We start from the raw sequence: 57,671 nt of genomic DNA on the forward strand, positions 1-57,671 counted from the left end.
GGGGGCAGAGCATAATCGCCTCTGGTCGCTGCTGGAGGAAACTCCGGCCAGCTTCGACGCTGCCGTTGATATGGTGGCCGATACGGTGAATGGCGGAAGGCAGTAGGAGTCGAACTTACAGGGGAGCGTCTGACGCCCCCCACCGGGTTTGAAGCCCGGCCCCATCACCGGATGAGTATGCCTTCCCTGGTACTACTCGCCACTGTACGACCAGGCCGCGTTGGGTCGTATCAAGTGGATGTTGCCCACGCGCCGAGTATAGCCGACGCGATCGAAGAACTCCAATATCTGTATGGCTCGCTTGCGACCCAGCCCGGTCGCGTCGCGAAACGCCGACGCCTGCACCTCCGGCAGCGACGCCACCAGTGCCGCCAGTTCGGCCAGCCGCTTTGGATGATAGAACAGATCCGGCACCAGTTGGCTGATCTCTCCCGTCTTGGAGAGCTTGAGCAGCAAGCGCCGCACCTCCGCTTCCTGCACGCCGTGGTCGCGCGACAGGTCGCGCACCCAGGGCGGATCGTATGCGCCGTCCAGCAGGGAGGCCAGCAAGGGCCTGGCCTGCGCCTGTTCCCGTTCGCTTAGTTCGACGCTGTGGCCGGGCAGGTGCAGGCTGCGGCCACGCTGCTTCAACTGGCCTGCGGCGATCAAGGTTTCGATCAACCGGCTCCACAAACGGTCCTCCATTTCCGGCGCGACGATGCGCTTGAGGTGCCACAGTTCGGGGCCGGCATCGTCCGGCGCGCGCGCGTGGAATTCGGCCAGGCCGTCCAGGATACGCGCGTCCAGCGTTTGCACTTCATCGGCGGCCAACAGCAGATGGTCGCCGCCTTGCAGCGCGACCTTGATGGTATCCGTCGGCAGGGTGATTTGATCGGCGGGCATCTGTGACAGGCGCACCAACGCTGACATGCGCAGGCCCAACGGACTTCGAGCGAGCAGCGAGGCGACGTCGCCGCTGGCGACGAAATCGGATAGCGCCTGCAACCACGCCAGCCGCGTGGCGCTGCGCCGCTTGCGCGCCGGGCCGAAGGGATCGAGCACCGTACCGCCGCCGATGGTGGCGGTGGCCTGCGCGTTGCGGATCACGAAGCGGTCGCCGGGGACTGCATGCACCGGCGCGTCCAGCACCAGTTGCACGCGGCCGGTCTGGCCCGGCGTCAGCACGTCGCTGTCCAGCATCACCACGTTCGCGGTATGGTGCGCCGCGCCCAGGTGCACGTGCAGCGGCGACCAGGGCTTCAGCGTCTGGCCGCAGTCCGGCGTAAGCGTCAGTTCTGCGTCGATGCGCTCGGAACAGCTGGCGAGCGCCGGAGCGACGACCCAGCTGCCGCGCTGTATCTCTTCCTTCGACACACCGCTTAAATTCAACGCCAGCCGCTGCCCTGCGCGGCCGCTGTCGGCGCTGCGGTTCTGCGCGTGGATGCTGCGCACGCGCGCCTGCTGTCCGCCCGGCGCCAGTTGCAGCACGTCGCCGACGCGGACGCTGCCCGCCAGCGCCGTGCCGGTGACGATGGTGCCCTGGCCGGACAAGGTGAACACGCGGTCCACACCAAGCCGGAACAGGCGCCGTTCGTCGCTGGCCGGCAGCGCCGCCGCCATCAGCGCCAGATGTCGCAGCAAAGCCTGCACGCCGGCGTCTGCGGCCGCGCTGGCATTGGTGCGGAAGATCGGCGCGTCGGCAAAGTCGGTCGCCGCCAGCAGCGTCTCGATGTCCCGCTCCACCTGCTCCACGCGCGACGCATCGACACGGTCTATCTTGGTCAGGGCCACGGCGCCGCGCCGCACGCCCAGCAGGCGCAGGATGGCGAGGTGTTCCAGCGTCTGCGGCATGATGCCGTCGTCGGCGGCGATCACCAGCAGCGCGGCGTCGATACCGGTGACGCCTGCCGCCATGGTGCGGATGAATTTTTCGTGGCCCGGCACGTCGATCACGCCGAGGATCTCTCCGTTCTCAAGCGGTGCGTAGGCGTAACCGAGTTCGATCGATATGCCGCGCGCTTTTTCTTCCTTCAACCGGTCGGTGTCGACGCCGGTGAGCGCGCGCGTCAGCGTGGTCTTGCCGTGGTCGATGTGGCCTGCCGTGCCGACGATCATACGGTCAGCAGCGCCAGTTGGTCGGTGAAGCGCTGGCGCTGGTGGTCGTCCAGGCAGCGCAGGTCCAGCCACAAGGCGTCCTGCGCAACGCGGCCGATGACCGGCAGCGGCAATGCGCGCAGGCGCTGTTCCAGCACGCCCAGCGCGTTGCTGATGCGTCCCGCTGCGGCGGCGCGTATCACCAGGCCGTGACTGGGCAGCCGGTCGACGGGCAGGGCGCCGCTGCCGATCTGGCTCATCATCGGCTCGCTGCAGACTTCATAGCCTGCGCCCAGCGCCGCCTGCAATGGCGGCAGCAGCGCCTGCGCCAGCTCGCGCATGGCGGCGGCGGGGCGGGTCAGCAGCTTGAGTGTGGTCAGGCGTTCAGGCAGCAGGTCCGGCGCTCGGTACAGCGCGAGCACCGGCTCCAGCGCCGCCAGCGTCAGTTTGCCGACGCGCAGTGCGCGCTTGAGCGGATTTTTCTTGATCTGCGCGATCAGGTCGGCGCGGCCAACGATGATGCCGCACTGCGGACCGCCCAACAGCTTGTCGCCGCTGAAGGTGACCAGGTCCGCGCCACCGGCGATGGTTTCGCGCACCGTGGTTTCGTGGGGCAGGCCGTATTGTTCCAGGTCGACCAGCGTCCCGCTGCCCAGGTCCACCGCCAGCGGGATGTTGTGCTTCTTCGCCAGCGGCGCCAGCTCCGGCAGCTCGACGCTCTTGGTGAAGCCGGTGATGGCGTAGTTACTGCAATGGACCTTCATCAGCAGCGCGGTCTGCGCTTCGGCCGCTTCGGCGTAGTCTTTCAGATGCGTGCGGTTGGTGCTGCCCACTTCGCGCAGCACGGCGCCGGCGCGGATCATGATGTCCGGGATGCGGAAGGCGCCGCCGATTTCCACCAGTTCGCCGCGCGAGACGATGACCTCCTTGCCTTGCGCGATCGTGTTCAGCATCAGCAGCACGGCGGCCGCATTGTTGTTGACGATGGTGGCCGCTTCGGCGCCGGTCAGTTCCAGCAGCAGCTCTTCGACCAGGTTGTCGCGGTCGCCGCGCTTGCCGGTGTCGATGTCCCACTCCAGGTTCATCGGCCAGCGCAGCGCTTCGGCGACGGCCTGCACCGCGCTGTCGGGCAGCAGGGCGCGGCCAAGGTTGGTGTGCAGGACGGTGCCGGTCAGATTGAAGACCGGCCGCAGCGGCGAACGGTTGGTGTCGCGCAGGCGTTCGGCCAGCATCGCCAGCAAGGCGGGGATGCCGGTGTCGCCGGCGACTGGCATGCCGTCGCGGCGGCTGGCCAGCATCATGCTGCGCAGTTCGGCCAGAAGCATGCGGGCGGCTTCCAGCGTCTGCACGCGGCCGTATTCGGCGATCAGCGGCGCACACGCGGCGTCCGACAGGATCAGGTGGACGGCGGGCAGGTGGATGGAGCCCGCTGCGGTTGCCGCGCCCATGTCTGCGGTGTCGCCGCTCATTCGGCGTTGAACCACAACAGGGGATTGCCGCTCGCGCGGGCGTAGCCGGCTTCGCCCACCAGCAGGTCCAGCGCCAGGCTGGCCAGGTCGTCGGCCAGCGGTTCGACGTTGTAGTCGTGCTCCTGGTTGAAGATCTTGCGATAGGTACGGCAGTCGTCGCAGGTTTCGGCGCGTGCCACCTTGCTTGGGTCATTGGCCTTGTTGACGATCTCCGGTGTGGCGTCGGCGGCGTCGGCCGGCTCGATGCTCTGGTAGGCGATGCGCGCCGTATGCTCGCAGCACGAGCACTTGACCCGCACCATGTGCCACTCGCTGGCGCAGCAGCTGCACTGCAGGTAGCGATAACCCTGCGATTGTCCGCCGATGCGGATCACGCTGGCCACAGGATGCGCGCCGCACACGGGGCATAGCGTATTGGTCACCAGCGGTTGCACGCGCTGCGCGTCCAGCTGGCCGGCGCGCATGCTCCACATGACCTGCAACGCCGCCGCCACGAACGGCGCGTGTAGCGGATTCACGCCGTCGGTCAGCTCCGACAGCACGGCGTCGGCGCAGCCTTCCAGCTCCGCGCTGTCGAGCGAGCGCAGTTCGGCCAGCACCGTGGCAATCTGCGGCTGGCCTTCCGCCAGCGTATCGAGTTGATCGAGCAGGGCGTCGAACACCGAGCGCCACGACGGCGGCCGCGCGCCGCTGACGGGCAGCGGCGGCATATTGTGTTCGAGCGAGACGTCGATGTCGGCGGCGTCGGGCAGGGCGAAGGCCTCTGCCGGAAGGGCGAGCGCCACGGCGGCCTGCGCGTCGACCAGCGCCGCCATCAGCAGCAGGTAGCCGCGCAGCGTTTCGCCGACGGGGATACCTTTGATTTCATTTTTGGCAAGTTGGCGCAGGCGGGCGGCGCGCGTGGAGAACAGGCTGCGCGGCTGCGGCAGCAGCAGGCGCGGTATGGCGTTGTGATCGAGCGCTTCGATCTCGCCGGGGGCAAGCAGACGTTGTACCAAGATGTCTCCCAGATTGCCGGCGGCGACGGAGCCGCCGGCCCGGAGACTATTCTAATCCTAAATTGCTGAGCTAATCACGCGATTTTCGGGCGACCTCCTCGAACCAGCGCGGGTGATGTTTGCGCGCCCACCCGTAAGTCACGGTGCCGCGCACCATGGCGCCGATCGAACCCTTCACCCACACGCCCGCGTAGATGTGGACGACGATGGAGCAGATGATCACAAACGCACAGAAGGCGTGCAGCAGCGCGGCGAAGCGCACGATCTCGATCGGGAAGTAGAACGCGAAGTAGGCCCGCCAGATCACCACGCCCGACAGCAGCAGCCCGCACATGCAGAAGATCAGCACATAGAACAGCAGCTTCTGTCCCGCGTTGTAGCGGCCCACCTTGGGCAGCTTGTCTTCGCGGTTGTTGACGACGTCGCCGATTTGATCCAGCCACTGCCTGTCGCCCGGCTCGAACTTATTGTGATGCCAGAAACGCATCACCAGCAGCGCGAACGACACGAACATCACCAGCCCGATAAACGGATGCAGGATGCGCGTCCATTGGCCGCCGCCCAGGAACACCGCCATCCACGCCGTCGCCGGATGGAACATGGCCAGCCCGGACACCGCCAGCAGGATGAAGCAGATGGCCGTTACCCAGTGGTTGCTGCGCTCATTGGGCGTATAGCGTTCGATCAGCGGATTGCCGTCCTTGTCGCGATTTGGCGTGCTCATTTTTCGCTCTCCCGGATGCGGTTGGCCTCATGCAGTGCCTCGGCTTCCTCCTCCTTGCTGACCTCATTCGGACCGACGCGCGAATAGTGGAACCAGCCTGCCAGCGCGGTGACGGCGATGCCGGCCAGCGCCAGGGGCTTGGTCAAGCCTTTCCACAGTCCGACCATCGGGCTGATGCTCGGATTCGCTTTCAGGCCGTGGTACAGGCCCGGTTGGTCCGCGTGGTGCAGCACATACATCACATGCGTGCCGCCGACGCCTGCCGGGTCGTACAAGCCCGCGTTGGCGTAGCCGCGCGACTTCAGGTCCTCGATACGCTCCTCCGCATGCTCTTTCATGTCCTCCTTGGTGCCGAAGACGATGGCGCCGGTAGGGCAGGTCTTGACGCAGGCCGGTTCCTGGCCCACCGCCACGCGGTCCGAACAGAGCGTGCACTTGTAGGCGCGGTCGTCCTTCTTGGAGATACGCGGCACGTCGAACGGACAGCCGGCCACGCAGTAGCCGCAGCCGATGCAGTTCTCCTGATGGAAGTCGACGATGCCGTTGGTGTACTGGACGATGGCGCCCGGCGCGGGACAGGCCTTCAGGCAGCCCGGGTCCTCGCAGTGCATGCAGCCGTCTTTGCGTATCAGCCATTCCAGGTTGCCGTCGTTGGTCTCGTGTTCCGAGAAGCGCATCACGGTCCATGATTGCGGCGACAGGTCGATCGGGTTGTCGTACACGCCGGTGGTCTCGCCGATGTCGTCGCGCAGGTCGTTCCATTCCATGCAGGCGGTCTGGCAGGCCTTGCAGCCTATGCACTTCGACACGTCGATCAACTTGGCGACGGTGCCGGTGACAGGCGTGCGCGCCACCGGTTCCTGCACCGTCGTCGCCGACATGCGCTTGATATCAAGGGATTGTAGTGCCATGGTCATTCTCCTCGGGCCGTCATGCTTTTTCCACTTTCACCAGGAAGGACTTGAATTCCGGTGTCTGTGAATTGCCGTCACCAACCGTCGGCGTGAGGGTGTTGATCAGGTAGCCCGGTTTGGTGACTCCCTTGAACCCGAAGTGGATCGGCAGTCCGACCTGGTGGGTCTTCTTGCCGTCGATGATGAGCGCCTTGATACGCTTGGTCACCACGGCTTTCGCCACGATGTGCCCGCGCTTGGAGCTGACCTTGACGCGGTCGCCGTGCTCCACGCCTAGTTCCTTGCCGAGCTCCTCGCCGATCTCGACGAATTGCTCCGGCTGGATAATGGCGTTCAGGCGCGCGTGCTTGGTCCAGTAGTGGAAATGCTCCGTCAGGCGGTAGCTGGTGGCCACGTGCGGGAACTCCGCCACCTTGCCCAGCTTGGCCCTGTCGTTCGGGAACATGCGGGCGGCGGGATTGCTGGTGGCGCGCGCATTGGTCGGATGCAGCGGGTTGTGGCCGATCGGCGACTCGAACGGCTCGTAGTGCTCGGGGAAGGGACCCTCGGCCATGGCGTCGCGCGAGAAGAAGCGCGCCACGCCTTCGGCCAGCATGATGAAGGGACCCATGCCGTTTTCGGGCGGCTCGTCCGCCTTGAAGTCGGGAATGTCGGCGCCGGCCCAGTTGCTGCCGTTCCAGCTCACCAGCTTACGCGTGGGATCCCACGGTTTGCCTTTCGGATCGCACGAGGCGCGGTTGTACAGGATGCGGCGGTTGGCCGGCCAGGCCCAGGCCCAGTTCAGCGTCTGGCCGATGCCGCTCGGGTCGGAGTTGTCGCGCCGTCCCATCTGGTTGCCGGCGGCGGTCCAGCAGCCGGCGAAGATCCAGCAGCCGCAAGCCGTGCTGCCGTCGTCGCGCAATTGCGCGAAGCCTGCCACCTGCTCGTTCTTCTTCAGGATGACTTTCGTCGGGTCCTTCGGATCGGTGAGTTCCTTCAACGCCTTGCCGTTGTACTCCATCGCCAGTTCTTCCGGCGTTGGGCTGTACGGCTTGGCGTAGGGCCAGGTCAGGTTGACGATCGGGTCGGGGAATTTGCCGCCGTCGGCCTGGTACGCCTTTTTGATGCGCAGGAAGATGCCGGACATGATCTCCAGGTCGCTCCTGGTCTGTCCCGGGCCGTCGGCCCCTTGCCAGTGCCATTGCAGCACGCGCGAGGAGCTCACCAGCGAGCCGCGTTCCTCGGCGAAGCAGGTGGTCGGCAGACGGAAAACCTCGGTCTGGATCTTGCTCGGATCGACCTGGTGGAACTCGCCGAAGGGGCGCCAGAACTCCGCCGTTTCCACGGCGAGGGGATCCATCACCACCAGGAACTTCAGCTTGGACAAGGCTTCCGTGATTTTCTGCTTGTCCGGCGCCGAGGCCAGGATGTTGAAGCCCTGGCAGATGTAGCCGTTCATTTTCCCTTGATGCATAAGCTCGAAGGCCTGCATCATGTCGTAGGGCTTGTCCAGCTTGGGCAGATAGTCGAAGGCGTAGTTGTTCTCCTCCGTCGCCGCGTCGCCCCACCAGCACTTCATGAAGCTGACCAGGAACTTCCTGGCGTTGCTGTAGTAGCTGAGCTGATTCGGACGCAAAGGCTTCAGCGCGCGCTTGGCGGCGTAGGCTTCGAAGTCCTGCTCCGCTTCGCCGGGCAGCGTCAGGTAGCCGGGCAGCATATTGGTCAGCAGCCCCAGGTCCGTCAGGCCCTGGATGTTGGAGTGGCCGCGCAGCGCGTTCATGCCGCCGCCGGCGATGCCGATGTTCCCCAGCAGGAGCTGCACCATGGCGCCGGTGCGCAGCGTTTCCGCGCCGGTGGAGTGCTGCGTCCAGCCCAGCGCATACAGGATGGTGGCGGCGCGGCCCGGAACGGCGGTCGATGCCAGCATCTCGGCGACTTTGAGGAATTTTTCCGGCGGCACGCCGCAGGCTTTTTCCACCATCGCCGGCGTGTAGCGCGCGTAGTGCTTCTTCATCAGCTGGTACACGCAGCGCGGATGCTCGAGCGTGGCGTCGATCTTGGCAAAGCCGTCGTCGCCCATCTCGTAGTTCCAGCTGCTCTTGTCCGTGTACTTGCCGACCTTTTCGTCGTAGCCCGAATACAGGCCGTCGTTAAAGGCGAAGTCCTCGCGCACGATGAAGGGCATGTCCGTGTAGTTGCGGACGTATTCGTGCTGTATCTTGTCGTTCGTGAGCAGGTAGTTGATGATCCCGCCGAGGAAGACGATGTCCGCGCCGGTACGGGTAGGGACGTAGTAGTCCGCCACCGAAGCGGTACGGGTAAAGCGCGGATCGACCACGATCAACTTGGCGCCGCGATGCGCCTTCGCTTCCGTGACCCATTTAAAGCCGCAAGGGTGTGCTTCTGCTGCGTTACCGCCCATGACCAGGATGACATCAGCGTTCTTGATGTCTACCCAGTGATTCGTCATCGCACCACGTCCAAATGTCGAGGCAAGACCTGCCACCGTCGGACCGTGTCATACACGCGCTTGATTGTCGAATGCCAGCATGCCCAGACTGCGCATGGTTTTATGGGTTAAGTAGCCTACCTCGTTGGTGCTCGCCGACGCGCACAGCATGCCGGTGGTGGTCCAGCGGTTGACGGTCTTGCCGTCCGCCGTCTTGTCGATGAAATTGGCGTCGCGATCGGCCTTCATCAACTTGGCGATGCGGGTCAGCGCGTCATCCCAGGACATCTTGCTCCATTCGGTCGCACCGGGCGCGCGGTACTCGGGCACCATCAGGCGATTTTCGGAGTGGATGAAATCGATGAGGCTCGCGCCTTTGGGACACAGCGTGCCGCGGTTGACCGGATGGTCGGCGTCACCCTCGATGTGGATGATGCTGGCCTTGGCGTTCTTGGCGCCGTCGCCCAGACCGTACATGAGAATCCCGCAGCCTACGGAGCAGTAGGGGCAGGTGTTACGGGTTTCGGTGCTGCGCGCCAGCTTGTACTGCCGGACTTCGGCCAGGGCCGATGCCGGCGCAAAGCCTAGGAGCGCGATGCTCGAACCCGCGATGGTCGCGCCAGTCACCCGAAGGAACTGACGCCTGGTCATCTGGTTCATGGGGTAAGCCTCTCATATTATGAAAAGACCTACCAAGTCTATCACTATAAAAAAGGGAGCCTCGTAACGAATTGAATCGGATGTTGTGTTTTCGGCAGCCGAAGGCCTTCAGTGCTGGTTTAAAAGGCAAGCTTGCACCGGCATTACTTCGGCATATGGCAGGCGCGCAGGCCGGCATAGTCGTAGTAGTGGCTTGCAGGGGCAATCTTCGCCTGCTCGCAGCCACGCTTGAAGTCCATCTCCTTCTCGTTGTACAGCATGCGGACCAGCGTGCGGCCCTGGTCATTGGTGTAGACATCCCACTGGATGTTGGCCGCCATCGGCGCGACGATATCTCCGCGCCAGTTGCTGTTGCTGTAACTGTAGGTCGTCGCGCGCGGCAGCTGCTCGGACATGCCGGGCAGGCCAAGGATGGCCGCCATCGGGATGATGATCTCGGCGTGGGCGAAGCGCAGCTTGGCGGCGTGCGACAGATCGCCCTTGGCGACTGCATCCACCTCGTTGAAAAAATCGTCGAGCAGTGTTTGTGCCATGCGGTAGTTGACGCTGCCGTTTTCGCTGATGCCGGGCCCCTTGCTGTAGAAGGCGAGGGCGTCTTCTGTGGCCGCGAACACTGCCGCCTGCTGCGCTGGCATGTAGCTGGAGAAGTCGGCTTTCAGTTCGGCCTTCATGTCGGCGGCGGCCGCGTACAGGTCGTAGAGTGCTTGAGCTGCGTCGATTGCGGATTTGATCTCGGTGTCGCCGTCGCCGGTCAGCTTGTTGGTGAACTGCTTGTCGGCGCTGGTGTAGCTATGGGTGCCGGTGTTGGCAGCGCTGTAGCGGCCCTGATCCAGTCCTTCGATAAAGGATGGCGTGAACAGGCGCCCCAGTACCGCCTTGGCGGCCGCCGCAACCTGCGGCTGCACCAGCAGGGCGGCTTCGCGCGCGCGTAGTTCGTCGCTCCTGGCCCAGGCCTGGTATTCCTGGCTGGCCTGATAAGTGGTGCGCAGTGGATCGCTATCGTCGGCCACCAGATCCTGCTTCGCGCTCAGTTTGTGGAAGTAGAGCAGGAAGCGGTCGGTGCCTGCCGGGCGGCTGTCGTGATTCGTTTCGCCGCGCGGCGCCAACGATGGCGGACGCACGATCAGCGCTTGCAGATTGGGTTGCTGCGCCACCAGCGATCCGGCGAAATAATCGCCGCTGTCGACGGCACGGTCCTTGCCGGAGGTGACGAGCAGGATCTGGCGCGGCCGTGTGTCTGCGGCGGCGTTGCGGAACAGCTGCGGCAGGCGGCGATACATGCGCTCTGCGAGCTGCTTGTGCTCCGTCACCCCCTGCATGGTCTCGTTGCCGTAGCCTGGCCTGGTGATGCCGGCCACGCCATAGCCCAATAGGGCGTTGGCCTTCATCATTTGCTGCAGGTCTTCGCCGAGGTGAATGCCCAGCGGCGTCAAGGCTTTCTCCTTGCTGGCCAGCTGCCACAGGTTGTAGAGCGCCAAGTCGGTCTTCATGCTGCTCAAGCCGCGCGACCCATGCCGCGCCAGCAGCTGGGTGTAGACCGCGCGGTAGCCTTGCGGCGGGGCTTCGTAGCTGGCGCTGGCCTGCTGCGGTTGATACGGCGTCTTGGTTTGATAGTACTGATCGCCGGCAGCGTTCAACATCAACAGGGACAGCGCGGCGCCTGCCGCAATACGTGGTGGTTTCATATCTTAGAAGTCTACGCGAACGTTCACGCTGGCGGTACGCGGCGAGCCGACGTTCAGGTAGTTCTCCTGATAGTAGGTCCAGTATTTGCGGTTGGCGATGTTCGAGATGTTGGCGCGCACGCTGACCATCTTGCCGAAGTAACGGTGACGGTAGTTGAAGCCCGCATCGAACAAGGTGTAGGCCGGCAGCGTGTTGACGTTGGCAGCATCCATCGGCAGCTCGCCCAGGTACTGGGTGCCGGCATGCAGCGCCAGGCCTGGCAGCACTTCGCGCCAGGTCGCCTGCACCGAAACCTGGCGGCGCGGGGCGCCGACCGCACGCTTGCCGCTGTAGCCGGCGGCGGCGTTTTCCAGCGTCGCATCCAGCAGCATCAGGCCACCTTCGATCGACAGGTTTTTAGCCGCCTGCACCACGGTGTTGAATTCCACGCCCTGGTATTTGGATTCGCCGTCTGCCACGAAGACATTGCCGGCATTGGTGTACTGCGCGCCGCGCTTGATGTGGAACAGCGCCGCGCTGGCGTTCCAGTAGCTGCGTTCCGTCTTGATGCCGACTTCGGCCTGCTTGCTCTTCAGCGGGGCGAAGGTCTGGTTGGCGTTGACGGTGGACGTCGGCGCGCTGGAAGCCTGCTCCATCGCCTCGACATAGCTGCCGTAGACGGTGGTGTCGGCGGCCGGCTTGTACATCAGCGCCACGGTCGGCGTGGTGCGCTGCGCCGGGTAGTTGGCGATGACCGCGCCCTTGGTGGAATAGGCGTTGTCGTTGTAGCGGGTGTAGCGGGCGCCGGCCAGCACCGACCAGTTGTCGGTCAGCTTGACGGTGTCGCTGGCGAAGGCTGCGTCCTGGCGGGTCGCTTCGTCGCGGTAGGTGCCGCCGCTCCAGTTGATGCTGTCGACGTTGATGATGGTCGGCGCATACAGGTTGCCGGTGCCCATATAGTTTTTCGGTGTCACCACGGAGGAGGTCGACGACAGGTTCTGCGAGGTCACGCCGGCGACGATTTCATGCGCCAGGCCGAAGGCGTTGACCTTGCCTTCGAAGCTGGCCTGCGCCTGGTCAAAGTGGTAGCCGTGCAGCTCGGAGGTGACGCGGTCCTTGTAGTCGCCCTTGTTGCTGGTGATGTAGTACTGGTCCTTTTTATACACGCGGGTCGAGTTCGACGTGCGGTAGGAAAGGTTCGCCATCCATTCTGGGCTCAGGCGGTATTCCATGCCGACGGTGGACAGCGCGAATTCGACGTCGCTGCCGGCGCCGATGCTGTTCAATTTACTGTCGCCGGCGATCGGCTTCGGCACCACGTACAACGGCGAGATCACCACATCGGTGCCGCCTACGCTTTTGCGGCGCTGGTAGATCGCATCGTAGGTGATCGCCACGTCGTTGGTGACGCGCCATTCCAGGTTGATGCCCGCAGCGTTACGCTTGATGGAGCCACTTTCTTCCTGCACGCCGCCGTCTTCATGCAGCAAATTCAGACGGTAGCCGAAGCCGCCTTCATCGCCCAGGAGGCCGCCGGTGTCGATATGCTCCTTGATCGCGCCGCCTTCCTGGTAGCCCAGCGCAGCGCTGAAGCTCCTGTCGGTGGTGGGACGCTTGCTGACGTAGTTGACGATGCCGCCCGGCGAACCGAAGCCGTACATAAAGCCGGTCAGGCCTTTCAGTACTTCCACGCTCTCGAACATTTCCAACGGCATTTCGGTGCCGCGGTTGACGTTGGCGAGGCCGTTGATCTTGTAGCCGTTCAGGTCATCGAGGCGCAGGCCACGCATCTGGATGGTGGCCGGGTGGGTGCTGATCGGTGGGCTGATGGCGGTGACCGAGGCGTCGTACTTCAGTACTTCGGAGATGCTGGTGGCCAGGCGGTCTTCGATTTCGTCGCTGCTGACGGCCTTGGTGGAGAAGGGGGTATCGAGTTCCGACTTGCGTCCCAGTGCGCCGCCACTGACGCTGTCGTCCAGTTTTTTCTTTTCCACCGTCGCCTTGATGACGACCTTGGACAGCGCGCCTTCGCCGTCTTCTGTGGCGAAGGCCGCGCCGTGCAGCACGCACAGGCCGGCGGCCGCGAGGGCCAGGTGCAAACGGGATTTAACGAAAGGGGTAGGGTGCATGAGAACCTAAAGAAGAGGGGCGATATAAAGCCCGCAATCTTATCGATCTTGTATGGCAACCGTATGACGGTCCCCATGCTGTTGGCTGTGACTTCTTAGGGCAGCAGCGCCTCGATCTGCGCCAGCGAAGGCGGCGACGCACCCGCAGCCAGGCATGCGGCGGCGCCGGCCGCCACGGCAAACTGCAAATGCTGCAAAGGCTGATTTTGCGGACGATGCATCATGCTCCATGCCAGCGCTGCGATGCTGGCGTCGCCCGCGCCGACGGTGTCGACCACGGTGATTGGCGGCGCAGGCAGGTGCCACGCCTGGTCGCCGACGTGCAGCGATGCACCGGCTCCGCCCTTGGTGTACAGCCAGGTGGCAGTGGGATTCCAGCTGCGCAGCGTAGCGAAGGCGCCGTCGATATCGGTGGTGCGGAACAGGCCTTCCAGGTCTTCTTCGGATACCTTGATGACGTCCGCCAGTTCCGTCATGCGGCGCAGCGTGGCGTCGTAATGCTCATCCATCAGCAAGCGGTAGTTCGGGTCGTAGCTGATGCGCACGCCGTCCCGCTTGAGCTGTCCGGCCAGCGCCACCAGCTTGTCCGCCAGCGGTTGGCGCGCCAGGCTGATGCCGCCGAAGTGCGCCCATTTGCAGTGCGCACGCCAGCCGTCCGGCAGCGCCGCCGCATCGAACTGCAAGTCGGCGCTGTCGTCGCCGACGAAGAAGTAAGCCGGCGGATCGGTGCGGTGCACGATCGCCAGCAATGGCGATTTGTCGCAACGCTGGAGGAAGCGCAGGTCCAGCCGCGCGGCCTCGCTGGCTTGCCACAGCGCGTCGCCGAAGACGTCGCGGCTGATGGCGCCGGCGAAGGCGGTCGGCACGTCCAGCCTGGCCATGGTGCGCGCCACGTTCCAGGTTGAGCCGCCCACCTGGCTATGCCACTGCTGCTGTTGTGAGTCCTGCACGATCATGTCGGTCAGCGCTTCGCCCGCCGCCACGAATACCGGAAAGGCCGTCATGCTTAGTCCTTCAATACGTTGAGCACTTCGTAGCAGGCGCCCATGGTGTGATAGTCCACCTTGCCGGCGGGGCTCTTCTCGTCGGTCAGCTTGCTGTTGTCCGCGCCGAGGATGCGATACCACGCGCCGTGCCGGTGGTCGACGAAATGCTCCCAGCTGTAAGCCCAGATCTTGTCGTACCAGGTCCAGTAGCGCGCTTCGCCGGTGCGCGCCGCCAGCAGCGCTGCGGTGGCCAGGCTTTCGGCCTGCACCCAGAAGTATTTGAGATCGTCGCAGATGCTGCCGTCCGGCGCGAAGCCGTAGTAGATGCCGCCGTGTTCATGGTCCCATGCCTTGGCCAGCGCCGCGTCGAACAGTTCGACGGCGCGTGGCAGCAGCCAGTTGCTGCCGCCTTCCAGCTGCGCGCCATGGCGCTCCAGCAGCAGCAACAGCTTGGCCCACTCGGTCAGGTGGCCCGGCTGGTAGCCCCACGGGCGGAAGATGTTGCTCTTGTCGTGGCGGTTGTATTCGGTGTCGACCGACCAGTCGGCGTGGTAGTGCTCCCAGATCAGGTTATCGGCCAGCGCGGCCTGGCGTTGCGTGATGTTGCGAGCCAGCGTTTCGGCGCGCAGCAGGTAGGCGCGTTCGCCGGTCGCCTCGAAGGCGGCGATCAGTGCTTCGCAGGCGTGCATATTGGCGTTCTGGCCGCGATAGGGCGCCAGGAAAGTCCAGTCGGAGCTGGCTTCGTCGGCGTACAGGCCGTGCGCGGATTGCCAGAAGCGGCGCTCCATCAGCGCATAGGTCTCGGCGATCCATTCGCGGGCCTGGGTTTCGCCGGCCATCAGCGCATGGCTGTAGGCCAGCAGCACGAAGGCCAGGCCGTAGCAGTGGTTGGTGCCGTCGGTGACGAGGCCCGCGCCGTTGTTCCAGTCCAGCTGCCACGCGTAGCCGCCGGTGTCGGCGTTGCGGTGAGCCTTGCGCAGGAAGTCCAGGCCGTGGCGCAGGCGCTGCTGGTCGCCCGCTTCGCCGAACTGGCGCCATGCCATCGCATGCGTGAAGATGAAGCGCGTGCTGCTGACCAGGTGGCGGGTGCGCGCGTCGTAGACCGTTCCATCATCCTTGTAAAAGTGATAGAAGCCGCCGCTGGGGTCCACGCAGCGGTCGTCGTAGAAGTGCTTGGTGTGGCGTATGTGGTTCAGCAGCGTTGCGCGGGATTGAAAATCTGGTACCATCGTCAGGTCCGTTTGTGGGTTAAAAAGCAGGCCGCCTTGTAAGGCAAAGCACTGTATGTTTTTCAGGCGCGCAGCAGCCCCCGCATACGGTTCCTGCGAACCGTACGCCCTGCGACAAAGCCTGGTCTGTAAAGATTATTTCTGTATGCGCCACCCGTCGAACACGGTGCTGGCACGGACGATCAATTCCACCGGCGCGATCTTTTCCACTGCCTCTTCCTGCTGCCCGCTGAGCAGCAGTTCCACGCCCAGCGCGCCCAGCGCTTTCTTATCGATGCGCAGCGTCGTCAGCGGACGATGTCCCAGCACGGCGGTCGCGATGTCGTCGAAGCCGACGATGGCGATGTCGTGCGGTACCTTCAAGCCCTTGGCCAGGCAGCAGCGCATCGCCACCAGCGCGGCGCTGTCGTTGTAGCAGAACACCGCATCCGGCGGATGGGGCAGCGACAGCAGCTTCTCCATCGCTTCCCAGGCGCCGGTTTCCAGGTCTACGCCGTCCGGCAATCCTGCTTCCAGGCGCGGATCGGCCAGTATGCCTTCTTCAAACAGCGCCTGCCGGTAGCCACGCGCGCGCTCGCGGATGCTGTAGTGCGACAGCGGGCCGGAGATGAAGCCTACGCGGGTGCGGCCGGTGTCGATCAGGTGCTTGGTGGCCAGGTAGCCACCCATCATATTGTCCGGGTTGACGGAGCTGTAGCCGCGCAGCTGCATATCGATCAGCACCAGCTGCTTGCCGGTCGAGCGCAGGGCGCTCAAGGTCTCCGGTTCGAAGAAGCCGGCGCAGACGATGCCGTCCGGCGCATGCATGCGTATCTGGTCGATCAAACCATCCGCCGGGCCGACCGCCATGAACGACAGCACGATGCCCTGCTTGCGGCAAGCTTCCTCTGCGCCGTGCAGCACCGGCGAGTAGAACGGGCTGCTCGACGCGGTGTTGTGCTGGCGGTGCAGCAGGAAGGTCAGCCGCCGCAGGCGTTTCGGCCGCAGCTTGCAAAAATCGTAGCCCAGTTCCCGCGCCGCTTCCAGCACCATCTGGCGGGTGGCTTCGGTCAGTCCCGGTTCATTCTTCAGCGCCCGCGAGATGGTCCCGGCGGACACCCCGGCGACACGGGCGATATCCCGTATCGTCACTCCGGCGACATTCGTGGCATTGCCCATCTACCCTCCAAGTATCTTTATGAAACTGCTCGCGGCGCGGCCGTCGGCAGGATTCTGTATGAGCGCAGTCTTGCATAAGCGTCCATACGCGGTCAAACAACTAGATGGTTTTCCCGAAAAGTTTAGCGCAATTTACTAAACATGCCAGTTTTAGCCTTTCGCTGCGCCGCAATGGTGGCGTCGCGCCTATATCGGCGTGTTTAGTGAAGGTGGCTAAACTGCGGCCGAAATGCGCTTGCTGTTTGACCACCGGATGGCGCCCATGCAGAATCTTTTTCATTAATATAAAAACCATCCATACAGGAGACAGATTTATGGAACACGTTGCATCGGCAGCTATGCGCCCTCACGGTCAAGCGGACCAGGAAGGAACCAGCAACACCGTCCCGCTGGTCATCATCACACTGCTGTTCTTCATGTGGGGGCTGCTAACGTCGCTAAACGACGTGCTGATTCCGCATCTGAAATCGATTTATACCCTTAATTATGTGCAGGCGATGCTGGTGCAGTTCTGCTTCTTCGGCGCCTACTTCATCGTCTCGCTGCCGGCCGGGATGCTGATCAAGCGTATCGGCTACCAGCGCGGCGCGGTCAGCGGCCTGGTACTGGCGGCCGGCGGTTGCGCGCTGTTCTATCCGGCGTCGATGAACGGCTACGCGCTGTTTCTGCTGGCCTTCTTCGTGCTCGCCAGCGGCATCACGATCCTGCAGGTGGCGGCCAATCCGTATGTGACGGTGCTGGGCGCGCCGGCCACCGCATCGAGCCGCCTGACGCTGACCCAGGCCTTCAATTCGCTGGGCACCACTATCGCACCCACGCTGGGCGGCATCCTGATCTTGTCTGAAGGCGCGCCCGTGGTGGCCAACCTGGTCAAGACCAAGGCCGAGGAAGCGGCCGCCGTGCAAGGTCCATATCTGGCGCTGGCTGCGGCGCTGCTGGCACTGGCCATCCTGTTCGCGCTGGTGCGCCTGCCGAAGATGACCCACGCGGAAGAGGAGGCCGGCGTTATCTCCGCCGTCGAGAAATCCGTGCTGGCGCATCGCCACCTGGTGCTGGGCGCGATCGGCATCTTCCTGTATGTGGGCGGAGAAGTCAGCATCGGCAGCTTCCTGATTAACTTCCTCGGCGAGTCGAATGTCGCCAGCCTGCCGGCCGGCGCCGCCGCGCACTACGTCAGCTACTACTGGGGCGGCGCCATGATCGGCCGCTTCATCGGCTTCGGCGTGATGCGCTATGTCAGCCCGGGCAAGGCGCTGGCCTTCAACTCGGCGGCGTCCATCGCGCTGATCCTGGCCGCCATCTTCGGCAGCGGCGCGGTCGCCATGTGGAGCATCATCGCGGTCGGCCTGTTCAACTCCATCATGTTCCCGACCATCTTCAGCATGGCGCTGCACAAGCTGGGCAAGCAGACCGGCCAAGGCTCAGGCATTCTGTGCATGGCCATCGTCGGCGGCGCGGTCGTGCCTTTCGCTCAGGGCTTGCTGGCTGACTCCATTGGCCTGCAATGGTCGTTTTTCGTGCCGGCTGCCTGCTACACCTTTATCCTTTACTTCGGCGTGAAGTATGCCAGCATGTACTCGACGAAATAGATCATGAAACGACTATTTAAATTCTGCGTCGCCGCGCTGATGGTGAGCGCCTGCGGCATGGTAGGCGCGGCCGGCAAGGCCGATTTCGTCAGCGTCAAGAAGACGCACTTTAACCGCAAGGGGCAGGCCTACTATATCGTCGGCGCCAACTTCTGGTACGGCGGCTACCTCGGCGTGGCCAGCGGCGTGGGCGAGCGTTCCCGCCTGCTGAAGGAGTTGGACAATATGCATGCGCTGGGCATCAATAACCTGCGCGTGCTGGCCGTGTCGGAAAAGACGGATATGAAGAGCGCAGTCAGTCCCGCGACGACGGCGGCGCCGGGCCAGTATGACGAGGAGTTGCTGGTCGGCCTGGACTTCCTGATGGCGGAAGTCGCCAAGCGCGATATGACGGCGGTGCTTTACCTGAACAACTTCTGGCAATGGTCCGGCGGCATGACGCAGTACCTGAACTGGTTCGAAGGCACGCCGGCGCTGGACCCGAACGTCACCAAGGACTTCGACGGCTTCCTGACGAGCACCGCCGCCTTCTATCGCAGCGCTGCCGCGCAGGCCGAGTACCGCAACGTGATCGCCAGTATCGTCAAGCGCGTCAACACGGTCACCGGCAAGCCATACTCCGAGGACGCCAGCATCATGGCGTGGCAGCTGGCGAACGAGCCGCGTCCGGGCACCAGCCAGGTCACGCCGAAGGAAAGGGCGGTCTACGTCAAATGGATAGACGAGACGGCAGGCTACATTCATAGCCTGGACAAGAACCACATGGTCAGCAGCGGCAGCGAAGGCGTGGTCGGCTCGGCGCAGGACGCGCAGCTCTACCTGGACGCGCACCGCACCAGCAATATCGACTACCTGACCTATCACCTGTGGCCCAAGAACTGGGGCTGGTTCGATTCGAAGAACCCCACCGGCAGCTGGGACGGCGCCATTGCCAAGAGCCGCGACTACCTGAACACGCACATCGAACTGGCGAAGAAGTTGAACAAGCCTATCGTGCTGGAAGAGTTCGGGCTGGACCGCGACGGTCCATCGTTCAGCATCAAGGCCACCACCAAGATCCGCGACCGCTACTACCGCGAAGTCTTCGACGTCATCTACCAGCGCGCTAGCAAAGGCGATCCGATCGCGGGCTTCAATTTCTGGGCATGGGGTGGCGCAGGCCGCGCTGCCAACGCGGATTACTGGTGGAAGCCGGGGAACGACTTCGTCGGCGACCCGCCGCAAGAAGAGCAGGGCCTGTACTCGGTATTCGATTCCGACGTCGGCTCGCTGCTGTTAATTAAGGAATACGCTGACCGCCTGCACGGCATCTGCCGCATTCCAACAACAAGCTCACAGGCTTTTTGTAAAGTTATGTAAGCATTTCTTACGAAGCCTTGCAGGGCGGGGGCGTTGTCCCCGCCATATCCCCTTCGCGTTCCCATCGGCAGTAAGGAAATGTAATGCAATAGTCCCGCGCTGAAAATTTATATCAATGAATTCAACGGCTTAGCTGGTTGGTTCTGTAAGGCAATCCACTCGCCTGTCACAGAAAAGCCGATGCTAGAATAAATTCATCGTTGTAAATAAAGCCATGCAAAGGGACTCATACATGCAAGTACGCCGGATTGTTCGCCACGCTCTGTTGATCGCCATGTTCTCCGCCCAGGCCTCCCAGGCCGGCACCCTGGTGATCGAAAGCTGGCGCGTCGACGATAAGACGCTGTGGGAAAAAGTACTGCTGCCGGCCTTCGAAAAGAGCAATCCCGGCATCGAAGTCAAATTCGCGCCGACCGCACCCACCGAGTACGACTCCAGCCTGGCCGCGCGCCTGGCTGGCGGCACCGCCGGCGACCTGATAGCCTGCCGTCCGTTCGATGTCTCGCTGTCGCTGTACAAGAAGGGTCATCTGGAGAAGCTGGACGGCAAGCCGGGCATGCAGAACTTCGCGCCCACGTCGACGGTGGCCTGGCAGACCGACGACGGCAAGGACACCTTCTGCATGCCGGTGGCCTCGGTGATCCACGGCTTCTTATACAACAAGAAGATCTTCAAGAAGCTGAACCTGCAACCGCCGAAGACCGTCGATGAATTCTTCGCCGTGCTGGAGGCGCTGAAGAAGGGCGGCGTCGCGCCGCTGGCGCTGGGCACGGCCGACCAGTGGGAATCGAGCCAAATGGTTTATACCAATATCGGCCCGAACTTCTGGCATGGCGAGGAAGGCCGCAAGGCGCTGATCTCCGGCAAAGCCAAATTGACCGACGCACCGTTCGTCGAGGCGCTGCAGTTCGAGCAGAAGATGGGCACTTATCTCAGCAAGGGCGCCAGCGCCCAAACCTACGGCGACAGCCAGAACCAGTTCGCGCTGGGCCGCGCCGCGATCTATCCAACCGGCTCCTGGGACATCTCGTACTTCGGCCAGACGCCGGGCCTGGAGCTGGGCGCGTTTGCGCCGCCGGTGCGCAAGGCCGGCGATCCATGCTTCATCTCCGACCACATGGACATCGGCATCGGCGTCAACAAAAAATCCCGCAACAAGGAAGACGCCTACAAATTCCTGGCCTGGGTGGGCTCGCAGGAATTCGCGGACATCTACACCAATCGCGTGACCGGATTCTTCTCACTGTCCAATCACCTGATCGCGGTGCGCGATCCGGTGGCCAAGCAGATGGCGGAATGGCGCGGCAGTTGCGCGTCGACGATACGCTTCAACGCCCAGGTGCTCAATCGCGGGCAGCCCAGCATGGAAAGCGAATTGTGGAACGTGAACGCGCAGGTATTGAACGGCAAGCTGGCGCCCAAGGATGCCGCGACCAAGCTGCAAAACGGTTTTGCGAAGTGGTACAAGCCACAGCAAAAGTAGTATCACACCAATCCCTCCCCCTGATTGTGTGATTCCTTTGGCCGGCGCCGGGCGCGGCGCCGGCTCTTTTTTGCCCGAATTCTGGAGGCTTACTTGAAACACGTGGTTAATACGGTGCGGCCCTGGCAGTTGCTGATGTTCCTGGCGCCGGCGGTGATCGTCTACTCCCTGTTTAGCGCGCTGCCGCTGGTGCAGACGCTGGCGCAGGGCTTCTTCAGCGCCGACGACAACGGCACGACGGTTTTCGTCGGCCTGGAAAACTTCCGCACCATCCTGCTCGATCCGGATTGGTCGGCGGGGTTCTGGAATGCGATGGCCAACAACGCCAAATTCTTCTGCATCCACATGCTGTTGCAGAACCCTGTCGGCCTGCTGCTGGCGACGCTGTTTAGTTTGAAAGGGCTGCGCGGCGCCCGTACCTACCGCACGCTGATCTTTTTGCCGACGCTGCTGTCGGTGGTGATCATCGGCTTTATCTGGCAGCTGATCCTGTCGCCGCTGTGGGGCGTGGGCGAGAAGCTGATGGGCTTTGCCGGCCTGGCTGACTGGTTCGCGCCGTGGATGGGGCAGGAGGAAACCGCACTGGCGACGCTGTCGATGATCTCGGTGTGGCAGTACATCGGCATGCCGATGATGCTGATCTACGCCGCGCTGCTGGCGGTGCCCGAGGAAATCGTCGAGGCGGCCCACGTGGAAGGCGCCAGCGCGCTGCGCATCTTCTGGCAGATCAAGCTGCCGCTGATCTACCCGACACTAGGCCTGGTGACGATACTGACCTTTGTCGCCAACTTCAACGCCTTCGATCTGATCTACTCGATCAAGGGCGCGCTGGCCGGGCCGAATTATTCGACCGATATCCTGGGCACGCTGTTCTACCGCACCTTCTTTGGCTATCAGGCGCAGGTCGGCAACGCCTACCTGGGTTCCGCCGTCGCCACGCTGATGTTCCTGGTGATCCTGGCCGGCGTGGGTGTCTATTTTGTCGGTGTCCAGCGCAGGCTGACCCGCTTTGCACTGTGAGGGCCGCGCCATGACCGCTATCGCCATGAATCCACCCGTACCGCTGGCCAGCCGCTTCGACCTGGGCCGCCTGATGGTGCACGCGACGCTGATCGCCTACACCGTGCTGGCGCTGTTCCCGATCGCGCTGATCCTGATTAACTCGGTCAAGAGCCGCGCCGCCATCTTCGACGATCCGCTGGCGCTGCCGACGATGGAGTCGCTGACCTTCATCGGCTTCCAGAAGGTCCTGGCCAGCACCAACTTCCTGCTTTACTTCGGCAACAGCCTGTATGTGACGCTGGTGGCGCTGCTGTGCATCGTGCTGTTCGGCGCCATGGCGGCGTGGGCGCTGTCGGAATACAGCTTCATGGGCAACCGTGTGCTGACGCTGTTCCTCGCCCTCGGCATCATGATCCCGATCCGCCTCGGCACGGTGTCGATACTGGAGTTGATGGTCAAGCTGGATCTGGTCAACACGCTGGCCGCGCTGATCCTGGTGTACACGGCGCAGGGCCTGCCGCTGGCGATCATGATCCTGTCCGAATTCATGCGCCAGGTGCCGTCGGAGTTGAAGGACGCGGCCCGCTGCGACGGCGTCGGCGAAGTCCGCATCTTCTTCCAGGTGGTGCTGCCGCTGATACGGCCGGCGATTGCGACGGTGGCGGTGTTCACCATGATCCCGGCCTGGAACGATTTGTGGTTTCCGCTGATCATGGCGCCGTCCGACCGCACCAAGACCGTCACGCTGGGCGTGCAGCAGTTCATCGGCCAATACGTGACCGACTGGAATTCCGTGCTGGCGGCGCTGTCGCTGGCGGTGATTCCGATGCTGATCTTGTACGCGATCTTTTCGCGTCAATTGATCCGCGGCCTGACGGCCGGTGCGGTCAAGTAACCCAACAACAGAAAGAGGAATGTAATGGCAAGTGTCAGCCTCAAACAGCTGCGTAAATCCTACGATGGCAAGACCGATGTCCTGGCCGGCATCGACCTGGATATCGCGCACGGCGAGTTCGTAGTGCTGGTCGGCCCCTCCGGCTGCGGCAAATCGACGCTGCTGCGGATGTTGTGCGGCCTAGAGAGCATCACCGGCGGCAGCATGTCGATCGGCGACGAGGTGGTCAACCACCTGCCGCCGGCCGAACGCGGCATCGCCATGGTGTTCCAGAGCTATGCGCTGTATCCGCACATGACGGTGTTCCAGAACATGGCCTTCGGCCTGAAGGTGGCCGGGGAGGGCAAGGCGGCGATCAAGGAACGCATCACCCGCGCCGCCGCCACGCTGAAGATCGAACATCTGCTGGAACGCCTGCCGCGCGAGCTGTCCGGCGGCCAGCGGCAGCGGGTGGCCATCGGCCGCGCCATCGTGCGCGAACCGCGCCTGTTCCTGTTCGACGAGCCGCTGTCCAACCTGGACGCCGCGCTGCGCGTGCAGACCCGCCTGGAGATCGCCAAGCTGCATCGCCAGCTGGACGCCACCATTGTCTACGTTACGCACGATCAGGTCGAGGCGATGACCTTGGGCGACAAAATCGTCGTCATGCATGAAGGGCAGATCCAGCAGGCCGGCACGCCGCTGGACCTGTATCAGCAGCCGCGCAACCTGTTCGTCGCCGGCTTTATCGGCTCGCCGAAGATGAACCTGATGGCCGGCACCGTGGCCGAAGCCAGCACCGGCGGCGTGCTGGTGCTGCTGCCCAGCGGCGAAGCAGTGCGCGCCGCCGTCGACGGCAGCGGCCTGCGCACCGGCATGAAGGTCACGCTCGGCCTGCGCGCCGAGCATATCAACGAATCGCGCGCCGGTTCGGAAGTTTTCAAAGGCGAGGTCAGTGTGGTCGAACACCTGGGCGAAGCCAATTACATCTACGTCAGTCGTGAAGGTGCAGAAGACGTGGTGATACGCGGAGACGGCGAACGTCACGTCGAGATCGGACAGTCCATCGTCTTCTCGGCCGACAGCACCGCCTTCCACGTGTTTGACGAAGGGGGACAGGCGCTACGCCGCCTGCGTCCGGGGAATATGGTGTCGGCCGCGCGCAGCATGATGCGCAGCGTCTGATATCAATGCGGTTCACATTTTTCAAACAAGGAGAATTGAATGACTAAGCCGGTACTTAAGAAAAAACTACTACCTCACTTGATCGCACTGGCGCTGAGCGGGGGCTTTGCGCACCAGGTCTATGCAGCCGATCCAGTTGTGGCCGAAGCGGCTCAAACCAGCGAGGCTGCACCCGTTGGCGACACCGCAACCGTCGAAGTGCGCGGCATCCGCGAACGCCTGAAGCGCAACCTGGCTGAGAAACGCGATTCCGGCAACGTCATCGACACCGTCACCGCCGAGGAAGTCGGCAAATTCCCGGACAAGAACGTGGCCGACTCGCTGCAACGCGTGCCGGGCATCTCCGTCGACCGCACCTGGGGTGAGGGCCGCGACATCTTCGTGCGCGGCACCGACAAGAACCTGAACCTGACCCAGTTGAACGGCCAGGCCGTCGCTTCCGGCTACTGGTGGAAGAACGATTCGCAAAGCCGCGGCTTCAACTACGACATCCTGGCTTCCGAACTGGTGGCGAGCATCGACGTGTATAAGAGTCCGTCGGCCGATCTGGACGAAGGCAGCATCGGCGGCCTGGTGATCGTCAAGACCCGCAAGCCCCTGCAACTGAAGCCTCTGGTGGCGCAGGTGTCGGTCGAGGAGACCTACAGCAAGCTGCCGAAGAAAACCGATCCGCAGATCTCCGGTTTGCTGAGCTGGACCAATGAGCAGAAAACCTTCGGCGCGCTGGTCGCCGTCAGCCGCCAGCAGCGCACCATGCGTCGCGACGGCCTGGAAAACTTCACCGACTCGACCAAGTACAACATCGTCGACCAGAACGGCGTCGTCACGCCGGGCGCTTATGCGTCGTGGGGCGGCGGCTCGGCGATCTTCCGTCAGGACCGCAAACGCACCACCGGCGACATCACCCTGCAAGCCCGCCCGAACGCCAACACCGACATCTCGCTGAACTACATGAACTCGGATATGAGCATGGACAACAGCAACCAGAACTACCTGTGGGAAGCGGGCGGCCTGGCGGATGCGAAGGGCAATATCGCCGTCACCAATCCGAAGTTCATCACCACCTCCGACGGCACCAAGGCGCTGGTCGGCGGCACCGTCGGCCCGACGGGTGGCGTATCGTTCGAGCCTATCTTCCGCCAGTCCTACATCAAGTCGGAAGTGCTGGACCTGGAAGGCACCTACGATGCCGACAACTGGAAATTCCACGGCCAGGCCGGCACCACCAAGGGCTCGGGCGGCAGCGACCATGACCGCAACTTCTGGTTCGTCGGGAATACCCGCACCACCTTCAACATCGCGCCGGACACGTATGAGGTCAAGTACCAGGACATCAATCCGCTCGACCCGAGCAAGCTGACGCTGCAAAGCTCGCGCGACTGGATCCGCCGCATGGAGACCAAGGAAAACTATGCGCAGGGTGATTTGACGCTGGACGTGAACAATGGCTTCTTCAAATCGATCAAGGTCGGCGCCAAGTTCCGCGACACCACGGTGCAGAACCACCGTACGATTGGCACCGACGGTCCTGGCAATCCAGGCTGGCAGTCGTTCTCGCTGGCCGACCTGTCGACCGGCGCTTCGCCTCTGCTGAGCCAGAAGGCCGCCAATCCGGGCTCGCTGACGCAGTACGCATGGGTGGATGATGGCCTGGCCTACTCCAAGGGCTTCCCTATGTACGACAAGGGCATGGTCTATGCGGAAGCGAAGGGCGAGTACTACAAGATCAAGGAAAAGATCTATGCGACCTATGCGCGCGCGGACTTCGCCACTGGCCAATGGCGTGGCGACTTCGGCGCCCGTATCGTCAAGACCGACCAGAACTCGGAGGCGTACCAGGACCTGACCGGCACCGGAAACTACACGCTGGCCAACGTCAGCCGCAGCTACACCGACGTGCTGCCCAACCTGAACGCGGTCTACACCGTCAGCAAGGAACTGCTGGTGCGCGGTGCCGTGGCGCGTGTGATGGCGCGTAACACCTACAGCGATTTGAGCGCCAGTACGGAAGTCAGCGGCACCACCAACGCCGCGACCTCCGGCAATCCGCTGCTCAAGCCTTACCACGCCAACCAGGCGGAACTCGGCGCCGAGTGGTACTACGCCGATGCGTCGCTGCTGTCGGCTACCGTGTTCGCTAAAAAGCTGGATACCTTCATCTACACGCAGACGGCGACGGAGAACGTTGGTGGCGTGATGCGTCCGGTCACCCGTCCGTACAACGCCAACAACGGCGAAACGGTCAACGGCCTGGAACTGCAATGGCAGCAAGCGTTCAGCAGCGGCTTCGGCGCCATCGTCAACTACACCTATACCGACGCCAAGACCGGCGCCAACGCGGCTGGCGTGAAGCTGAACGTGGTGGGCAACTCGCGCAACCAGGCCAATATCACCGGCTTCTTCGAGAAGAACGGTTACAGCGCGCGGCTGTCGTACAACTACCGCTCCAAGGCTTACGGTGCGCTGGATGAAGGTGGCCAGGACGTGACCAGCGCCTACGGCCAGTGGGATGCGTCGGCCAGCTGGGATATCACACCGAAGATCAGCCTGTACCTGACGGCGGTGAACATCACCAATGAAGTCATCCGTACCAATACGACCGACGGCTTGCCGGTGGGCGTGTATGAAAACGGCGCGCGTTACAGCGTTGGCTTGAAAGCCAAGTTCTAAAAAGCTGAACGCAGTACCTTGCTGGTGGCGAGATAAATAACGTTTGATCGGGAGAGTAATGATGTCGCATCATAGTTTCAAGAGAAAATTTATGAGTCTCGCCATCGGCAGCATTTGCGCCGGTGTGGCTTATGCGCAGCAGGAGGCTGACAATTCAGCCATCGCCACCAAGGACCAGGTGGCGGAGGTCAAGGTGACGGCGACGCGCCATTCCACCTCGCTGCTCAAGACGCCGGTGGCGGTAACGGCGGTGACGCAGGAAGCGCTGAGCCGCGACGGCATCACCGACGTGCGCGGATTGAGCGGCCAGATCCCCAATCTGCAACTGGGCACCTCCAACGACGGCAGCGGCGGCGTGCAGATCGCGATCCGAGGCGTGAGCAGCTCCGACTTCACGGAGATCGGCAACCCGGCCGTGGGCCTGCACGTGGCGGGCTTGTACCAGCCGCGTCCCCAGGCCGCGCTGGCGCTGATGTTCGACCTTGATCAGGTCGAGGTGCTGCGTGGTCCACAGGGCACGCTGTTCGGCCGTAACTCTACCGGCGGCAGCATCAACATCATTCCGGCCAAGCCGGAATTCGGCAGCAGCTACGGCACGGCCGAAGCAGATTTAAGCAATTACCGTGGACGCCAGATCTCGGCGGTGCAGAACATCCCGGTCAACGACAACTTCGCGATGCGCGTCACGGCGATGAAGATAAAGCGTGACGGCTACATCAACCAGCAGCAGGACTTCTACGCCGCGAACTTCCCGGCGCTGGGCATCGTGCCGGCCCGCGATTCGGCCGGCAACGTCATCCCCGACGTCGACCAGCGTTTCAACCAGAAGGTCGGCGCCGACAAGTTCTACACCAACAAAGACGAATACGCGGCGCGCCTGCAGGCGCGCTGGAAGATCCGTCCTGATCTCGACTGGCGCCTGACCTACGAGAAGTACCAGAACAACGGCGCCGGCGACCTGCCGATCAAGGATTGCGAACAGGCGGCTGGCACGCCGTACGCCTGCACCGGCGGCCAGTGGGACGTGAAGGTCAACGTGCCCGGCGTGATGGACATGACCATCGACACCGTGCGCAGCGGCCTGGTATGGGATCTGAGCCCATCCACCACCATCGAGTACAACGCCTCTTGGTCCAGCCAGAAACGGCGCGAGATCCAGGATAGCGACAGCGGCTACCAGCCTATCGAGAGCGAGCTGGCGACGCGTCCCGGTACGTCGCCGTTCAACGACTACGCGACCTACACCACGGCGTCCAAGTACGTCTCCACCGTCCACGAGCTGCAACTGCGCGGCAAGTACGATCGCCTGCGCTACGTTGCTGGCCTGTTCTGGATGCACGAGAAGAACATGATCGACTACGCGCAGGACTACCTGGGCGCGTCATGGGGCACTTACGGCTTCCCGGCCGAGTCCTACTTCTACCACCAGGCCGACCGCCAATCCGATTCCAAGGCCATCTTCGCGCAGACAGACTGGGAGTTCGCGCCGACCTGGAACCTGACCGTGGGCGGCCGCATGACCCGCGACACCCGCAAGGACGTCGGCGGGCAGTACTGGGACACGGCGTTCTCGGACGATCCGGCGATCTACTTCAAGGGACTTCACAATCCCGGTACGCCCGGTACGCCGGGCTTCGTGCCGTTCAACAGCTCCGACCTGAAGCCGGGCATGGGCGGCTACTACGGCGCGGGCGGTTTCGATTCGTCGATCCATCCGGTGATCAGCGACGATTCGGCCTCGTGGAAGAAGTTCACCTGGCGCCTTGGCCTGAGCCGCCAGCTGACGCCGCGCGACATGGTCTACACCTCGCTGTCGACCGGCTACAAGGCTGGGGGCTTCAGCGACAAGGAAGATATCTGCCGCACCGGCTTGAACGGCAATTGCGCCGGCATGACGCCGGGACCGCACTACACCAACATGCCGTGGAATCCGGAGACGCTGACCAACTTCGAACTGGGTTACAAGGGCCGCCTGCTGAACAACAAGCTGAGTTTCTCGGCCACCGCGTTCTACAGCCGCTACAAGGACATGCAGCTGACCGGTGGCGTCACCGTCGGCAAGATCATTCCAAAGATTCCGTGCACCGCCACCAATCCGTATTGCGACAGCGTGGTTATTTACGGCACGCAGAATGCGGCGCAGGCGAATATCTCCGGCCTGGAAATCGAGGGCGAGTACAAGCCGTGGCCTGGTTCGCACATTGGCTATTCGTACTCGCACCTGAAGGCGGTCATCAAGTCTTATCCGACCTACAGCGAGGACAGCTCGATCAGCTGCAACATCCGCGACAAGTACGGCGCGCCGCCGTGCGTGGCGTACGAAGGCACCGACCCTCTGTTCGCCGGCAAGTTCCCGCTGAATATCGCGGGCAACCGCCTGCCGTATGCGCCGGCCAATACGCTGAACCTGAGCGCGTCGCAGGACTTCGAACTGGGCGACTACACGCTGACGCCATGGATTTCCGCGCGCTGGCAGGACAAGATGTACTTCTCGCTGCGGAATCTGGATAATCCCCACATCTCCGACGCGCAGAAGGCCTACACCACGTTCGACGCCACGATCAAGCTGGTTTCGCCGGGCGGCAAATGGCACGTGGAGGCGTATGTTAAAAACTGGGGCCAGACGCTGGCGAAGAACTACGCAAGCGTGGTCGATCCCGGCTATGTGACGGCGTCCTTTAACGACCCGCGCATCTACGGCATCCGCTTCGGCGCCACCTGGTAAAAGAAAAGGAATCGAATGCGTAAGCAGATCAAGTACAGTGGCATCGCGCTGGCCTCGTGGCTGATGGTGGCAATGGCGGGTGGGGCGGCCGTGCAGGCCGCGCCGGAGGCGAAGACGGCGGCCGGGCAGGGCGCATTGGCCGGATACGTCAACGGCGCGCAGATCCGCCTGCGCTGGGAGCTGGTGCGCACTGTATTCACTCCCGAGGCGCCGGGCGGCGGCACGCAGGCGCGCCTAATCCTGACCAATCTTGGCCAGCAGCCCTTGCCCGCGCAGGGCTGGACGCTGTACTTCAACGTCATGGACGGCGTTGCGACCGGACCGCTGGAAGGCAATCTGCTGCTGGAACAGGTTTCGGGTAATCTATACCGCATTCGTCCCGCCCCCGGCTTTGCGGGCGTGCCGGCGGGGCAGACGCTGAATATCGCTTACTACCATCCCGACCTGGTCATCAAGCTGGCCAAGGCGCCGGCCGGGCCTTACCTGGTCTACGACGCCGCGCCGGACGTCGGTCAGGCCATCGCCGACTACCAGCTGCTGCCGGTCACGCGTCCCGAGCAGCTGGACAAGGGAACCAGCGGCGCCAAGCCGGTCGTCACCGCGCAGGACATCTATCGCCGCAACGTCAACGCGGACTGGGTGCCGGCCGCCTCGCTGCCGCCGGTATTCCCGACGCCGCAGCGTCTGCAAGCGGGTGGCGGCAAGCTGCAACTGGCTGCGCTGCCGAAGATCGTCGCTCCCGCCGCGTTGAAGACGGAGGCCGCGTTTGCGCGTTCGCTGTTCCCGGCTAGCTTGCCAGCGGCTGGCGTCGGCGCGCCGACTCTGCGCTTGAGCGTGGGCGCCGTAGCCGGCTCCACCTCGCCGGAAGCTTACACATTGACGATCAAGGACGGCATCGACATCGTCGGCAACAGCGCGGCCGGCGTCGCCTATGGCCTGCAATCGCTGCGCGACATGTTGCCGCTGCCAGGCGCCACCAGCATCGAGCTGCCGGAAGTGACGATCACCGATGCGCCGCGCTTCGAGTATCGCGGCTTCCAGCTGGACGTAGGCCGCAACTTCCACACCAAGCAGACGGTCTTCAAGCTGCTGGACCTGATGGCGCGCTACAAGCTCAATAAATTCCACTTCCACCTGACCGAGGACGAAGGCTGGCGGCTGGAGATCGCCGGCTTGCCTGAGCTGACCAGCATCGGCGCGGTGCGCGGCCACAGCGCCAAGCCCGGCGTACGGATGCAACCGGCTTACGGCTCCGGCCCCGATCCGCTTGACGCCAGCGGCAGCGGCTACTACACCCGCGCCGAGTACATCGAGATCCTGCGTTACGCGGCCGCGCGTCACATCGAAGTGATCCCCGAAATCGAAATGCCGGGCCACGCCCGCGCCGCCGTCAAGTCGATGGAAGCCCGCTACCATCGCATGAAAGCCGAAGGGAAGGGCGACGCCGCCAAATACCTGCTCAACGATTTGAACGACAAGTCCGTCTACAAGTCGGCGCAGCTGTACACCGATCACGTGATCAATCCCGGCCTGGAGTCCAGCTTCACCTTCATCGACCACGTGATAACGCAGGTTGTGGCGATGTACAAGGAAGCAGGCGTGCCGCTGCATACCATTCACGTCGGCGGCGACGAACTGCCGGGCGGCGCCTGGGAGCAGTCGCCCGCCAGCCGCGCGGTCATGCAGAAGAAAAAACTGGAGAGCACCGCCGAACTGTGGGACTACTTCTACGACCGGGTCGACGCCATCCTGCGCAAGCACGGCCTGTACGCCTCCGGCTGGGAAGAGATGGCGGCCCGTGGCACCAAGCTGCGCGGCGAGCACAAACTGATACCGAATCCGCATTTCACACAGCGCGGCTTCAGCGCCTACGTCTGGAACAACACCGAAGGCGCCGAGGACTTCGCCTACCGTCTCGCCAACGCCGGCTACGACATCGTACTGGCGCCGGTGACCAAGATGTACATGGACATGGCCTACAACGCCAATCCCGAGGAGCCGGGCGTGAACTGGGGCGATTACGTGGAGCTGGATACGGTCTACGACTTCATCCCGCTGGACTACCTGAAGAACGCCAATCCGCCGCTGGTCGGCAAGGATTCGCTGACCGATTACGGCAAGCGCCGCATACGCGGGCTGGAAGCCACGCTGTTCACCGAAACCGTACGCACGCCGGAACGCATCGACTACCTCGTTATGCCACGCCTGCTGGCGATGGCCGAACGTTCATGGGCCCCCGATCCCGATTGGGCGACCGAGCCCGATGCCGCCAAAGCCGCCGCACTGCACCGCGCCGCATGGTCCGGCTTCGTCAACACGCTGAGCCAGCGCGTGCTGCCGCGCCTCGACCTGGAACACGCCAACGTCGACTACCGCATCGCGCCACCGGGCTTGATGCTGGACGGCGGCCGGGTGCTGGTCAACCATGCCTTGCCGGGTATCGCCATGCGCTACACCAGCGACGGCAGCGAGCCGAATACCAGTAGCAAACCAGTGAACGGGCCGATATCCGACAAGGGCCAGATCAAAGTGGCAGCGTTCGACCGCAACGGCAGGATGGGCGCGGTGTCGCACATCGACAACCATTGAACGAGGAGTGCGCACGCGAAGCATACCAATTGATCCCGGCGGCGATCTTCTCCGTTATAATCATGGCACTGTTTTGTTCGGGATAACGAGTGATTGCGTCGATAGAAAAAGTAGCCTTGCCGAGGTTAGCCTGGTTGCGCTTTCGTTCGACCGCCCGTCGCACACCGCCTGGCCGGGCGTGGACCTTCGGCCTGCTGGCCGCCGCCTGCGTTTTCAATTGCGGCGGGCTGTCCATGGCTTATGCCTCGCAACAGCCGCAGCCCACCGCAGCGGGCGCCGGCGCGCCGGCCACTTCCCTCAATACACTACAGGTACTGCATTGGTGGACTTCCAGCAGCGAGCGCAAGGCGGCCAATGTGCTGGCCACGCGCATGGCCGACGAAGGCCTCGAATGGAAGGATGCCGCCATACCAGGCGGCGCGGGCCTGGGCGCCGGCAAGGTGCTGAAGAGCCGCGTGCTGGCCGGCGATGCGCCGGAAGTCACGCAGATCATCGGTGTCTCCGTCGCCGAATGGGCGGAACTGGGCCTGCTGCTGGAAATCGACAACGTCGCCAGCGCCGGCAACTGGAACGGCTTCCTGTTCCCCACCATCCAAACCCTGATCCAGCATCGCAAACATGTGGTGGCAGCGCCGCTCGGCATCCATCGCGTCAATACGCTGTACTACAACCGCGCGCTGTTCGCCCAGCTGAAAGTGTCGCCGCCGCAGACGTGGGAGGAATTCCAGAACGTCGCGCTCAAGTTCAAGGCCGCCGGCATCATGCCGCTGGCGCAGAGCAGCGAATCCTGGCAGGTGGCCGCGCTGTTCGAAAACCTGGTGCTGGCCGAAAGCGGCCCTGAGTTCTACCGCGAGCTGTTCGTGCGCCGCAATCCGGTCGCCGCCGCCGACCGTCGCACCGCCGAAGCGCTGGAACGGCTGCGCGTCGTCAAGAGTTGGATCAGCGGCCAGCTTGATGAGCGCCCGTGGCCGGAAGTTGTGCGCCAGTTCGCGCGTCGCGAAGCCGCGATGATGATCATGGGCGACTGGGCCAAGCCGGAGCTGGCCGAACGCGGCATGACGCTGGATGAGGACTACGCCTGCGGCACCGCGCCTGGCACCGCCAAGTACCACCTGTACAGCGTCGACACGCTGACCATGTTCGCCGGCGACTATCGCCACATGGCATCGCAGGAAAAGATGGCGCGCCTGCTGGTGTCGCCGACGGTGCAGGCGGAATTCAACGCGCTGAAGGGCGCGGTGCCGGTGCGGCGTGACGCCGACCCGTCCAAAATGGACAGCTGCGCGCGTGCCTCCTGGACCACCTTCGCCCAGGGTGCCGCTGTGCAGGCGCCTAGCCTGGTGCACCGCATGGCCACGGACGAAGCCAGCCGCGACGCCATCATCGCCGAAATCCACCGATATTTTCTAGACGACAGGGCCACGCCCGCCGAGGCGCAACGTCGCCTGGGCGCGTTGTTCCGACTGTTTAACCTCAGAAGCCAAGGAGCACCCGGTGCGCAAGATACTGATCGTAGACGATGACCAAAAGACCCGCGTCCTGCTCAAGACCTACCTGGAGAAAAACCAGTACGAGGTAATCCTGTCGCACAACGGCGAGAGCTTTCTGGCCGAGCTGCACACCCATTCCGAGCAGCTGTCGCTGGTGATTCTGGACGTGATGCTGCCCGATACCGACGGCTTCGCGCTGTGCAAGCAGGTGCGCCAGCGCTCGAATGTCCCCATCATCATGCTGACGGCCAGCTCCGACGAGACCGACCGCATCGTTGGCCTGGAGCTGGGTGCGGACGACTACATCGCCAAGCCATACAGCCCGCGCGAGCTGCTGGCCCGCATCAAGGCCATCCTGCGCCGTACCGCGCTGGAGACGCCGTCGGCGCGCTACTACCGCTTCGTCGGTTTCACGCTGGACCTGATGGAGCGCAAGGTGCTCGATAGCGCCGGCGCCGTCGTCGCGCTGACAGGACTGGACTTCCAGCTGCTGAAGTACTTTGTCGAGCATCCGGGCGTGATCCTGGACCGCAGCGTGTTGTGCGAGGAAACCCGCGGCCGCGACGCCGGCCCGCTGGACCGCTCGCTCGACGTGCAGATCAGCCGCTTGCGCCTGCGCCTCAACGACGACGGCAAGCAGCCGGCCTTGATCAAGACCGTGCGTGGCGCCGGCTACGTGTTCTCGGCCGATGTCAGCGTCTCGCATGCGTAGGCTGGAACGGCTGCGCAGGATCTGGCCGCAGTCGCTGCTGGGTCGATTGATGCTGGTGATGGCTGCCGGCCTGCTGGTGACGCAGCTGGCCGCCAGCGTGATCTGGGCCAGCCAGCTGCGCGCCAAGGCGCAGGTGGAGGCGCAGTCGGCGTCGCAGTACATGGCGCACGGCGCTTCCGGTGCGATCCGCTTCTTCCGCAGCCTGCCGGCGAATTACCGTTTGCTACTGATCCAGCAGCTGCGCGAGATGGGCGGCACGCGCTTCTTCGTCAACCTCAATCACGCTTATGTGCCGGTCCAGCAGATCGCCGAACATCCGCTGGCCAGCAGCGTGCTGGCGACGGTGGGCGCCACGTTGAAAAGCGACTTGCCGCATTCGCCCAGCTTCCGCCTGGCCTTCGCCTGGCCGGACCAGTTGGTGGTGTCGGAAGACGGCGTCCGTTTGAGCGACCTGCCGGACGCCTGGGTCCAGCACATCCTGCTGATCCAGCCGGACCCCGCGCCGATACTGGTGATCCAGACCGAGATCGAGCCGGGCAACTGGCTGTACATGGCGGCGCTGATGCCCAACCCGTACTTCTTGAGCAGTAACGATCCGCTGGCGTGGGACCGCCTGGCGCTGCAAGGCCTGTCGCTGGCCGTGGTGCTGCTGCTTTGCCTGCTGGTGGTGCGCTGGATCACGCGGCCTCTGGCCGCCTTGTCCGATGCCGCCGCCGCTTTCGGCCAGGGCCAGGACGACCGCGCGCCGCCGCTGCCGGAGACGGGCAGCCGTGAGTTCATCAACACCGCGCGCGCCTTCAGCGCCATGCGCGAACGCATCCAGCGCTACATCGAGGACCGTGAGAGGCTGTTCATTTCGATCTCGCACGACCTGCGCACGCCGATCACGCGGCTCAAGCTGCGTTCCGAACTGTTGGACGATGAAGCGCTGCGCAACGAGTTCGAAGAAGACCTTGATGAACTGGACATGATGGTCAAAGGCGCGCTGCAATGCGTGAAGGACAGCGACATCCACGAGAACCCGGCCGAGGTCAAGCTCGACGCGTTGCTGGGACGCCTGGTGCGCAGCGCGCGGCTGGCTGGGCACGAGGTGGGTTATCGCGACAGCGGCATCACCGTGCGCGCCAAGCCGTTGGCCTTGAAGCGCGCCATTGGCAACCTGCTGGACAACGCCTTGTACTACGGCGACCGCGCCGAGATCAGCGTCAGCTCCGAGCCGGGCGCGGTGGCGATTGCCGTGCGCGATCACGGACCGGGCGTGCCGGAGGATGCCTTCGCCAGCCTGTTCGATCCCTACGTGCGGCTGGCCCACGGCCGTGAGCAGAACGACGCCGGCATGGGACTGGGGCTGGGCATCGCCCGCAGCGTGATCGAAGCCCACGGCGGCCAGCTGCTGCTGGAAAACCATCCCGAGGGCGGCTTGAACGCCACCATCCGCTTGCCTGCCTCCGCTTGAGCGCCAAAGCAACAGCCGCGCAATACATTTTGTAAGGCTCTGTGAAGTTTTGTTGCAGCGGCGGACGCGCCGCCGCACAGGGCGCGTCGGCACGCGTAAGGAACTGTAAGCAATGTCGGTAATTAGTTAATGAAATCAATGCCTTATCGCCATTCGCCGGACGCTGGCGATGATGCTAACGTTTGCAACAACCCAACACACACTGAAAGTCGACCATCAATGAAGACACAGCATCAACGCTCGCAAGCCATCGATGTGCTGCGCGGCCTGACGGTCGCGCTGATGATCATGGTGAACATGCCGGGCACGCCGGCCACCACCTATGCACCTTTCCTGCACGCCGAATGGCACGGCCTGACGTTGACCGACCTGGTGTTCCCGACCTTTATGTTCGTGGTCGGCACGGCGCTCAGCTTCACGCTGGAGAAGTACGAGGGCATGGGCGAGGCGGCGGTGCTGAAGAAGATCTTCACCCGCACCGCGCTGATCTTCCTGTGTGGCTTCCTGATGTACTGGTATCCCTTCTTCAGCACCGAGAGCGGTTCGCTGGCGATGCTGCCGCTGTCCGGCACCCGCATCTTCGGCGTGCTGCAACGGATCGCGCTGGGCTACTGCGCCGGCTCGCTGATCCTGCATTACTGGAAGGAGAAGGGCGCCATCGTGTTCGCGGTGCTGGCCTTGCTGGGCTACTGGGCCGTCATGTACTGGTTAGGCGACTACACGCTGGCCGGTAACGCGCAGCGCAAGCTGGATCTGCTGGTGCTGGGCGAAGCGCATATGTACCACGGCGAGGGCATCGCCTTCGATCCGGAAGGGATATTGAGCACGCTGCCGTCCATCGTCAACGTGCTGGCCGGTTACTTCGCAGGGCGCCTGGTGCGCCGCCTGGGCGCCGGCTACGAAACCATCGCCAAGCTGACCATGTCCGCCGCTGTACTGGCGGTACTGGCGCTGTGCTGGAGCAGTGTATTCCCGCTCAATAAAAAGCTGTGGACCAGTTCCTACACGCTGATGACCATCGCCATCGACCTGTTCACGCTGTCGCTGCTGCTGTACGTGATCGACATGTTGGGCAAGCGTGGCTGGACTTACTTCTTCGAAGTCTTCGGCCGCAACACGCTGTTCATCTACCTGTTCAGCGAAGTGGTGGCGTCCACCTTCTTCCTGTTCAAGATCGGCGACCTGAATATTTTCGACTGGATTTACCTGAACCTGTTCCAGCCGTGGGCCGGCGCCCGCAATGGAACGCTGCTGTGGGCTGTGGTGTACATGCTGGGCTGCTGGTTGGTTGGCTACGTGCTGGATCGGAAAAAAATCTACATCAAACTCTGACTGGAGAACTACGTAATGAAAAAATTATTGATATCGGTTTGCATCGCGGCGGCGCTGGCCGGGTGCGGCGGCTCGGAACCAGCCGCGCAGCAATCGCCACGCGCCATGGCGCGCATGGGCAACCTGGCGGCTGCGCGTGCCGCGACGTCGGCGGAGACGCCGGCCGATGCCGGCAGCGAGCGCGTAGTGCAGGGCGGCGCGCCAGCGAGCAAGGCGCTGGCCAACGGCAAGATGGTGCTGGCCTACTATTCGGGCTACACCAACAACTACAGTTCGCTGACCAAGTACTACGCCAACGTCAACGCGGTGGCCATCGATTTCTGGAGCATCACCAGCGCCGGCGCCGTGGTCGGCAACGGCGATCCGACGCCGACCAGCGCCATCGCCTTCCTCAAGTCCAAGGGCATCGCCATCTACGGCTGCATCTCCAACGTTTCGGATACCTCGCCCGATGGCTGGGATCCGGCGGTGTCGCACGCGGTCACCGGCGCCAGGCGCGCGGCCTCGGTGGCCAACCTGGTCAGCTTCGCCAAGACCAACGGCTTCGCCGGCATCAACATCGATTTCGAAGCGGTGGACCAGGCCGACCGCAAGAACCTGAGCGACTTCGCCGCCGCGCTGGCGACGGCCCTGCATGCGCAGGGCATGAAGCTGATCATGACGGTGCCTGCCTTCTCCTTCACCGACGAAAACGACATTCACAACCTGGCCTTCGACCTGCAAGCGCTGGGCCAGGCGGCCGACTACGTCCAGGTGATGACCTATGACGAAACCATCCCGTCGTGGGCGTCGGGGCCGGTGGCCGGTTCCGACTGGATGGAGAACGCGCTCGACTACGCCACCAGCAAGGCGCCGGCGGCCAAGGTGTTGAACGGCATCCCGGCCTACGGCTATGACTGGATCTCGGAAGGTGACGGCAGCCAGCTGTACTGGCGCAACGTGCCTGCGCTGCTGACCAAGTACGGCGTCACGCCCAAGTACGACAACAACGTCAACGCCATCAGCTTCAACTACACCGCCGGCGGCAAAAAGCACACGGTGTGGAACGAGAACGCCAAGAGCGTGACCCTGAAGACCTCCCTGGTCAGCGCCTACGGCCTGGCCGGCACCTCGATCTACGCCTTCGGCATGGAAGACGCCAGCTTCTGGGCCGCCGTCAACGCCGGCTTGAACCAGTAATCCCCCTCGCGCAGCGGCGTCCGCCGCTGCGCATCTCTGCCTTATTCCCGGTTTTCTGTCGCCCAGTCCCCCATTTGTGCAGTTCGTCGCAATCCGCATGATCGTTTAGCAAGTGATGGCTATAGTGATCACATACCGAAACGCATTCAAGGAGAGCAAAATGAACATCGCCAAAAACATGGAAGCCATCTTCGTCGTCGCCGCCGTACTGCTGGGCGCCTCTGCCTACGCCAGCGCCGCCGCCCAGGCAACCGTCGCCCTGCAACCGGCGATCCAGGTCGCCGCCGCTAAGGCTCCGATGCAAGTTGTAGTAATCAAGGCCAAGCGCCTGACCGCAGTGGAAAAAGCCAGCCTGTCGTAATTTGACAATTGGTCGTACTGCAAAGATTGCTAGAAAGCTTAGTGCACTGCTACATTAGCCGTTCGCAGCACCTAAGAACAACACCAGAGGAACCCCACAATGAACAAGCTTTTCCAATTTGGCCTGCTGTTAGCCGCTTTCTGTGCGCTGTTTGGCCGCGCCCAAGCTGCCGACGAGGCTACCGAGAAGCGCGTGATCCCGCTCGACGCCCGTGTGGTGCGCGTCAAGCTCGATGGCGTACTCGACCTCAAGCTGCGCCAGGGCGCCACGCCTTCGTTGACGTTGTATGCGGACAAGCGCACCATGGAAAAGGTGACGGCGTCGGCCACCGGCGACACATTGCACCTGGAGACCGAGGGCCGCGGCTTGAAGATCGGCCGCTCCTCCACCCGCGCCGAGCTGGTGCTGCCGATGTTGCGGGAAGTGGTGTCGGAGGGTGTGGGCTCGACCGAGATCAGCGGCTTCAGCGGCGATGAACTGGAATTGACGATGGATGGCGCCGGCACGATGAAAGTGGTCTGTGACTACAAGGTCCTGAAGGCCAACCTGGGCGGCGTCGGCAGCATGCATCTGTGGGTCAGCGAAAACGAGAGCGTGGAACTGGATTTGCGCGGCGCCGGCTACATCACCCTCGGCGGCCACAGCAAGCTGTTGAAGGCGACCTTGGGCGGATTGGGCGGGTTGAATGCGCAGCAGTTCCAGGCCGACTCGGTCAACGTCGAGCTCAGCGGCCTGGGCAACGCCACCGTCAACGCCAAGACCAATGCGACATTGAACTTGAGCGGCCTTGGATCGGTCACTGTCTATGGCAAGCCCCTGAACCGCAACGTGAGCGTTGACGGCCTGGGCAAGGTAAGTTGGAAGTAAAACATACACACCTACGCGACATGAAAAAATTCATACTAGCGATCGGTCTCGCACTAGGCCTGCAACAGGCTGCGATGGCCGGATTCGCCGAAGGCGCTACCGCCTACAACAACAAGAACTACGCGGCGGCCTTGAAAGAGATCTCGCCGCTGGCCAAGGCCGGCAACCCGGACGCCCAGCACCTGCTGGGCTTGATGTATTACATGGGTCGCGGCGTCACACAGGATTACAAGCAGGCGCTGGAGTGGCATCGCAAGGCCGCGCTGCAAGGCAAGGCCGACGCGCAGTATGTGGTCGGCGCCATGTACTACACCGGCAACGCGGTGATCCAGGACCACAAGCAGGCGGTCACCTGGTTCCGCAAGGCGGCCGAGCAGGGTCATCCGGACGCGCAGCAGGCGCTGGGGCTGATGTACCGCTATCACATGGCCGGCATGCCGCAGGATAACGTGATCGCCTACATGCTGTGGAACCTGGCGGCGGCCAATGGCTCGATGAACGCGGCCGAGCAGCGTTCGGCCGTGGTCAAGAGCATGACGCCGGAGCAGATCGAGGAAGGGCAGGCGCTGTCGGCATCGTGGAAACCGAATACGCCGCTGCCCAAGCAATCGCGCACCGGCGGCGGCTAATCGGCGGCTGTCGTACAATCGCCCTTTCATCATGAGAGGGCGAGCCATGCGCGCGATTGAAATCACCCATCCCGGCCCTGCCGACGTCCTGAAACTGTGCGAGCGGCCGATGCCGGTCGTCAAAGGAGGCGAGGTGCTGATCAAGGTCCACGCGGCCGGCGTCAACCGTCCCGACGTGTTCCAGCGCATGGGCAACTATGCGCCGCCTGCCGGCGCTTCCGACCTGCCGGGCCTGGAAGTGGCCGGCGAGATCGTCGACGGCGATCTCGACTACACCACCTTCGATATCGGCGACAAAGTCTGCGCACTGGTGCAGGGCGGCGGCTATGCCGAATACGTGGTGGCGCCGCTGGAGCAGGTGTTGCCCATCCCCAAGGGCTGGAGCATGCTGGAAGCGGCCACCATTCCCGAAAACTATTTCACCGTCTGGAGCAATGTATTCGACCGCGCCCATCTGGGCGCCGGCGAGACCTTGCTGGTGCAGGGCGGCAGCTCGGGCATCGGCGTGACGGCGATCCAGCTGGCCAGCGCGCTGGGCCACCGCGTGTTCGCCACCGCCGGCAGCGACGACAAGGTGGCCGCCTGCATGCAGTTGGGCGCCGAGCGCGGCATCAACTACAAGACCGAGGATTTCGCCGTCATCGTCAAATCGCTGACCAATGACCGCGGCGCCGACGTCATCCTCGACATGGTGGGCGGCGACTACCTGCCGCGCGAAATCTCCTGCCTGGCCGACGACGGCCGCATCGCGCTGATCGCCACGCTGGGCGGCGGCAAGGCCACGGTGGACCTGGGGCAGGTGCTGCGCCGCCGGCTGACCATCACCGGCTCGACGCTGCGGCCGCGCTCGGCCGCCTTCAAGGGCGCGATCGCCAAGCAGCTGCTGGACAAGGTATGGCCGCTGATGGCGGCCAAAAAGCTCAAGCCGGTGATCTACGAAGTGTTCCCGTTGGAGCAGGCCGCCGCCGCGCATGCGCTGATGGAGACCAGCAATCATGTCGGTAAGATCATGTTGCAGGTGATTTAAACGAAAAATCGTAGCATTTTCACCATTCGCGGGCTCGGCCGGAGCCCGCTGGTTTGACCGGGCTACCAGCCTAGCTTAAAATAGCGGGTTATTGAATTTTAGGCTACTATGCGTCGCAAACTCGTCATCGGCAACTGGAAAATGAACGGCAACCACGCCGGCAATACGGCTCTGTTGTCCGGGATATTGGCCGGCCTGAACGACTTTGGCGCCGATTGCGCCGTGTGCGTGCCGGCCCCCTACCTGGCTCAGTGCCAGGCTGAACTGCAAGACAGCCCGCTCGCCTGGGGCGGTCAGGATGTATCGGTCCACGCCAGCGGCGCCTACACGGGTGAAGTCTCGGCCGGCATGCTGGTCGATTTCGGTTCCCGTTATGTGTTGTGCGGCCACTCCGAGCGCCGCGCCTACCACAAGGAAAGCAGCGAACTGGTGGCGCAGAAGACCGTCGCGGCGCTGGCTGCCGGCCTGACGCCGGTGGTGTGCGTGGGCGAAACGCTGGAGCAGCGCGAAGCAGGGGAGACCGAAGCGGTCATCTGCGGACAGTTGCAGGCGGTGCTGGATGCGATCGGCGCCGACGACCTGGCAAAGATTGTTGTGGCTTACGAGCCGGTCTGGGCGATCGGCACCGGCAAGACCGCGACGCCGCAAATCGCCCAGGATGCGCATGCCTTCCTGCGCGCGCGCATGGCGCAAAAGAATGCGCCGGTCGCGGCCGGTGTGCAGATCCTGTACGGCGGCAGCATGAAGCCGGACAATGCAAAAGAATTGATGGCCCAGCCGGACATCGACGGCGGCCTGATAGGCGGCGCCGCATTAAAGGCGGTGGATTTCCTCGGGATTATCCAAGCCGTGTAGTGCATAAAATCAGCTGTAGAAACAAAACGATACAAATCTCTTATTTTTGAATGGAATAACATGAACTCCTTGTTCAATCTGGTTATCGTAGTGCAGGTCATTTCCGCAATTAGCATTATTGGCCTGGTATTGCTGCAGCATGGTAAAGGCGCCGATATGGGCGCGGCCTTCGGTTCGGGCGCTTCGGGCAGCCTGTTCGGCGCGACCGGTTCGTCGAACTTCATGTCCAAGTCGACCGGCGTTGCCGCCGCGATCTTCTTCAGCGCCACGCTGGCCCTGTCCTACATCTCGACCCAGCACGGCAGCGGCGCTGTCAGCGGTGGTGTGATGGACAAGGCCCTGCCAGCGGCGCCAGCTCCGGCACCAGCGACCGGCGCGGCAGCGATCCCTACCGCACCAGCGGCAGCGCCTGCAGCAGCACCAGCCGCTCCGGCAGCGACGGGTCCTGCAGCATCGATCCCAAAGTAATATAATAATGAACTAGTTGTGAAGTTCAGCAGGTCCCTTAGCAACTTTTTAAGTTGTTTGCTCATTGTTTTGGCAGTACATTAGCGTTGCAAGCTAGAAAAACAATTCAGAGTGAAAAGAAGCAAAGATTTATCGTTTTTCTTCTTGTTTTGGCGCAATACGGATTAACAACCGCGTGAAAACACAGTAGAATAGCGGCCTTACGCCGACGTGGTGAAATTGGTAGACACGCTATCTTGAGGGGGTAGTGGCGCAAGCTGTACGAGTTCGAGTCTCGTCGTCGGCACCAGAAATATAAGGCCAGCAAGGGAGCACCGAAGTGTACCTGAGCTGGCTTTTTTACGAGGATGTGTCGTTCGATCCTGGTCTAAGCAGTTTTACGATTGGGACGAACGTTAAGAGCACCGCAGAGCACCGCAGTGTGTCCTTTTAACCGACCGTTCAATATAAGCTCATCAATCGTGAACCTCGAAAATTATCTCCCCGTCCTGTTGTTCATCCTCGTCGGTCTCGGCGTAGGCATCGCTCCCCAAGTTCTGGGCCACATCCTTGGGCCTAACAAGCCAGATGCGGCCAAGCTCTCCCCGTATGAATGCGGCTTCGAAGCGTTCGAAGACGCGCGCATGAAATTCGACGTGCGTTACTACCTCGTCGCAATCCTCTTTATTTTGTTCGATCTGGAAACGGCATTCTTCTTCCCGTGGGGCGTATCCATGCGCGAACTGGGCTGGAACGGATTCCTGGTGATGATGAGCTTCATCGCTGAATTCGTCGTCGGTTTTTGGTATATCTGGAAGAAAGGTGCCCTTGATTGGGAATAAGCCATGGCTATTGAAGGCGTATTAAACGAAGGTTTCATCACCACCTCGGCCGACAAGCTGATCAACTGGGCGCGCACGGGTTCGATGTTCCCGATGACGTTCGGTCTGGCATGCTGTGCGGTTGAAATGATGCACGTGGGCGCAGCCCGTTACGACATGGACCGCTTTGGCGTCGTGTTCCGTCCATCGCCACGTCAGTCCGACGTGATGATCGTGGCCGGCACGCTGTGCAACAAGATGGCTCCCGCGCTGCGCAAGGTCTACGACCAGATGCCGGAACCGCGCTGGGTCATCTCGATGGGCTCTTGCGCCAACGGCGGCGGCTACTATCACTACTCCTACTCCGTGGTGCGCGGTTGCGACCGCATCGTGCCTGTGGACGTCTATGTGCCGGGCTGTCCGCCGACGGCTGAGGCTCTGCTGTACGGCATCATGCAGCTGCAAAACAAGATCAAGCGCACCAACACGATCGCACGCTAACGGGGTCGCTTCAGAATATGACTACACATTTAGAACAACTGCAAACCGCCCTCGGCACTGCCTTGGGCGATCGCGTTTCCACTACCGTGGCGTTGGGCGAAATCACGCTGGTCGTGAAAGCCGCCGACTACTACGGCGTGATGCAAACGCTGCGCGACGACAAGTCGCTGGGCTTCGATCAGATGATCGACCTGGCCGGTGTCGACTACCTGAACTACGGTGAAGGCGCCTGGGACGGCCTGCGATTCGCAGTGGTCGTCCATCTGCTGTCGGTGAAGCACAACTGGCGCGTGCGCGTGCGCGCATTCTGCGCCGACGACGAGATGCCGCTGCTGCCGTCGCTGATTCCGCTGTGGCGCGCCGTCAACTGGTACGAGCGCGAAGCGTTCGACATGTTCGGCATCCTGTTCGAAGGTCACAACGACCTGCGCCGCATCCTGACCGACTACGGTTTCATCGGCCATCCGTTCCGCAAGGACTTCCCGGTGTCGGGCTATGTCGAAATGCGTTACGACCCCGAGCAGAAGCGCGTGATCTACCAGCCGGTCACCATCGAGCCGCGTGAAAACGTGCCTCGCGTGATCCGCGAAGAAAACTACGGGAAGTAAGAACATGGCAGAAATTAAGAACTACACCCTGAACTTCGGTCCGCAACACCCGGCCGCGCACGGCGTGCTGCGCCTGGTGCTGGAGCTGGACGGCGAAGTCATCCAGCGTGCCGATCCGCACATCGGCCTGCTGCACCGCGGCACCGAGAAGCTGGCGGAGCAGAAGACCTACCTGCAGTCCGTGCCATACATGGACCGCCTCGACTACGTCTCGATGATGTGCAACGAGCACGCCTACGTGATGGCCATCGAGAAGCTGCTGGGCCTGGAAGTGCCGCTGCGCGCGCAATACATCCGCGTGATGTTCGACGAGATCACCCGCATCCTGAACCACCTGATGTGGCTGGGCGCGCACGCGCTGGACGTCGGCGCCATGGGGCCGTTCCTGTACTGCTTCCGCGACCGCGAAGACCTGTTCGACTGCTACGAAGCGGTGTCGGGCGCGCGCATGCACGCGGCCTACTACCGTCCGGGTGGCGTCTATCGCGACCTGCCGGACGCGATGCCGCAGCACAAGCCGTCGATCATCCGCTCGGCCAAGGCCGTCGCCGGCCTGAACGAACATCGCCAGGGTTCGCTGCTGGACTTCATCGAAGCGTTCACCGGCCGTTTCCCGACCTACGTCGACGAATACGAAACCCTGCTGACCGACAACCGTATCTGGAAACAGCGTACCGTCGGCATCGGCGTGGTGGCGCCGGAAGATGCGCTGGCCATGGGCTTCACCGGCGCCATGCTGCGCGGTTCGGGCATCGAATGGGATCTGCGCAAGCACCAGCCGTACGAAGTGTACGACCTGATGGACTTCGACGTGCCGATCGGCACCAACGGCGACTGCTACGACCGCTACCTGGTGCGCGTGGAAGAACTGCGCCAGTCGAACAAGATCATCAAGCAGTGCGTGGAATGGCTGCGCAACAATCCGGGTCCGGTCATGACCGACAACCGCAAGGTGGCGCCTCCGGGCCGCGTCGACATGAAGACCAATATGGAATCGCTGATTCACCACTTCAAGCTGTTCACCGAGGGCTTCCACGTGCCGCCGGGCGAAGCGTACAGCGCGGTGGAGCATCCGAAGGGCGAGTTCGGCATCTATCTGATTTCCGATGGCGCCAACAAGCCATACCGCATGAAGCTGCGCGCTCCCGATTACGCGCACTTGCAATCGCTGGATGAAATGGCGCGCGGCCACATGATTGCCGACGCCGTGACCATCATCGGTACGCAAGATATCGTGTTCGGCAGTATCGACCGCTAAGGAAAAAGTATGTTGTTATCAGAGCAGTGCTACAAAAAAATCGACCGCGAGTTGGCCAAGTATCCGGCCGAACAGCGTCAGTCGGCCGTGATGGCCTCGCTGGCCCACGCCCAGGTTGAACTGGGCTGGATCTCGTCGGACGTGATGGCCGAGTTGGCCGACTACATCCGCATGCCGGCCATCGCCGTGCAGGAAGTCGCGACTTTCTACAATATGTACAACCTGAAGCCGGTCGGCAAGCACAAGATTTCCGTGTGCACCAACCTGCCATGCGCCTTGTCGGGCGGCGTGCGCGCGGCCAACCACCTGAAAGAAAAGCTGGGCATCGACTTCCGTGGCACCACGGACGACGGCGCTTTCACGCTGGTGGAAGGCGAGTGCATGGGCGCCTGCGGCGACGCACCGGTGATGCTGGTGAACGATCAGCGCATGTGCAGCTTCATGTCCAATGACAAGATCGACACCCTGGTGGAGGAATTGAAGAAATGACGTCACTCCACAATCGTCACATCGACCCAGTCATTCTCGCCGGCCTCGACGGCAAGAACTGGCACCTGGAAGATTACGTCAAACGCGGCGGCTACAGCGCCCTGCGCAAGATCCTCGAAGAAAAGATCACCCCGGAACAAATCATCGCCGACCTGAAAGCGTCGTCGTTGCGCGGCCGTGGCGGCGCGGGCTTCCCTACCGGCCTGAAGTGGAGCTTCATGCCGCGTCAGTTCCCGGGCCAGAAGTACCTGGTATGCAACTCAGATGAGGGCGAGCCGGGCACTTTCAAGGACCGCGACATCATGCGCTACAACCCGCATGCGCTGATCGAGGGCATGGCCATTGGCGCCTACGCCATGGGGATTACGGTAGGCTACAACTACATCCACGGCGAGATCTTCGAGGTCTACACCCAGTTTGAAGATGCACTGGAAGAGGCGCGCGCCGCCGGCTTCCTGGGCGACAAGATCATGGGCAGCGAGTTCAGCTTCCAGCTGCACGCGCACCATGGCTATGGCGCCTACATCTGCGGCGAAGAAACCGCGCTGCTGGAATCGCTGGAAGGCAAAAAAGGCCAACCGCGCTTCAAGCCGCCTTTCCCTGCGTCGTTCGGCCTGTACGGCAAGCCGACCACCATCAACAACACCGAGACCTTCGCGGCTGTTCCGTTCATCCTGAACATGGGTCCTGAAAAGTACCTGGGCATGGGACGTCCGAACAACGGCGGTTCGAAGATCTTCTCGATCTCGGGCGACGTTGAACTGCCGGGCAACTACGAGGTGCCACTGGGTACCCCGTTCGCCAAACTGCTGGAATTGGCAGGCGGCATGCGCGGCGGCAAAAAGATCAAGGCTGTGATCCCTGGCGGTTCGTCCGCTCCGGTGATCCGCGGCGAACTGATGATGAACACCGACCTGGACTACGACTCGATCGCCAAAGCTGGCTCGATGCTCGGTTCGGGCGCCGTCATCGTCATGGATGAAACGCGTTGCATGGTCAAGGCAATGGAGCGTCTGGCTTACTTCTACTTTGAAGAGTCGTGCGGCCAATGCACCCCATGCCGTGAAGGTACGGGTTGGATGTACCGCATGATTCACCGCATCGAAAACGGCCAGGGACGTCCTTCGGATCTGGACGTGCTGAACTCGATCTGCGACAACATCCAGGGCCGCACCATTTGCGCGCTGGGCGATGCCGCGGCGATGCCGATGCGCGCGTTCATCAAGCAATTCCGCGAAGAATTTGAATATCACGTCGAGCACAAGCATTGCTTAGTGCCCGCTTACATCTAAGCTGCGTCAGGTAACGATCACCATGGTTGAAATCGAAATAGACGGCAAAAAAGTCGAAGTCCCTGCTGGTAGCATGGTGATGGACGCCGCCAACAAATTGGGAACCTACATTCCGCACTTCTGCTATCACAAGAAATTGTCGATCGCTGCGAACTGCCGTATGTGCCTCGTCGAAGTGGAAAAGGCGCCTAAGCCTTTGCCAGCATGCGCAACGCCGGTCTCGGCAGGCATGATTGTGCGCTCCGCTTCGGACAAGGCCGTACAGGCACAGAAGTCCGTGATGGAATTCCTGTTGATTAACCACCCGCTGGACTGCCCGATCTGCGATCAGGGCGGCGAGTGCCAGTTGCAAGACTTGGCAGTCGGCTACGGCAAGGGCGAATCGCGCTACGAAGAAGACAAGCGCGTCGTCGTGCCGAAAGATGCCGGCCCGCTGGTCTCCATGCAGGAGATGGCGCGCTGCATCCAGTGCACCCGTTGCGTACGCTTTGGCCAGGAAGTGGCCGGCGTGATGGAACTGGGCATGATCGGCCGCGGCGAACACTCGGAAATCACCGCGTTCGTCGGCCAGACCGTCAACTCTGAAATGTCCGGCAACATGATCGACCTGTGCCCGGTAGGCGCACTGACGTCGAAGCCGTTCCGCTACAGCGCCCGTTCGTGGGAACTGTCGCGCCGCAAATCGGTATCGCCGCACGACGGCCTGGGCGCCAACCTGATCGTTCAGGTTAAAGCCGGCAAGGTCAAGCGCGTACTGCCGCTGGAAAACGACGCCGTCAACGAGTGCTGGATTTCCGACAAGGACCGCTTCTCGTACGAAGGCCTGGAAGCCGCCGACCGCCTGACCCAGCCTATGCTGAAGCAGGGCGGCGAGTGGAAAGAAGTCGATTGGCAGACCGCGCTGGAATATGTCGCACACGGCCTGAAGAACATCAAGCACGAACACGGCGCCAACGCGCTGGCCGCACTGGCCACGCCGCACTCGACGCTGGAAGAACTGCACCTGCTGCAAAAGCTGACCCGCGCCATGGGCTCGGACAGCGTCGATACGCGCCTGCGTCACAGCGACTTCTCGCTGAGCGATGTGACCCCTTGGTTGGGCATGTCGATCACCGAGTTCGGTCAGCTGAACCGCGCCTTCGTCATCGGCTCGTTCCTGCGCAAGGATCACCCGCTGCTGGCTACCCGCCTGCGCACGGCAGTGAAGGGCGGCGCCAAGCTGTCCATCCTGCACGCAAGCGACGACGACCAGCTGATGAACATCGCTAACAAGATGATCGTGGCTCCGTCGGAGTGGTTGTCGGCGCTGTCGCAAGTTGTCGTGGCCGTGGCTAAAGCCAAAGAAGTTGCGGCTCCTGCCGGCTTCGAAGGCGTACAAGCTTCCGACGTCGCCAACGCGATCGCCGCTTCGCTGATCTCCGGCGAGAACAAGGCCGTCTTCCTGGGTAACGCGGCAACGCAGCACCCACAGGCCGCCGCGCTGCACGCCGCCGCACAATGGATCGCCGAACAAACCGGCGCCAAGCTGGGTTACCTGACCGAAGCCGCCAACACCGTTGGCGCTTACCTGGTCAACGCCAACGGCGCCAAGGCTCCAGCGTTCTCCGAGCAGAAGCAAGCCTACGTGCTGCTGAACGCCGAGCCTGAGCTGGACGCACACAACCCGCAAGCCGCCGCCGCCGCACTGAAACACGCGGAGATGGTCGTCGTCATGTCGGCCTACAAGCACGGCATGGATTACGCCGACGTGCTGCTGCCGGTATCGCCATTCAGCGAAACCTCGGGCACCTTCGTCAACTGCGAAGGCCGCGCGCAAAGCTTCAACGGCACCGTCAAGCCGCTGCTGGAAACCCGCCCTGCGTGGAAAGTCCTGCGCGTGCTGGGTAACATCCTCGGCCTGTCCGGTTTCGACTACGACACGTCCGAAGCGATTCGCGACGAAGTGCTGGGCGCCGGCGTGACCGACCTGTCGGCCAAGCTGAACAACGTAACGAAACAAGCACTGGTCGCCGCTTCCGCTGCTTCCACCGGTACGGAACGTATTGCGGACGTGCCTATCTACTTCGCCGACGCCGTAGTGCGCCGCGCCGAGTCGCTGCAGAAGATGGCCGATGCGGCTGCGCCTAAAGCGCACCTGTCGACCGCTCTGGCGCAGCAGCTGGGTGTCGCCGCCGGCGACAAGGTCAAGGTCACGCAAGGTTCCGGCAGCGCGATCCTGGTCGCCGCTGTTGATGCCAAACTGCCTGCCAACGCAGTCCGCGTCGCCGCCGCTCACGCGTCGACCGCTGCACTGGGCGGCATGTTCGGTTCCATCACCGTTGAAAAAGCAGGGGAGGGTAAATAATGGCTCTGCCTGAATTCGTCACAACACTTAACGCCATGGGCGCCAACAGCGTGCTGGCTCCGGCCTGGCCGCTGATCTGGGCGCTGATCCGCGTCATCGTCGTGCTGCTGCCACTGATGGGCCTGGTTGCCTATCTGACGCTGTGGGAACGTAAGTTCATCGGCTGGATCCAGATCCGCGTCGGTCCTAACCGCGTTGGTCCGATGGGCCTGCTGCAGCCGATCGCCGATGCGCTCAAGCTGCTGTTCAAAGAGATCATCACCCCGGCCAAGGCCAACCGCGGCCTGTTCGTGATCGGTCCTATCATGACCATCATGCCGGCGCTGGCCGCATGGGCGGTGGTGCCGTTCGGCGCCGAAGCCGTACTGGCCAACGTCAACGCCGGCCTGCTGCTGCTGATGGCGATCACCTCGATGGAAGTCTACGGCATCATCATCGCCGGCTGGGCTTCGAACTCGAAGTACTCGTTCATGGGCGCAATGCGCGCCTCGGCACAGATGATCTCCTACGAAATCCCGATGGGCTTCGTACTGGTGGTCGTGCTGATGGTGTCCGGTTCGCTGAACTTCGGCGACATCGTCGCCGGCCAGCAGAAGGGCATGTTCGCCGAGCACGGCCTGAACATCCTGTCGTGGAACTGGCTGCCGCTGCTGCCGCTGTTCGTGGTCTACCTGACCTCGGGCCTGGCGGAGTGCAACCGTCACCCGTTCGACGTGGTCGAGGGCGAGTCCGAGATCGTTGCCGGCCACATGGTCGAGTACTCGGGCATGGCCTACGCCATGTTCATGCTGGCCGAATACGCCAACATGATTTTGATCGCGACCCTGGGTTCGATCATGTTCCTGGGCGGCTGGTCCGCACCGTTTGCCTTCCTCGAATTCTGGGGCGGTTTCGGCGGCTTCTTCTGGTTGTTCGCCAAGGCGTTCTTCCTGGTGTCCGTCTTCATCTGGGTGCGCGGTACTTTCCCACGCTACCGTTATGACCAGATCATGCGTCTGGGCTGGAAAGTGTTTATCCCTCTGACGCTGGTGTACCTGGTGTTCGTGGCCGGCTGGATGCAGACATCCTGGAATATCTGGAAGTAAGGACTGGAAAAAATGGAACGTTTAAAAGACTTTATCGGCAGCTTCATGCTGACCGAATTGATCAAAGGGATGGCGCTGACGGGCAAGTATATGTTCTCGCGCAAGATCACCGTGCAGTACCCGGAAGAGAAGACGCCTATGTCGCCACGCTTCCGCGGCCTGCACGCACTGCGCCGCTATCCGAATGGTGAAGAGCGCTGCATCGCCTGCAAACTGTGCGAAGCAGTGTGCCCGGCGATGGCGATCACCATCGAATCCGAGCAGCGCGACGATGGTTCGCGCCGCACCACGCGTTACGACATCGATCTGACCAAGTGCATCTTCTGCGGTTTCTGCGAAGAGTCGTGCCCGGTTGATTCGATCGTTGAAACGCACGTGCTGGAATACCACGGCGAGAAACGCGGCGATCTGTACTACACGAAAGAGATGCTGCTGGCCGTTGGCGATCGTTACGAAAACGAGATCGCCGCAGCCCGCGCAGCGGACGCTCCTTACCGCTGATATAAAAGCCGGCCTTCGGGCCGGCATCAGCGTGTCGATCAATAATGTACGTCTCTTGGGTTAGTTATGGAATTTAAAACTGCTTTGTTCTACGCCTTCTCAGCCATCATGATATTGGCTGCGACGCGCGTTATCACGGCCCGCAATCCGGTCCACGCCGCACTGTTCCTGGTGCTGGCGTTCTTCTCGGCTGCCGGCATCTGGATGCTGCTGGAGGCTGAGTTCCTCGCCATCGTGCTGGTTCTGGTCTACGTAGGCGCCGTCATGGTGCTGTTCCTGTTCGTGGTCATGATGCTCGACATCGATACGGACAAGATGCGCGAAGGCTTCTGGGGCTACTTGCCGCTGGCGTCCTTCGTCGGCGTCATCATCGTGCTGGAAATGGCCGCTGTGCTGTGGCGCTCCTTCCTGTCGTTCGATCAGCAGGCGGTCAACGCCGGCAATATCGGCGGCACCAAGGAACTGGGTATCCAGATCTACACCAAATACATCTACGGCTTTGAGATCGCCGGCGTCATCCTGCTGGTTGCGATCATCGCCGCCGTGGCGCTGACCCTGCGCAAGCGCAAGGACACCAAACATTTCGACCCGGCTGACGCAGTGCGCGTCAAGCGTAACGACCGCCTGAAGATCGTCAAGATCGCACCGGTCACCACGCGCGGCCAAGATGCGGCAGGGTCGGCAGAAGTTAAGGAGGCACCATGACTTTATCGCTCGCTCACTACCTCGTTCTCGGCGCGATACTGTTCGCGATCTCGATCGTTGGTATTTTCCTGAACCGCAAGAACATCATCGTTCTGCTGATGGCCATCGAATTGATGCTGCTGGCAGTGAACATGAACTTCATCGCGTTCTCGCACTACCTGGGCGATGCGGCCGGGCAGATCTTTGTGTTCTTCATCTTGACCGTGGCGGCTGCTGAATCGGCAATCGGCCTCGCGATCCTGGTGGTGATGTTCCGTAACCTGGACACCATCAACGTTGAAGACCTGGATAGCCTGAAGGGTTGATCCCGTGGCTAAAGTTCAAACCTCGAAAAATAACGATTAAGGTTCATCATGGCGGTTACTCTTAACCCTAATCTCCTGCTAGCCGTACCCTTGGCGCCGCTGGCCGGCGCCGCGATTGCGGGCTTGTTAGGAACTAAATTCTTCGGCAATGTCGTAGGTCGCAAGACCTCGCACACTGCGACCATCCTGGGCGTGCTGGTTGCCTTCATCCTGTCGGCGCTGACGCTGAACGATGTGGTCAACGGCGCCTACTACAACGGCACCGTCTACAACTGGATGACCGTGGCCGGCCTGAAGCTGGAAGTCGGCTTCCAGATCGACGCGCTGTCGGCGATGATGATGTGCGTGGTGACCTTCGTGTCGCTGATGGTGCACATCTACACCATCGGCTACATGGCGGAAGACGAAGGCTACAATCGCTTCTTCGCCTACATCTCGCTGTTCACGTTCTCGATGCTGATGCTGGTCATGGCGAACAACTTCCTGCAGCTGTTCTTCGGTTGGGAAGCGGTGGGCCTGGTTTCCTACCTGCTGATCGGTTTCTGGTACACCCGCCCAACGGCGATCGTGGCCAACATGAAGGCTTTCCTGGTCAACCGCGTCGGCGACTTCGGTTTCATCCTGGGTATCGGCCTGCTGCTGGCCTACGCCGGTTCGATGGACTATCAGGAAGTGTTCCACAAGAAGGAACAGCTGATGGCGATGACCCTGCCGGGCACCGACTGGGCGCTGCTGACCGTAGCCTGTATCTGCCTGTTCATCGGCGCGATGGGCAAGTCGGCGCAGTTCCCGCTGCACGTCTGGCTGCCTGACTCGATGGAAGGCCCAACCCCGATCTCGGCACTGATCCACGCCGCGACCATGGTTACCGCCGGTATCTTCATGGTGACTCGCATGTCGCCGCTGTTCGAACTGTCGGACACCGCACTGTCGTTCATCCTGGTCATCGGTTCGATCACCGCGCTGTTCATGGGCTTCCTGGGCATCATCCAGAACGACATCAAGCGCGTAGTCGCTTACTCGACCCTGTCGCAGCTGGGCTACATGACCGTGGCACTGGGTTCGTCCGCTTACTCGGTGGCTGTGTTCCACCTGATGACCCACGCATTCTTCAAAGCGCTGCTGTTCCTGGGCGCCGGTTCGGTCATCATCGGCATGCACCACGACCAGGACATCCGCAACATGGGCGGCCTGCGCAAGTACATGCCTATCACCTGGATCACTTCCTTGCTGGGTTCCCTGGCGCTGATCGGCACGCCGTTCTTCTCGGGCTTCTACTCGAAGGATTCGATCATCGAAGCCGTCGCTGCGACCCATATCTGGGGCGCAGGCTTCGCTAACTTCGCCGTGCTGGCTGGCGTGTTCGTGACCGCGTTCTACTCGTTCCGTATGTACTTCCTGGTGTTCCACGGGGAAGAGCGTTTCGGCAAGGCTCATGCACATGACGACCATCATCATGCTCCGGCTGCAGCTGCCCACGACGACGGCCACGGTCACGACGACCATGGCCACGATGAAGAGGAAGATCACGGTCACCACGGCCTGGCACCAGGTCAGAAGCCGCATGAATCGCCATTCGTGGTCTGGTTCCCGCTTGCGATGCTGGCCATCCCTTCGGTCATCATCGGCTACCTGACCATCGGTCCTATGCTGTTCGGCGACTTCTTCAAAGGCGTGATCGCCTTCGGTGAAAACCATCCTGCGATGGAAGAGCTGACGCACGAATTCCACGGCCCGATGGCAATGGCGATGCACTCGCTGACCTCGCTGCCGCTGTGGCTGGCCATCTCCGGTGTCGCATCGGCGTACTACTGCTACATGATCAATCCACGCGTACCGGCCTGGTTCTACGCCAAGTTCAAGTTCCTGCACACGCTGCTGGAGAACAAGTACTACATGGACAAGTTCAACGAGGTCGTATTCGCCGGCGGCGCGCGCATGCTGGGCAATGGCCTGTGGAACATCGGCGACAAGACCCTGATCGACGGCTTGCTGGTCAACGGCAGCGCCAAAGTAGTGGCTTGGTTCTCGTCGCTGACCCGCCTGGCGCAGACTGGTTACATCTACCACTATGCGTTCGTCATGATCCTCGGCATTCTGGGGTTCCTGGTCTACTTCCTGCCGTTTTGGCACGCTTAATTAGCTGATACGCAAAGAGATAACGATAACCATGATGCAGTCAATTACATCCTATCCTCCGTTCCTGAGCCTGGCGATCTGGCTCCCGATCCTGTTCGGCCTGATCGTGCTGGCCCTGGGCCGTGACTCCAATGCCGGCCTGGTCCGCGTTGGTACGCTGATCGCTTCCATCATCAGCTTCATCGCCACGCTGCCGCTGATCGTCCACTTCAACAACGCGGCCCACGGCATGCAGTTCGTCGAGAAGTCGCCGTGGATCGAGCGCTTCAACATCTACTACTCGCTGGGCATCGACGGCCTGTCGCTGTGGTTCGTGCCGCTGACCGCCTTCATCACCGTGATCGTCGTGATCTCGGCCTGGCAGGTGATCCAGAAGCGCGTCGCTCAGTACATGGGCGCCTTCCTGATCCTGTCCGGCCTGATGATCGGCGTGTTCTGCGCCATGGACGGCCTGCTGTTCTACTTCTTCTTCGAAGCCACGCTGATCCCGATGTACATCATCATCGGTATCTGGGGCGGCGATAACCGCGTGTATGCGTCGTTCAAGTTCTTCCTGTACACCTTCTTCGGTTCGCTGCTGACGCTGGTCGCCATCATCTACCTGTACAAGGTATCGGGCGGCAGCTTCGACATCCTGATGTGGCACAAGATCGCCCTGACGATGAAAGAGCAGATCTTCATCTTCATCGCCTTCTTCATGGCCTTCGCCGTCAAAGTTCCGATGTTCCCGGTCCACACCTGGCTGCCTGACGTCCACGTGGAAGCGCCTACCGGCGGTTCCGCCGTGCTGGCCGCGATCATGCTGAAGCTGGGCGCTTATGGCTTCCTGCGTTTCTCGCTGCCTATCGTGCCGGATGCATCGCACTACATGGCGCCGTTCGTCATCACCCTGTCGCTGATCGCCGTGATCTACATCGGCCTGGTCGCGCTGGTACAGAAAGACATGAAAAAACTGGTCGCCTATTCGTCGATCGCGCACATGGGCTTCGTCACCCTGGGCTTCTTCATCTTCAATAACATCGGTGTGCAGGGCGCCATCGCACAAATGATCTCGCACGGCTTCATCTCCGGCGCGATGTTCCTGTGTATCGGCGTACTGTACGACCAGGCGCACTCGCGCCAGATCGCCGACTACGGTGGTGTCGTCAACAAGATGCCGAAGTTCGCCGCGCTGTTCATCTTCTTCTCGATGGCCAACTGCGGTCTGCCAGCGACTTCCGGCTTCGTCGGCGAGTTCATGGTGATCCTGGGCGCCACCCAGTACAACTTCTGGATCGGCCTGCTGGCCGCGACCGCGCTGATCCTGGGCGCAGCCTACTCGCTGTGGATGGCCAAGCGCGTCATCTTCGGCAAGGTCGCCAACCACCATGTGGCTGAACTGGTCGACGTCAACGGCCGCGAATTCCTGATGCTGGGCATTCTGGCTGTCGCCGTGCTGTTCATGGGCCTGTACCCAGCGCCATTCACCGACACGATGCAAACCTCGGTTGCAGACCTGCTGGCTCACGTTGCACACAGCAAGCTGCCTTACTGAAAACGGAAACACATAAATGACTACTCCACTTCCACAAGCAGTTATCGACATGGTGCCGCTGTACGCAGAGATCACCCTGCTGGTCGGCGCCTGCGCGATCCTGTTGATCGATATGTTCCTGTCGCAGGGTAAGCGCTCGGTGACCTACGTGCTGTCGCTGCTGACGCTGCTGATCTGCGGCGCCCTGAGCTACCACGACTACGCGGCCGGCACCACGGTCTACACCTTCAACGGCATGTTCGTGTCCGACCCGATGTCGAACCTGCTCAAGCTGTTCACCTACCTGGCCGTCGGCCTGACCCTGGTCTACTCGCGTCAATACGCGGACGACCGCGGCATGTTGAGCGGTAACCTGGGCGGCGAGTTCTACGTGCTGGCGCTGTTCGCCACGCTGGGCCAGATGGTCATGATCTCCGGCTCCAACTTCCTGTCCGTGTACCTGGGCGTGGAACTGATGTCGCTGTCGCTGTACGCGCTGGTGGCGATCCGCCGCGACAACCACAAAGCCACCGAAGCCGCGATGAAGTACTTCATCCTGGGCGCGCTGGCCTCCGGTTTCCTGTTGTATGGCATCTCGATGCTGTACGGCGCGACCGGCACGCTGGACATCGCCAAAGTGGCAACCGCTGTCGCAGCCGGCACCATCAAGCCGACCATCCTGGTCTTCGGCCTGGTGTTCCTGGTCGCCGGCCTGGCGTTCAAGCTGGGCGCAGTACCGTTCCACATGTGGGTACCGGACGTGTATGAAGGTTCGCCAACCGCAGTGACCCTGCTGCTGGGCGGCGCACCGAAGATCGCCACCTTCGCCATCTGCATCCGCCTGCTGGTGGAAGGCCTGCTGCCGATGGCAGTCGATTGGCAGCAGATGTTGATGGTGCTGGCGGTAATGTCGCTGGCCATCGGTAACCTGACCGCGATCGCACAGACCAACTTGAAGCGCATGCTGGCTTACTCCACCATCGCGCAAATGGGCTTCGTGCTGCTTGGCCTGCTCGCTGGCGTTGCCGGCACCACCGACCGTACCGGCGCCGCCGCTGCCTACAGCGCCGCGATGTACTACACCATCACCTACGTGCTGACCACCATCGGCAGCTTCGGCGTGTTGATGCTGTTGTCGCGCGCCGGCTTCGAAGCGGAAAACCTGGCCGACTTCAAAGGCCTGAGCAAGCGTAACGGCTGGTTCGCGGCTGTGATGTCGATCCTGCTGTTCTCGCTGGCCGGCGTGCCACCGATGATGGGCTTTGCCGCCAAGTTCTCGGTGCTGACCGCAGTGCTGGGCACCGGCCAGATCTGGCTGACCGTGCTGGCGGTGATGTTCTCGCTGATCGGCGCGTTCTACTACCTGCGCGTGGTCAAGATGATGTGGTTCGATGAGCCGACCGACAATGCACCGATCGTGGTCAAGGGCGACATGAGCTTCGCCCTGAGCCTGAACGGCATCGCCATCATCGCACTGGGCCTGCTGCCAGGCCCGCTGCTGGCGGCCTGCCTGAAAGCCATCACCCTGACGCTGAACACCTGATGGATGTTTCCGTCGCCAGCTGGTTGGTGATCGCCGCTGCACTGGTGGCCGCCAACCTGCCGTTTTTCAACGACAAAGTATTCGCACTGGTGGCCACCAAGTGGCCCCGCAAGCCGCTGTTCGTGCGGCTGGCGGAAATGGCGGTGCTGTACTTTGTCGTTGGCGCCATCGGCTTCGCCCTCGAAGCGCAGATCGGCAACCGCTTCCCGCAGACTTGGGAGTTTTATGCCATCTCCGCCTGCATCTTCATCGTCCTGGGCTTCCCTGGATTCATCGTCCGCTACCTGCGCAAGCGCCACGGCT

47 protein-coding genes and 2 tRNA genes (2 of these 49 running past the window's edge) are annotated in these 57,671 nt (G+C 62.4%); 37 read left to right on the forward strand and 12 right to left on the reverse strand.

Translation table 11 applies throughout. The features are described from left to right. On the forward strand, positions 1–106 hold the 3' end of the coding sequence (locus D0T21_RS01000; protein ID WP_116988009.1) for an alpha/beta fold hydrolase. Its footprint begins 602 nt before the window's first position; 106 of the gene's 708 nt are visible here — the last part of the coding sequence; its start codon lies off the left edge, out of view; it ends in the stop codon at positions 104–106. On the opposite strand, the gene D0T21_RS01005 is transcribed toward D0T21_RS01000, so the two are convergent. The 12 genes from D0T21_RS01005 to D0T21_RS01060 all read right to left on the reverse strand — a co-directional run bounded on the left by D0T21_RS01005 (position 91) and on the right by D0T21_RS01060 (position 16,433). After that, positions 91–186: transfer RNA gene (locus D0T21_RS01005), tRNA-Sec, on the reverse strand. The genes D0T21_RS01000 and D0T21_RS01005 overlap by 16 nt on opposite strands. 6 nt (positions 187–192) lie before the next feature. Further along, positions 193–2,094 (reverse strand): selenocysteine-specific translation elongation factor, encoded by a 1,902-nt coding sequence (selB, locus tag D0T21_RS01010; protein ID WP_116988010.1) that lies wholly within the window; start codon positions 2,092–2,094, stop codon positions 193–195. Continuing rightward, on the reverse strand, positions 2,091–3,542 hold the full coding sequence (gene selA / locus D0T21_RS01015; protein ID WP_116988011.1) for an L-seryl-tRNA(Sec) selenium transferase: 1,452 nt from the start codon (positions 3,540–3,542) through the stop codon (positions 2,091–2,093). The genes selB and selA overlap by 4 nt, the downstream gene beginning before the upstream one ends. Then, positions 3,539–4,540, reverse strand: coding sequence for a formate dehydrogenase accessory protein FdhE (gene fdhE / locus D0T21_RS01020; RefSeq protein ID WP_116988012.1), 1,002 nt, complete (start codon positions 4,538–4,540; stop codon positions 3,539–3,541). Before fdhE ends, selA begins: the two co-directional genes overlap by 4 nt. Positions 4,541–4,610: 70 nt before the next feature. Next, positions 4,611–5,264, reverse strand: a complete 654-nt coding sequence (locus tag D0T21_RS01025; RefSeq protein ID WP_116988013.1) for a formate dehydrogenase subunit gamma — start codon at positions 5,262–5,264, stop codon at positions 4,611–4,613. Next, positions 5,261–6,175 (reverse strand): formate dehydrogenase subunit beta, encoded by a 915-nt coding sequence (gene fdxH / locus D0T21_RS01030; protein WP_116989306.1) that lies wholly within the window; start codon positions 6,173–6,175, stop codon positions 5,261–5,263. The genes D0T21_RS01025 and fdxH overlap by 4 nt, the downstream gene beginning before the upstream one ends. A gap of 19 nt (positions 6,176–6,194) precedes the next feature. Next, positions 6,195–9,266: a formate dehydrogenase-N subunit alpha gene (gene fdnG / locus D0T21_RS01035; RefSeq protein WP_116988014.1), complete on the reverse strand. Its 3,072-nt coding sequence runs from the start codon at positions 9,264–9,266 to the stop codon at positions 6,195–6,197. Between the two features lie 143 nt (positions 9,267–9,409). Then, a complete protein-coding gene (locus tag D0T21_RS01040; RefSeq protein ID WP_199538378.1) occupies positions 9,410–10,951 on the reverse strand; it encodes a histidine-type phosphatase in 1,542 nt (513 codons plus the stop codon). A gap of 3 nt (positions 10,952–10,954) precedes the next feature. Next, positions 10,955–13,060 (reverse strand): TonB-dependent siderophore receptor, encoded by a 2,106-nt coding sequence (locus tag D0T21_RS01045; RefSeq protein WP_116988016.1) that lies wholly within the window; start codon positions 13,058–13,060, stop codon positions 10,955–10,957. A 95-nt stretch (positions 13,061–13,155) separates the two neighbouring features. Beyond that, on the reverse strand, positions 13,156–14,064 hold the full coding sequence (locus D0T21_RS01050) for a carbohydrate kinase (protein WP_116988017.1): 909 nt from the start codon (positions 14,062–14,064) through the stop codon (positions 13,156–13,158). Positions 14,065–14,066: 2 nt separating this feature from the next. Continuing rightward, on the reverse strand, positions 14,067–15,275 hold the full coding sequence (locus D0T21_RS01055; protein ID WP_116988018.1) for an AGE family epimerase/isomerase: 1,209 nt from the start codon (positions 15,273–15,275) through the stop codon (positions 14,067–14,069). Positions 15,276–15,410: 135 nt separating this feature from the next. Then, entirely contained in the window at positions 15,411–16,433 is a 1,023-nt protein-coding gene (locus D0T21_RS01060; protein WP_116988019.1) for a LacI family DNA-binding transcriptional regulator, read from the reverse strand. Between the two features lie 314 nt (positions 16,434–16,747). On the opposite strand from D0T21_RS01060, the gene D0T21_RS01065 reads away from it, so the two are divergent. From D0T21_RS01065 to D0T21_RS01240, 36 genes are all read left to right on the forward strand, one after another. After that, positions 16,748–18,022 (forward strand): sugar MFS transporter, encoded by a 1,275-nt coding sequence (locus D0T21_RS01065; RefSeq protein WP_373886644.1) that lies wholly within the window; start codon positions 16,748–16,750, stop codon positions 18,020–18,022. A 3-nt stretch (positions 18,023–18,025) separates the two neighbouring features. After that, on the forward strand, positions 18,026–19,381 hold the full coding sequence (locus D0T21_RS01070) for a cellulase family glycosylhydrolase (protein WP_229211284.1): 1,356 nt from the start codon (positions 18,026–18,028) through the stop codon (positions 19,379–19,381). A 232-nt stretch (positions 19,382–19,613) separates the two neighbouring features. After that, on the forward strand, positions 19,614–20,864 hold the full coding sequence (locus D0T21_RS01075) for an ABC transporter substrate-binding protein (protein WP_116988022.1): 1,251 nt from the start codon (positions 19,614–19,616) through the stop codon (positions 20,862–20,864). A gap of 135 nt (positions 20,865–20,999) precedes the next feature. Beyond that, complete coding sequence (locus D0T21_RS01080) at positions 21,000–21,884, forward strand: carbohydrate ABC transporter permease (RefSeq protein ID WP_116989307.1); 885 nt, start codon at positions 21,000–21,002, stop codon at positions 21,882–21,884. 25 nt (positions 21,885–21,909) lie between these two features. Continuing rightward, positions 21,910–22,761 (forward strand): carbohydrate ABC transporter permease, encoded by an 852-nt coding sequence (locus tag D0T21_RS01085; RefSeq protein ID WP_229211285.1) that lies wholly within the window; start codon positions 21,910–21,912, stop codon positions 22,759–22,761. Between the two features lie 24 nt (positions 22,762–22,785). Continuing rightward, complete coding sequence (locus tag D0T21_RS01090) at positions 22,786–23,925, forward strand: ABC transporter ATP-binding protein (protein WP_116988024.1); 1,140 nt, start codon at positions 22,786–22,788, stop codon at positions 23,923–23,925. A gap of 39 nt (positions 23,926–23,964) precedes the next feature. Continuing rightward, positions 23,965–26,595, forward strand: coding sequence for a TonB-dependent receptor (locus D0T21_RS01095; RefSeq protein WP_116988025.1), 2,631 nt, complete (start codon positions 23,965–23,967; stop codon positions 26,593–26,595). Positions 26,596–26,686: 91 nt separating this feature from the next. After that, entirely contained in the window at positions 26,687–29,320 is a 2,634-nt protein-coding gene (locus D0T21_RS01100; RefSeq protein ID WP_229211286.1) for a TonB-dependent receptor, read from the forward strand. Between the two features lie 15 nt (positions 29,321–29,335). Beyond that, positions 29,336–31,909: a family 20 glycosylhydrolase gene (locus tag D0T21_RS01105; protein ID WP_116988026.1), complete on the forward strand. Its 2,574-nt coding sequence runs from the start codon at positions 29,336–29,338 to the stop codon at positions 31,907–31,909. Positions 31,910–31,998: 89 nt separating this feature from the next. Beyond that, positions 31,999–33,432: an ABC transporter substrate-binding protein gene (locus D0T21_RS01110; RefSeq protein WP_116988027.1), complete on the forward strand. Its 1,434-nt coding sequence runs from the start codon at positions 31,999–32,001 to the stop codon at positions 33,430–33,432. After that, positions 33,404–34,111, forward strand: coding sequence for a response regulator (locus tag D0T21_RS01115; RefSeq protein WP_116988028.1), 708 nt, complete (start codon positions 33,404–33,406; stop codon positions 34,109–34,111). Before D0T21_RS01110 ends, D0T21_RS01115 begins: the two co-directional genes overlap by 29 nt. Then, positions 34,104–35,567, forward strand: a complete 1,464-nt coding sequence (locus tag D0T21_RS01120) for an ATP-binding protein (RefSeq protein ID WP_116988029.1) — start codon at positions 34,104–34,106, stop codon at positions 35,565–35,567. The genes D0T21_RS01115 and D0T21_RS01120 overlap by 8 nt, the downstream gene beginning before the upstream one ends. A gap of 219 nt (positions 35,568–35,786) precedes the next feature. Further along, the gene (locus D0T21_RS01125; protein WP_116988030.1) at positions 35,787–36,899 is read left to right on the forward strand and encodes an acyltransferase family protein; all 1,113 of its coding nucleotides are present in this window, start codon (positions 35,787–35,789) and stop codon (positions 36,897–36,899) included. Positions 36,900–36,914: 15 nt separating this feature from the next. Then, positions 36,915–38,078, forward strand: coding sequence for a glycosyl hydrolase family 18 protein (locus D0T21_RS01130; RefSeq protein ID WP_116988031.1), 1,164 nt, complete (start codon positions 36,915–36,917; stop codon positions 38,076–38,078). 160 nt (positions 38,079–38,238) lie between these two features. Continuing rightward, complete coding sequence (locus tag D0T21_RS01135; RefSeq protein WP_116988032.1) at positions 38,239–38,439, forward strand: hypothetical protein; 201 nt, start codon at positions 38,239–38,241, stop codon at positions 38,437–38,439. A 99-nt stretch (positions 38,440–38,538) separates the two neighbouring features. After that, positions 38,539–39,306 (forward strand): GIN domain-containing protein, encoded by a 768-nt coding sequence (locus D0T21_RS01140; protein WP_116988033.1) that lies wholly within the window; start codon positions 38,539–38,541, stop codon positions 39,304–39,306. 20 nt (positions 39,307–39,326) lie between these two features. Further along, the gene (locus D0T21_RS01145) at positions 39,327–39,935 is read left to right on the forward strand and encodes a tetratricopeptide repeat protein (protein WP_116988034.1); all 609 of its coding nucleotides are present in this window, start codon (positions 39,327–39,329) and stop codon (positions 39,933–39,935) included. A gap of 46 nt (positions 39,936–39,981) precedes the next feature. Continuing rightward, positions 39,982–40,962, forward strand: coding sequence for an NAD(P)H-quinone oxidoreductase (locus D0T21_RS01150; protein ID WP_116988035.1), 981 nt, complete (start codon positions 39,982–39,984; stop codon positions 40,960–40,962). A gap of 108 nt (positions 40,963–41,070) precedes the next feature. Beyond that, complete coding sequence (gene tpiA, locus D0T21_RS01155) at positions 41,071–41,817, forward strand: triose-phosphate isomerase (RefSeq protein ID WP_116988036.1); 747 nt, start codon at positions 41,071–41,073, stop codon at positions 41,815–41,817. 60 nt (positions 41,818–41,877) lie between these two features. Next, a complete protein-coding gene (gene secG / locus D0T21_RS01160) occupies positions 41,878–42,285 on the forward strand; it encodes a preprotein translocase subunit SecG (protein WP_116988037.1) in 408 nt (135 codons plus the stop codon). 204 nt (positions 42,286–42,489) lie between these two features. Continuing rightward, positions 42,490–42,574: transfer RNA gene (locus tag D0T21_RS01165), tRNA-Leu, on the forward strand. Positions 42,575–42,746: 172 nt separating this feature from the next. Further along, positions 42,747–43,106 (forward strand): NADH-quinone oxidoreductase subunit A, encoded by a 360-nt coding sequence (locus D0T21_RS01170; protein WP_116988038.1) that lies wholly within the window; start codon positions 42,747–42,749, stop codon positions 43,104–43,106. 3 nt (positions 43,107–43,109) lie between these two features. Next, positions 43,110–43,586 (forward strand): NADH-quinone oxidoreductase subunit B family protein, encoded by a 477-nt coding sequence (locus D0T21_RS01175; RefSeq protein WP_008450353.1) that lies wholly within the window; start codon positions 43,110–43,112, stop codon positions 43,584–43,586. A gap of 17 nt (positions 43,587–43,603) precedes the next feature. Beyond that, complete coding sequence (locus D0T21_RS01180; protein ID WP_116988039.1) at positions 43,604–44,194, forward strand: NADH-quinone oxidoreductase subunit C; 591 nt, start codon at positions 43,604–43,606, stop codon at positions 44,192–44,194. Between the two features lie 4 nt (positions 44,195–44,198). Further along, the gene (locus tag D0T21_RS01185) at positions 44,199–45,452 is read left to right on the forward strand and encodes an NADH-quinone oxidoreductase subunit D (RefSeq protein ID WP_020702138.1); all 1,254 of its coding nucleotides are present in this window, start codon (positions 44,199–44,201) and stop codon (positions 45,450–45,452) included. Positions 45,453–45,461: 9 nt separating this feature from the next. After that, the gene (nuoE, locus tag D0T21_RS01190; RefSeq protein ID WP_116988040.1) at positions 45,462–45,941 is read left to right on the forward strand and encodes an NADH-quinone oxidoreductase subunit NuoE; all 480 of its coding nucleotides are present in this window, start codon (positions 45,462–45,464) and stop codon (positions 45,939–45,941) included. Then, positions 45,938–47,233: an NADH-quinone oxidoreductase subunit NuoF gene (nuoF, locus tag D0T21_RS01195; protein ID WP_008450345.1), complete on the forward strand. Its 1,296-nt coding sequence runs from the start codon at positions 45,938–45,940 to the stop codon at positions 47,231–47,233. Before nuoE ends, nuoF begins: the two co-directional genes overlap by 4 nt. 22 nt (positions 47,234–47,255) lie before the next feature. Next, positions 47,256–49,577, forward strand: a complete 2,322-nt coding sequence (nuoG, locus tag D0T21_RS01200; protein WP_116988041.1) for an NADH-quinone oxidoreductase subunit NuoG — start codon at positions 47,256–47,258, stop codon at positions 49,575–49,577. Then, positions 49,577–50,662, forward strand: coding sequence for an NADH-quinone oxidoreductase subunit NuoH (gene nuoH / locus D0T21_RS01205; RefSeq protein ID WP_116988042.1), 1,086 nt, complete (start codon positions 49,577–49,579; stop codon positions 50,660–50,662). The genes nuoG and nuoH overlap by 1 nt, the downstream gene beginning before the upstream one ends. A gap of 12 nt (positions 50,663–50,674) precedes the next feature. Then, positions 50,675–51,163 carry an NADH-quinone oxidoreductase subunit NuoI gene (nuoI, locus tag D0T21_RS01210; RefSeq protein ID WP_020702142.1) on the forward strand — a complete coding sequence of 163 codons (489 nt, stop codon included), beginning with the start codon at positions 50,675–50,677 and terminating at the stop codon, positions 51,161–51,163. A 66-nt stretch (positions 51,164–51,229) separates the two neighbouring features. Continuing rightward, on the forward strand, positions 51,230–51,868 hold the full coding sequence (locus tag D0T21_RS01215) for an NADH-quinone oxidoreductase subunit J (RefSeq protein WP_116988043.1): 639 nt from the start codon (positions 51,230–51,232) through the stop codon (positions 51,866–51,868). Further along, positions 51,865–52,173, forward strand: a complete 309-nt coding sequence (gene nuoK / locus D0T21_RS01220) for an NADH-quinone oxidoreductase subunit NuoK (protein ID WP_008450334.1) — start codon at positions 51,865–51,867, stop codon at positions 52,171–52,173. Before D0T21_RS01215 ends, nuoK begins: the two co-directional genes overlap by 4 nt. 48 nt (positions 52,174–52,221) lie before the next feature. Continuing rightward, complete coding sequence (nuoL, locus tag D0T21_RS01225) at positions 52,222–54,312, forward strand: NADH-quinone oxidoreductase subunit L (protein ID WP_116988044.1); 2,091 nt, start codon at positions 52,222–52,224, stop codon at positions 54,310–54,312. Between the two features lie 31 nt (positions 54,313–54,343). Further along, positions 54,344–55,846: an NADH-quinone oxidoreductase subunit M gene (locus D0T21_RS01230; RefSeq protein WP_116988045.1), complete on the forward strand. Its 1,503-nt coding sequence runs from the start codon at positions 54,344–54,346 to the stop codon at positions 55,844–55,846. 16 nt (positions 55,847–55,862) lie between these two features. Then, positions 55,863–57,368 carry an NADH-quinone oxidoreductase subunit NuoN gene (nuoN, locus tag D0T21_RS01235; RefSeq protein WP_116988046.1) on the forward strand — a complete coding sequence of 502 codons (1,506 nt, stop codon included), beginning with the start codon at positions 55,863–55,865 and terminating at the stop codon, positions 57,366–57,368. Then, positions 57,368–57,671, forward strand: partial view of a DUF2818 family protein gene (locus tag D0T21_RS01240; RefSeq protein WP_116988047.1) — the 5' portion only. Its footprint extends 2 nt past the window's final position; 304 of the gene's 306 nt are visible here — the first part of the coding sequence; it begins with the start codon at positions 57,368–57,370; only part of the stop codon is in view: it crosses the right edge, with 1 base visible at position 57,671. The genes nuoN and D0T21_RS01240 overlap by 1 nt, the downstream gene beginning before the upstream one ends.

Origin of the sequence: Duganella sp. BJB476, from assembly GCF_003416895.1 — a bacterium.
GTDB lineage: Bacteria > Pseudomonadota > Gammaproteobacteria > Burkholderiales > Burkholderiaceae_D > Rugamonas.

Excerpts from the sequence above, each read along its gene's own strand:
- selB (WP_116988010.1), bottom strand. The coding sequence starts at position 2,094 with ATGATCGTCGGCACGGCAGGCCACATCGACCACGGCAAGACCACGCTG.
- selA (WP_116988011.1), bottom strand. The coding sequence starts at position 3,542 with ATGAGCGGCGACACCGCAGACATGGGCGCGGCAACCGCAGCGGGCTCC.
- D0T21_RS01025 (WP_116988013.1), bottom strand. The coding sequence starts at position 5,264 with ATGAGCACGCCAAATCGCGACAAGGACGGCAATCCGCTGATCGAACGC.
- fdxH (WP_116989306.1), bottom strand. The coding sequence starts at position 6,175 with ATGGCACTACAATCCCTTGATATCAAGCGCATGTCGGCGACGACGGTG.
- D0T21_RS01040 (WP_199538378.1), bottom strand. The coding sequence starts at position 10,951 with ATGAAACCACCACGTATTGCGGCAGGCGCCGCGCTGTCCCTGTTGATG.
- D0T21_RS01045 (WP_116988016.1), bottom strand. The coding sequence starts at position 13,060 with ATGCACCCTACCCCTTTCGTTAAATCCCGTTTGCACCTGGCCCTCGCG.
- D0T21_RS01050 (WP_116988017.1), bottom strand. The coding sequence starts at position 14,064 with ATGACGGCCTTTCCGGTATTCGTGGCGGCGGGCGAAGCGCTGACCGAC.
- D0T21_RS01055 (WP_116988018.1), bottom strand. The coding sequence starts at position 15,275 with ATGGTACCAGATTTTCAATCCCGCGCAACGCTGCTGAACCACATACGC.
- D0T21_RS01060 (WP_116988019.1), bottom strand. The coding sequence starts at position 16,433 with ATGGGCAATGCCACGAATGTCGCCGGAGTGACGATACGGGATATCGCC.
- D0T21_RS01065 (WP_373886644.1), top strand. The coding sequence starts at position 16,748 with ATGGAACACGTTGCATCGGCAGCTATGCGCCCTCACGGTCAAGCGGAC.
- D0T21_RS01070 (WP_229211284.1), top strand. The coding sequence starts at position 18,026 with ATGAAACGACTATTTAAATTCTGCGTCGCCGCGCTGATGGTGAGCGCC.
- D0T21_RS01075 (WP_116988022.1), top strand. The coding sequence starts at position 19,614 with ATGCAAGTACGCCGGATTGTTCGCCACGCTCTGTTGATCGCCATGTTC.
- D0T21_RS01080 (WP_116989307.1), top strand. The coding sequence starts at position 21,000 with ATGTTCCTGGCGCCGGCGGTGATCGTCTACTCCCTGTTTAGCGCGCTG.
- D0T21_RS01085 (WP_229211285.1), top strand. The coding sequence starts at position 21,910 with ATGAATCCACCCGTACCGCTGGCCAGCCGCTTCGACCTGGGCCGCCTG.
- D0T21_RS01090 (WP_116988024.1), top strand. The coding sequence starts at position 22,786 with ATGGCAAGTGTCAGCCTCAAACAGCTGCGTAAATCCTACGATGGCAAG.
- D0T21_RS01095 (WP_116988025.1), top strand. The coding sequence starts at position 23,965 with ATGACTAAGCCGGTACTTAAGAAAAAACTACTACCTCACTTGATCGCA.
- D0T21_RS01100 (WP_229211286.1), top strand. The coding sequence starts at position 26,687 with ATGAGTCTCGCCATCGGCAGCATTTGCGCCGGTGTGGCTTATGCGCAG.
- D0T21_RS01105 (WP_116988026.1), top strand. The coding sequence starts at position 29,336 with ATGCGTAAGCAGATCAAGTACAGTGGCATCGCGCTGGCCTCGTGGCTG.
- D0T21_RS01120 (WP_116988029.1), top strand. The coding sequence starts at position 34,104 with ATGCGTAGGCTGGAACGGCTGCGCAGGATCTGGCCGCAGTCGCTGCTG.
- D0T21_RS01125 (WP_116988030.1), top strand. The coding sequence starts at position 35,787 with ATGAAGACACAGCATCAACGCTCGCAAGCCATCGATGTGCTGCGCGGC.
- D0T21_RS01130 (WP_116988031.1), top strand. The coding sequence starts at position 36,915 with ATGAAAAAATTATTGATATCGGTTTGCATCGCGGCGGCGCTGGCCGGG.
- D0T21_RS01135 (WP_116988032.1), top strand. The coding sequence starts at position 38,239 with ATGAACATCGCCAAAAACATGGAAGCCATCTTCGTCGTCGCCGCCGTA.
- D0T21_RS01140 (WP_116988033.1), top strand. The coding sequence starts at position 38,539 with ATGAACAAGCTTTTCCAATTTGGCCTGCTGTTAGCCGCTTTCTGTGCG.
- D0T21_RS01145 (WP_116988034.1), top strand. The coding sequence starts at position 39,327 with ATGAAAAAATTCATACTAGCGATCGGTCTCGCACTAGGCCTGCAACAG.
- D0T21_RS01150 (WP_116988035.1), top strand. The coding sequence starts at position 39,982 with ATGCGCGCGATTGAAATCACCCATCCCGGCCCTGCCGACGTCCTGAAA.
- tpiA (WP_116988036.1), top strand. The coding sequence starts at position 41,071 with ATGCGTCGCAAACTCGTCATCGGCAACTGGAAAATGAACGGCAACCAC.
- secG (WP_116988037.1), top strand. The coding sequence starts at position 41,878 with ATGAACTCCTTGTTCAATCTGGTTATCGTAGTGCAGGTCATTTCCGCA.
- D0T21_RS01175 (WP_008450353.1), top strand. The coding sequence starts at position 43,110 with ATGGCTATTGAAGGCGTATTAAACGAAGGTTTCATCACCACCTCGGCC.
- D0T21_RS01180 (WP_116988039.1), top strand. The coding sequence starts at position 43,604 with ATGACTACACATTTAGAACAACTGCAAACCGCCCTCGGCACTGCCTTG.
- D0T21_RS01185 (WP_020702138.1), top strand. The coding sequence starts at position 44,199 with ATGGCAGAAATTAAGAACTACACCCTGAACTTCGGTCCGCAACACCCG.
- nuoE (WP_116988040.1), top strand. The coding sequence starts at position 45,462 with ATGTTGTTATCAGAGCAGTGCTACAAAAAAATCGACCGCGAGTTGGCC.
- nuoF (WP_008450345.1), top strand. The coding sequence starts at position 45,938 with ATGACGTCACTCCACAATCGTCACATCGACCCAGTCATTCTCGCCGGC.
- nuoG (WP_116988041.1), top strand. The coding sequence starts at position 47,256 with ATGGTTGAAATCGAAATAGACGGCAAAAAAGTCGAAGTCCCTGCTGGT.
- nuoH (WP_116988042.1), top strand. The coding sequence starts at position 49,577 with ATGGCTCTGCCTGAATTCGTCACAACACTTAACGCCATGGGCGCCAAC.
- nuoI (WP_020702142.1), top strand. The coding sequence starts at position 50,675 with ATGGAACGTTTAAAAGACTTTATCGGCAGCTTCATGCTGACCGAATTG.
- D0T21_RS01215 (WP_116988043.1), top strand. The coding sequence starts at position 51,230 with ATGGAATTTAAAACTGCTTTGTTCTACGCCTTCTCAGCCATCATGATA.
- nuoK (WP_008450334.1), top strand. The coding sequence starts at position 51,865 with ATGACTTTATCGCTCGCTCACTACCTCGTTCTCGGCGCGATACTGTTC.
- nuoL (WP_116988044.1), top strand. The coding sequence starts at position 52,222 with ATGGCGGTTACTCTTAACCCTAATCTCCTGCTAGCCGTACCCTTGGCG.
- D0T21_RS01230 (WP_116988045.1), top strand. The coding sequence starts at position 54,344 with ATGATGCAGTCAATTACATCCTATCCTCCGTTCCTGAGCCTGGCGATC.
- nuoN (WP_116988046.1), top strand. The coding sequence starts at position 55,863 with ATGACTACTCCACTTCCACAAGCAGTTATCGACATGGTGCCGCTGTAC.